The organism is Corynebacterium sp. ACRQP, from assembly GCF_022345915.1.
GTDB lineage: Bacteria > Actinomycetota > Actinomycetes > Mycobacteriales > Mycobacteriaceae > Corynebacterium > Corynebacterium lehmanniae.
In genome coordinates, this window is the sequence record NZ_JAKRMZ010000016.1 from 1 (window position 1) to 55,229 (window position 55,229).

General features: G+C 66.7%; 58 protein-coding genes (1 of these 58 running past the window's edge). 42 read left to right on the plus strand and 16 right to left on the minus strand.

Annotated features, from left to right (window positions below; translation table 11 throughout):
* The 5 genes from MHY23_RS07405 to rpsI all read left to right on the plus strand — a co-directional run.
* Positions 1–667, plus strand: a 667-nt coding sequence (locus MHY23_RS07405; protein WP_239307025.1) for a type VII secretion-associated protein, incomplete at its 5' end; no start/stop codon positions are given.
* A 103-nt stretch (positions 668–770) separates the two neighbouring features.
* Positions 771–1,082, plus strand: a complete 312-nt coding sequence (locus MHY23_RS07410) for a WXG100 family type VII secretion target (protein WP_181889836.1) — start codon at positions 771–773, stop codon at positions 1,080–1,082.
* 10 nt (positions 1,083–1,092) lie between these two features.
* The gene (locus tag MHY23_RS07415) at positions 1,093–1,377 is read left to right on the plus strand and encodes a WXG100 family type VII secretion target (protein WP_239307026.1); all 285 of its coding nucleotides are present in this window, start codon (positions 1,093–1,095) and stop codon (positions 1,375–1,377) included.
* Between the two features lie 295 nt (positions 1,378–1,672).
* Entirely contained in the window at positions 1,673–2,116 is a 444-nt protein-coding gene (gene rplM, locus MHY23_RS07420) for a 50S ribosomal protein L13 (RefSeq protein WP_034997310.1), read from the plus strand.
* Positions 2,116–2,664, plus strand: coding sequence for a 30S ribosomal protein S9 (gene rpsI / locus MHY23_RS07425; RefSeq protein WP_239307027.1), 549 nt, complete (start codon positions 2,116–2,118; stop codon positions 2,662–2,664). The genes rplM and rpsI overlap by 1 nt, the downstream gene beginning before the upstream one ends.
* A gap of 100 nt (positions 2,665–2,764) precedes the next feature.
* Here the strand turns inward: rpsI and MHY23_RS07430 are convergent, their stop codons facing one another.
* A complete protein-coding gene (locus tag MHY23_RS07430) occupies positions 2,765–3,844 on the minus strand; it encodes an HNH endonuclease signature motif containing protein (RefSeq protein ID WP_239307028.1) in 1,080 nt (359 codons plus the stop codon).
* Between the two features lie 154 nt (positions 3,845–3,998).
* Here MHY23_RS07430 and glmM point away from each other — a divergent pair, with 154 nt between their 5' ends.
* The 4 genes from glmM to MHY23_RS07450 all read left to right on the plus strand — a co-directional run bounded on the left by glmM (position 3,999) and on the right by MHY23_RS07450 (position 7,158).
* Positions 3,999–5,342 carry a phosphoglucosamine mutase gene (glmM, locus tag MHY23_RS07435; protein WP_239307029.1) on the plus strand — a complete coding sequence of 448 codons (1,344 nt, stop codon included), beginning with the start codon at positions 3,999–4,001 and terminating at the stop codon, positions 5,340–5,342.
* Between the two features lie 108 nt (positions 5,343–5,450).
* Complete coding sequence (locus tag MHY23_RS07440; RefSeq protein WP_239307030.1) at positions 5,451–5,777, plus strand: hypothetical protein; 327 nt, start codon at positions 5,451–5,453, stop codon at positions 5,775–5,777.
* Positions 5,774–6,886, plus strand: a complete 1,113-nt coding sequence (locus tag MHY23_RS07445) for a hypothetical protein (protein WP_239307031.1) — start codon at positions 5,774–5,776, stop codon at positions 6,884–6,886. Before MHY23_RS07440 ends, MHY23_RS07445 begins: the two co-directional genes overlap by 4 nt.
* A 2-nt stretch (positions 6,887–6,888) precedes the next feature.
* Positions 6,889–7,158: a hypothetical protein gene (locus tag MHY23_RS07450; protein WP_239307032.1), complete on the plus strand. Its 270-nt coding sequence runs from the start codon at positions 6,889–6,891 to the stop codon at positions 7,156–7,158.
* 18 nt (positions 7,159–7,176) lie between these two features.
* On the opposite strand, the gene MHY23_RS07455 is transcribed toward MHY23_RS07450, so the two are convergent.
* Positions 7,177–8,031 (minus strand): dienelactone hydrolase family protein, encoded by an 855-nt coding sequence (locus MHY23_RS07455; RefSeq protein ID WP_239307033.1) that lies wholly within the window; start codon positions 8,029–8,031, stop codon positions 7,177–7,179.
* A 69-nt stretch (positions 8,032–8,100) separates the two neighbouring features.
* Between MHY23_RS07455 and MHY23_RS07460 the strand changes: the two genes are divergently transcribed.
* The 10 genes from MHY23_RS07460 (at position 8,101) to groL (ending at position 15,554) form a co-directional block, all read left to right on the plus strand.
* Complete coding sequence (locus tag MHY23_RS07460; protein WP_239307034.1) at positions 8,101–8,751, plus strand: GAP family protein; 651 nt, start codon at positions 8,101–8,103, stop codon at positions 8,749–8,751.
* A 7-nt stretch (positions 8,752–8,758) separates the two neighbouring features.
* Positions 8,759–9,826, plus strand: a complete 1,068-nt coding sequence (gene alr, locus MHY23_RS07465; protein ID WP_239307035.1) for an alanine racemase — start codon at positions 8,759–8,761, stop codon at positions 9,824–9,826.
* Positions 9,827–10,294: a tRNA (adenosine(37)-N6)-threonylcarbamoyltransferase complex ATPase subunit type 1 TsaE gene (gene tsaE, locus MHY23_RS07470; RefSeq protein WP_239307036.1), complete on the plus strand. Its 468-nt coding sequence runs from the start codon at positions 9,827–9,829 to the stop codon at positions 10,292–10,294.
* A gap of 10 nt (positions 10,295–10,304) precedes the next feature.
* On the plus strand, positions 10,305–10,808 hold the full coding sequence (locus tag MHY23_RS07475) for a hypothetical protein (protein WP_239307037.1): 504 nt from the start codon (positions 10,305–10,307) through the stop codon (positions 10,806–10,808).
* On the plus strand, positions 10,808–11,440 hold the full coding sequence (gene tsaB / locus MHY23_RS07480; protein ID WP_239307038.1) for a tRNA (adenosine(37)-N6)-threonylcarbamoyltransferase complex dimerization subunit type 1 TsaB: 633 nt from the start codon (positions 10,808–10,810) through the stop codon (positions 11,438–11,440). Before MHY23_RS07475 ends, tsaB begins: the two co-directional genes overlap by 1 nt.
* On the plus strand, positions 11,437–11,913 hold the full coding sequence (gene rimI / locus MHY23_RS07485; protein ID WP_239307039.1) for a ribosomal protein S18-alanine N-acetyltransferase: 477 nt from the start codon (positions 11,437–11,439) through the stop codon (positions 11,911–11,913). Before tsaB ends, rimI begins: the two co-directional genes overlap by 4 nt.
* Entirely contained in the window at positions 11,910–12,959 is a 1,050-nt protein-coding gene (gene tsaD, locus MHY23_RS07490) for a tRNA (adenosine(37)-N6)-threonylcarbamoyltransferase complex transferase subunit TsaD (protein ID WP_239307040.1), read from the plus strand. Before rimI ends, tsaD begins: the two co-directional genes overlap by 4 nt.
* A 65-nt stretch (positions 12,960–13,024) precedes the next feature.
* Positions 13,025–13,486, plus strand: a complete 462-nt coding sequence (locus MHY23_RS07495; protein WP_239307041.1) for a hypothetical protein — start codon at positions 13,025–13,027, stop codon at positions 13,484–13,486.
* Between the two features lie 155 nt (positions 13,487–13,641).
* A complete protein-coding gene (groES, locus tag MHY23_RS07500; protein ID WP_181191491.1) occupies positions 13,642–13,941 on the plus strand; it encodes a co-chaperone GroES in 300 nt (99 codons plus the stop codon).
* A 5-nt stretch (positions 13,942–13,946) separates the two neighbouring features.
* Positions 13,947–15,554: a chaperonin GroEL gene (gene groL, locus MHY23_RS07505; protein WP_239307042.1), complete on the plus strand. Its 1,608-nt coding sequence runs from the start codon at positions 13,947–13,949 to the stop codon at positions 15,552–15,554.
* Between the two features lie 70 nt (positions 15,555–15,624).
* Here groL and MHY23_RS07510 read toward each other — a convergent pair whose 3' ends face one another.
* A complete protein-coding gene (locus MHY23_RS07510) occupies positions 15,625–15,936 on the minus strand; it encodes a WhiB family transcriptional regulator (RefSeq protein WP_070473359.1) in 312 nt (103 codons plus the stop codon).
* A gap of 276 nt (positions 15,937–16,212) precedes the next feature.
* Between MHY23_RS07510 and MHY23_RS07515 the strand changes: the two genes are divergently transcribed.
* Together MHY23_RS07515 and MHY23_RS07520 are read left to right on the plus strand one after the other, a co-directional pair.
* A complete protein-coding gene (locus MHY23_RS07515) occupies positions 16,213–16,788 on the plus strand; it encodes a sigma-70 family RNA polymerase sigma factor (protein WP_239307043.1) in 576 nt (191 codons plus the stop codon).
* Complete coding sequence (locus MHY23_RS07520; RefSeq protein ID WP_239307044.1) at positions 16,785–17,735, plus strand: hypothetical protein; 951 nt, start codon at positions 16,785–16,787, stop codon at positions 17,733–17,735. The genes MHY23_RS07515 and MHY23_RS07520 overlap by 4 nt, the downstream gene beginning before the upstream one ends.
* Here the strand turns inward: MHY23_RS07520 and MHY23_RS07525 are convergent.
* The gene (locus tag MHY23_RS07525; protein WP_181890050.1) at positions 17,732–18,088 is read right to left on the minus strand and encodes a DUF5319 domain-containing protein; all 357 of its coding nucleotides are present in this window, start codon (positions 18,086–18,088) and stop codon (positions 17,732–17,734) included. The genes MHY23_RS07520 and MHY23_RS07525 overlap by 4 nt on opposite strands.
* 150 nt (positions 18,089–18,238) lie before the next feature.
* Here MHY23_RS07525 and guaB point away from each other — a divergent pair, with 150 nt between their 5' ends.
* The 4 genes from guaB to guaA all read left to right on the plus strand — a co-directional run bounded on the left by guaB (position 18,239) and on the right by guaA (position 23,970).
* Complete coding sequence (gene guaB / locus MHY23_RS07530; RefSeq protein WP_181889853.1) at positions 18,239–19,762, plus strand: IMP dehydrogenase; 1,524 nt, start codon at positions 18,239–18,241, stop codon at positions 19,760–19,762.
* Positions 19,763–19,771: 9 nt separating this feature from the next.
* Complete coding sequence (locus tag MHY23_RS07535; RefSeq protein ID WP_239307045.1) at positions 19,772–20,926, plus strand: GuaB3 family IMP dehydrogenase-related protein; 1,155 nt, start codon at positions 19,772–19,774, stop codon at positions 20,924–20,926.
* 21 nt (positions 20,927–20,947) lie between these two features.
* Entirely contained in the window at positions 20,948–22,240 is a 1,293-nt protein-coding gene (locus MHY23_RS07540; protein ID WP_239307046.1) for a PAS domain-containing protein, read from the plus strand.
* A gap of 122 nt (positions 22,241–22,362) precedes the next feature.
* The gene (guaA, locus tag MHY23_RS07545) at positions 22,363–23,970 is read left to right on the plus strand and encodes a glutamine-hydrolyzing GMP synthase (RefSeq protein WP_239307078.1); all 1,608 of its coding nucleotides are present in this window, start codon (positions 22,363–22,365) and stop codon (positions 23,968–23,970) included.
* A gap of 9 nt (positions 23,971–23,979) precedes the next feature.
* Here guaA and MHY23_RS07550 read toward each other — a convergent pair whose 3' ends face one another.
* A complete protein-coding gene (locus MHY23_RS07550) occupies positions 23,980–25,032 on the minus strand; it encodes a PspC domain-containing protein (protein WP_239307047.1) in 1,053 nt (350 codons plus the stop codon).
* 112 nt (positions 25,033–25,144) lie between these two features.
* Between MHY23_RS07550 and MHY23_RS07555 the strand changes: the two genes are divergently transcribed.
* Together MHY23_RS07555 and MHY23_RS07560 are read left to right on the plus strand one after the other, a co-directional pair.
* A complete protein-coding gene (locus MHY23_RS07555; RefSeq protein WP_239307048.1) occupies positions 25,145–26,272 on the plus strand; it encodes an ATP-binding protein in 1,128 nt (375 codons plus the stop codon).
* Positions 26,269–26,892, plus strand: coding sequence for a response regulator transcription factor (locus MHY23_RS07560; RefSeq protein ID WP_239307049.1), 624 nt, complete (start codon positions 26,269–26,271; stop codon positions 26,890–26,892). Before MHY23_RS07555 ends, MHY23_RS07560 begins: the two co-directional genes overlap by 4 nt.
* On the opposite strand, the gene MHY23_RS07565 is transcribed toward MHY23_RS07560, so the two are convergent.
* A complete protein-coding gene (locus MHY23_RS07565) occupies positions 26,889–28,760 on the minus strand; it encodes an FAD/NAD(P)-binding protein (RefSeq protein WP_239307050.1) in 1,872 nt (623 codons plus the stop codon). The genes MHY23_RS07560 and MHY23_RS07565 overlap by 4 nt on opposite strands.
* Positions 28,761–28,886: 126 nt before the next feature.
* On the opposite strand from MHY23_RS07565, the gene MHY23_RS07570 reads away from it, so the two are divergent.
* Genes MHY23_RS07570 through MHY23_RS07590 form a run of 5 tightly spaced genes read left to right on the plus strand, consistent with a single transcriptional unit; the run spans position 28,887 to position 35,206 of the window.
* Positions 28,887–30,518 (plus strand): TIGR04028 family ABC transporter substrate-binding protein, encoded by a 1,632-nt coding sequence (locus tag MHY23_RS07570; protein ID WP_239307051.1) that lies wholly within the window; start codon positions 28,887–28,889, stop codon positions 30,516–30,518.
* A complete protein-coding gene (locus MHY23_RS07575) occupies positions 30,519–31,538 on the plus strand; it encodes an ABC transporter permease (RefSeq protein WP_239307052.1) in 1,020 nt (339 codons plus the stop codon).
* Complete coding sequence (locus MHY23_RS07580) at positions 31,535–32,410, plus strand: ABC transporter permease (RefSeq protein ID WP_239307053.1); 876 nt, start codon at positions 31,535–31,537, stop codon at positions 32,408–32,410. Before MHY23_RS07575 ends, MHY23_RS07580 begins: the two co-directional genes overlap by 4 nt.
* The gene (locus MHY23_RS07585; protein WP_239307054.1) at positions 32,407–34,011 is read left to right on the plus strand and encodes an ABC transporter ATP-binding protein; all 1,605 of its coding nucleotides are present in this window, start codon (positions 32,407–32,409) and stop codon (positions 34,009–34,011) included. The genes MHY23_RS07580 and MHY23_RS07585 overlap by 4 nt, the downstream gene beginning before the upstream one ends.
* Complete coding sequence (locus tag MHY23_RS07590; protein WP_239307055.1) at positions 34,004–35,206, plus strand: alkylhydroperoxidase domain protein; 1,203 nt, start codon at positions 34,004–34,006, stop codon at positions 35,204–35,206. The genes MHY23_RS07585 and MHY23_RS07590 overlap by 8 nt, the downstream gene beginning before the upstream one ends.
* 13 nt (positions 35,207–35,219) lie before the next feature.
* On the opposite strand, the gene MHY23_RS07595 is transcribed toward MHY23_RS07590, so the two are convergent.
* Entirely contained in the window at positions 35,220–35,672 is a 453-nt protein-coding gene (locus MHY23_RS07595) for a PspC domain-containing protein (protein WP_181889866.1), read from the minus strand.
* A 324-nt stretch (positions 35,673–35,996) separates the two neighbouring features.
* Between MHY23_RS07595 and MHY23_RS07600 the strand changes: the two genes are divergently transcribed.
* Positions 35,997–37,388: an RNA-binding domain-containing protein gene (locus tag MHY23_RS07600; protein ID WP_239307056.1), complete on the plus strand. Its 1,392-nt coding sequence runs from the start codon at positions 35,997–35,999 to the stop codon at positions 37,386–37,388.
* A 102-nt stretch (positions 37,389–37,490) separates the two neighbouring features.
* Here MHY23_RS07600 and MHY23_RS07605 read toward each other — a convergent pair whose 3' ends face one another.
* The gene (locus MHY23_RS07605) at positions 37,491–37,907 is read right to left on the minus strand and encodes a hypothetical protein (RefSeq protein WP_239307057.1); all 417 of its coding nucleotides are present in this window, start codon (positions 37,905–37,907) and stop codon (positions 37,491–37,493) included.
* A gap of 176 nt (positions 37,908–38,083) precedes the next feature.
* On the opposite strand from MHY23_RS07605, the gene MHY23_RS07610 reads away from it, so the two are divergent.
* Together MHY23_RS07610 and MHY23_RS07615 are read left to right on the plus strand one after the other, a co-directional pair.
* Positions 38,084–38,773, plus strand: coding sequence for a hypothetical protein (locus tag MHY23_RS07610; protein WP_239307058.1), 690 nt, complete (start codon positions 38,084–38,086; stop codon positions 38,771–38,773).
* Positions 38,770–40,323, plus strand: a complete 1,554-nt coding sequence (locus MHY23_RS07615; protein WP_239307059.1) for a DNA polymerase Y family protein — start codon at positions 38,770–38,772, stop codon at positions 40,321–40,323. Before MHY23_RS07610 ends, MHY23_RS07615 begins: the two co-directional genes overlap by 4 nt.
* Here MHY23_RS07615 and MHY23_RS07620 read toward each other — a convergent pair whose 3' ends face one another.
* Positions 40,324–40,911, minus strand: coding sequence for a hypothetical protein (locus tag MHY23_RS07620; protein WP_202032267.1), 588 nt, complete (start codon positions 40,909–40,911; stop codon positions 40,324–40,326).
* A 141-nt stretch (positions 40,912–41,052) separates the two neighbouring features.
* On the opposite strand from MHY23_RS07620, the gene MHY23_RS07625 reads away from it, so the two are divergent.
* Positions 41,053–41,931, plus strand: coding sequence for a sucrase ferredoxin (locus tag MHY23_RS07625; RefSeq protein WP_239307060.1), 879 nt, complete (start codon positions 41,053–41,055; stop codon positions 41,929–41,931).
* Positions 41,932–42,017: 86 nt separating this feature from the next.
* On the opposite strand, the gene MHY23_RS07630 is transcribed toward MHY23_RS07625, so the two are convergent.
* The 6 genes from MHY23_RS07630 to MHY23_RS07655 form a co-directional block, all read right to left on the minus strand.
* Positions 42,018–42,905, minus strand: coding sequence for an HAD hydrolase family protein (locus MHY23_RS07630; protein WP_239307061.1), 888 nt, complete (start codon positions 42,903–42,905; stop codon positions 42,018–42,020).
* Positions 42,906–42,916: 11 nt separating this feature from the next.
* Entirely contained in the window at positions 42,917–43,618 is a 702-nt protein-coding gene (locus MHY23_RS07635) for a methionine ABC transporter permease (RefSeq protein WP_239307062.1), read from the minus strand.
* Entirely contained in the window at positions 43,615–44,643 is a 1,029-nt protein-coding gene (locus MHY23_RS07640) for a methionine ABC transporter ATP-binding protein (protein ID WP_239307063.1), read from the minus strand. Before MHY23_RS07640 ends, MHY23_RS07635 begins: the two co-directional genes overlap by 4 nt.
* Positions 44,644–45,534: a MetQ/NlpA family ABC transporter substrate-binding protein gene (locus MHY23_RS07645; RefSeq protein ID WP_239307064.1), complete on the minus strand. Its 891-nt coding sequence runs from the start codon at positions 45,532–45,534 to the stop codon at positions 44,644–44,646.
* Between the two features lie 40 nt (positions 45,535–45,574).
* Positions 45,575–46,468 (minus strand): MetQ/NlpA family ABC transporter substrate-binding protein, encoded by an 894-nt coding sequence (locus MHY23_RS07650; RefSeq protein ID WP_239307065.1) that lies wholly within the window; start codon positions 46,466–46,468, stop codon positions 45,575–45,577.
* Between the two features lie 94 nt (positions 46,469–46,562).
* Complete coding sequence (locus MHY23_RS07655) at positions 46,563–47,543, minus strand: YafY family protein (protein WP_239307066.1); 981 nt, start codon at positions 47,541–47,543, stop codon at positions 46,563–46,565.
* A gap of 72 nt (positions 47,544–47,615) precedes the next feature.
* Between MHY23_RS07655 and MHY23_RS07660 the strand changes: the two genes are divergently transcribed.
* The 5 genes from MHY23_RS07660 (at position 47,616) to MHY23_RS07680 (ending at position 54,463) form a co-directional block, all read left to right on the plus strand.
* Positions 47,616–48,173, plus strand: a complete 558-nt coding sequence (locus tag MHY23_RS07660) for a DinB family protein (protein WP_239307067.1) — start codon at positions 47,616–47,618, stop codon at positions 48,171–48,173.
* Positions 48,174–48,206: 33 nt separating this feature from the next.
* On the plus strand, positions 48,207–51,395 hold the full coding sequence (locus MHY23_RS07665; RefSeq protein ID WP_239307068.1) for an error-prone DNA polymerase: 3,189 nt from the start codon (positions 48,207–48,209) through the stop codon (positions 51,393–51,395).
* 28 nt (positions 51,396–51,423) lie between these two features.
* Complete coding sequence (locus tag MHY23_RS07670; protein WP_181889877.1) at positions 51,424–52,125, plus strand: hypothetical protein; 702 nt, start codon at positions 51,424–51,426, stop codon at positions 52,123–52,125.
* 461 nt (positions 52,126–52,586) lie between these two features.
* Positions 52,587–53,081 (plus strand): PH domain-containing protein, encoded by a 495-nt coding sequence (locus MHY23_RS07675; protein WP_239307069.1) that lies wholly within the window; start codon positions 52,587–52,589, stop codon positions 53,079–53,081.
* Positions 53,078–54,463 carry a PH domain-containing protein gene (locus tag MHY23_RS07680; RefSeq protein WP_239307070.1) on the plus strand — a complete coding sequence of 462 codons (1,386 nt, stop codon included), beginning with the start codon at positions 53,078–53,080 and terminating at the stop codon, positions 54,461–54,463. Before MHY23_RS07675 ends, MHY23_RS07680 begins: the two co-directional genes overlap by 4 nt.
* On the opposite strand, the gene MHY23_RS07685 is transcribed toward MHY23_RS07680, so the two are convergent.
* Positions 54,410–54,883, minus strand: coding sequence for a tRNA (cytidine(34)-2'-O)-methyltransferase (locus tag MHY23_RS07685; RefSeq protein ID WP_239307079.1), 474 nt, complete (start codon positions 54,881–54,883; stop codon positions 54,410–54,412). The genes MHY23_RS07680 and MHY23_RS07685 overlap by 54 nt on opposite strands.
* A gap of 15 nt (positions 54,884–54,898) precedes the next feature.
* Here MHY23_RS07685 and MHY23_RS07690 point away from each other — a divergent pair, with 15 nt between their 5' ends.
* Positions 54,899–55,229, plus strand: partial view of a bifunctional methylenetetrahydrofolate dehydrogenase/methenyltetrahydrofolate cyclohydrolase gene (locus tag MHY23_RS07690; protein ID WP_239307071.1) — the start only. It continues 542 nt past the right edge of the window; only the first 331 of its 873 coding nucleotides appear in the window; its start codon is at positions 54,899–54,901; its stop codon lies off the right edge, out of view.

Here is a 55,229-nt window from a genome sequence, read left to right on the forward strand (position 1 = left end):
GCCCCCGCCCGACGACGCGCCCGAAGCCTTCCACCGGCCACCGCCGCCCGAGCAGGAGCCGCGCTCCGGCACGTGGATCATCGCCGGCGTCGTCGCCGCGGTCGCGCTCGCCTGCGCCGCCGTGATCTGGGGTTTAACCAGCGGGGGAGCGCAGTCGCAGGCTCCTGCGCAGGAGGAAACGGAGCAGTCACAACCACCGTCACCGCCGCAGGCTGCGCAGTCTCCGTCTCCTGTGCAGGAGGAGGAACGGGCGGAGCAGACGTCGATAAGCATTGAGCGCGAGGGCCTCACCGTCCAACTTCCCGCAGGCTTCACCCTCGAAGCCGACGACGGCATGTGGCGCGCCACGGGCGACGACCCCAACTTCCGCCTGCAGATGGCCGTCGAGCACCTCTACCAGTTGCCCGCGCGCACCATGGCCGAACAACTGCTCGCCGACATTGAGGCCGACCCGGAAGTCGAACTCGTCGACACCGACGGTATCGCCGTGACCTACCTCGAGCGCGCCGGCGACGGCTCGCAATCACTGTGGAAGACCTGGCCCAACGGGACGGTGCAGCTGTTCGTGGGCTGCCACACACGCGCCGAACCCACCGTCGTGCAACGCGCCACCTGCCGCATGGCCATGGAAACCGCTGAATATAAGGGGGCTGACGTGGGGCCATAAAAAAGTTTTGCGACCGATGGAACCGAAAGGGCCAAACGTCAGTCAGATATACGGACAGCACAGACGTTGTCCGTCCCAACACACAACGAGGGGGAAAGAAACCATGGAGCAGTTCGCAACCGAAGCCGAGGTCATGCGCGCCGCTGCAGACCGCACCGACGACACCAACGCCGACGTCAACCGCGAAATCGACCGCGTCCAGCAAGTCGCCGAAGCCACCCGCGGCTACTGGGTGGGCAACGCACAGCGCAGCTTCGACGACCTGATGATCAGGTACGACGACGCCCAAAGGCGATTGTCTGAAGCTCTGAGCGCGATCGCCGTGAACATCCGCGACAACGCCAAGAACTACGAAACCACCGACGCCACCAACACCGACAGCCTCCGCCAGATCGCCGGCGGACTCGCACTGTAAAGGGGAAACCATGCAGATCAAGTACGACTTCGCGCAGATCGCCGGCGCCGCAGAGGACATGCGCGCCTCCGCCTCCCGCATCAACGGGGACCTGGCCGAACTCAAGCAGATGCTCCAGCCCATGGCCCAGACCTGGGAAGGCACCGCAGCCGCGGCCTACCAGGCACACCAGGCCAAGTGGGACCAGGCGGCAGAGGATCTCAACCAGATCCTCAACCAGATCGCCAACACCGTTGAAGACGGCAACACCACCATGCTCGCCGTCAACAACGCAGCCGCAAACAGCTGGGGCTAAACAACAAGACTTGCGTCGCGGGCCGTGACGGGGCCGTTTTCATCGGGGGACGGGCTCGGCTTCGGACCGGCCCGCGGCGCAACCACACGGGGGATACGGGGGACGTGCCGCCGCAGGTGATGGGGGAATCACCTGCGGCGGCGCTTTTTGTTTTCGGGGGCGCGTGCCGTAGGGTGTTATCCCTGTGTGTCCCGCCGGATGCGCTTTTCGGGTCTCCACCGGCCGCCGTAAAGCACAAAGGGGCAGACGAAGTTTTTGGCCGGCAGCCATCTAGACAGACTTTAAGGAGTCATGCATGTCTACTTACCACCCGAAGAGCGGTGACATCACCCGTAAGTGGTACGTCATCGACGCAACCGACGTGGTGCTGGGCAAGCTTGCTTCCACCGTCGCAGACATCCTGCGCGGTAAGCACAAGCCGCAGTACGCACCGAACGTCGACACCGGCGACCACGTCATCGTGATCAACGCCGACAAGATCCACATCTCCTCCAACAAGCGCGAGCGCGAGATGCGTTACCGCCACTCCGGCTACCCGGGTGGTCTGAAGTCCATGACCCTGGGCCGCGCGCTGGACGAGCGTCCGGATCGCGTGATCGAGGAAGCTGTCAAGGGCATGATGCCGCACAACAAGCTTTCCCGTCAGTCCATCAAGAAGCTGCACGTCTTCGTCGGTGCCGAGCACCCGTACGCTGGCCAGCAGCCGGAAACCTACGAGTTTAAGCAGGTGGCACAGTAATGACCGAGCCGAACAACTTCGAAAACACCGCCGCTGAGGACCTGGGCACCGACGTCGACGCCGCAACCGCCGCGACCGAGGAGTTCAACTACACTATCGGCGACGCCATCGCCCCCGAGGCTGAGGTAACCGAGGAGACCGTCGAGGTCGCTCCGCTGCACGAGGGTCCGATCCAGACCGTTGGCCGCCGTAAGCGCGCCATCGCCCGCGTGACCGTCGTCGAGGGCGAGGGCAAGATCACCGTCAACGGCCGCGAGTTCGAGGACTACTTCCCGAACAAGCTGCACCAGCAGGACATCCTCACCCCGCTGACCCTGCTCGAGCGCGAGGGCCAGTTCGACATCAAGGCCAACATCTCCGGTGGCGGCCCGACCGGCCAGTCCGGTGCTCTGCGTCTGGCTATCGCCCGTGCGCTGAACATCTACAACCCGGCTGAGCGCCCGACCCTGAAGAAGGCCGGCCTGCTCACCCGTGACGCCCGTGCCGTGGAGCGCAAGAAGGCAGGTCTGCACAAGGCCCGTCGCGCACCGCAGTACTCCAAGCGTTAATCGCTTTTCGCGCGCGCCGAATCGCCGTCGTCCTTGTTGGGCGGCGGCGTTTCGCGTTGTTAGGGCAGGGTTTGTCGCGCAGGGGTGGGTGCTGCGGGTGTCAGGGTCCTGTGCTTCGTGGTCCGAAGAGTTGGTCGAGTGCTCCGCGGTCGGTGTTTTTCAGGTGGTACCCGCGTGGTGAGATCCACCATGGTGCGCCTCGGATCATGGTGATGTGGCCCCGGCTCTTGCGCCAGGGGTCGTCGTCGTTGACCCGGTTGTGGTAGCGGCACAGCGGCACGAGGTTGTTCATGTTGGTGTAGCCGCCGTGTTTCCACGCATTCACGTGGTGGATCTCGGAGCCCAACGCCCCGTGCCTGCAGCCTGGGAAGGCGCACACGGGTGAGACCATGCAGGCGAGGTCGCGTTGTTTCTGGTTGGCGAAGCGCTCGGTGTCGTAGAGGTTCACCGCGCCTTCCTCCGGGTGGAAGGCGGCAACCTCCAAGGTGTCGCCGAATTCTTGCTGCATGTACTCCGCCCCGGTCATGGTGGTGCCGTCAGTCAAGGTGAGGATGACGTCGTCGCCCTCACCCGCCATGATGCGTGCGTGTTCGGTGATCGGCACCAGCACGATCGGGCGTGGTGCCGCGGCGATGACCCCGCCGGTTTTGCCTTCGACGATGCGCCAGAACGCTTCCTCCATCTGGGGTGCGGCCGGCTGTGTGGCGTCGATGCCTTGGCGCAGGCGGTGCTCGAGGTCTGCGGCTTTGCGGTCGGTGGTGTCGATGGTGATGCGCGCCCGCCCGTTTCTCGGTGCGGAGAACGCGACCTGCTTCTTCGTCGGAGCATTGTCCTCGCGGGGCACGAGTTCGCGTGCGGCGCGTTCGATCGCGCGGTACCCGCCGGTGACATCCAGCAAGGCGAGGCGCAGCCGCCACCGCTCGCCGGTGTCTTTCACGCCCCCGACGCGGCGTTCGATCAGTGCGAGCTCGTCCAGGGAGAACCCGCGGGCCTTCTGTACTGCCAAGGCCTGCTTGCGGGTGAATTTTGTGGGCCCGTAGTACACCTTCTGCATTGCGTCCCACGCGCGTGCCCGATCCGGCGCCATGCCGGCACCCAACGCAACAGGCAGGTCGAAGTGCCGCAGCGTCTCCACGGATGCTGCGGCCATCGCCTGAATGAATGCGTCGAACGGGTTCATGCCACGAACACTAAAACAATCGCAACCCCGCCCCGCCCGGCCCTGTGGAATTTGTGTCATCACCCCTGTGGATAACTACCAAACCCGCAGGTAAAATCGCGCGAAAGTTGGGGTGGCGGAGCGATCGTCGATAGGCAAGTGCATAATTGTGCGCATGACTCGATTGTTCGGAACTGACGGTGTCCGCGGCCTGGCTAACGAGGCCCTCACCGCATCGCTTGCCCTCAAGCTCGGCGCCGCGGCCGCGACCGTGCTGACCAAGGACCGCGGCTCTGAGAAGCGCCGCCCGATCGCGCTGATCGGCCGGGACCCGCGCGTCTCCGGCGAGATGCTGGCTGCCGCGATGGCGGCCGGTATGGCGTCGAAAGGCGTGGACGTGCTGCGCGTCGGCGTCATCCCCACCCCGGGCTTGGCGTTTCTCACCGACGACTACGGCGCCGACATCGGTGTGATGATCTCCGCGTCCCACAACCCGATGCCGGATAACGGCATCAAGTTCTTCGCCGCCGGCGGCAAGAAGCTGCCGGACAACATTGAGGACGAGATCGAGCGCGCCATGGCCGTGCTGGAGGAAACGGGCCCGACCGGCACCGCCATCGGGCGCGTGATCGAGGAGGCGCCGGACGCGCAGGAGCGCTACCTCGCCCACCTCAAGGAGGCCGTCACCGAGCCGCTGAGCGGCATCAAGGTCGTGGTGGACTGCGCCAACGGCGCCGCCTCCGAGGTCGCCCCGAAGGCCTATGCCGCCGCCGGCGCCGAGGTCACCGCCATCCACAACACGCCGAACGCCTACAACATCAACGACGGCTCCGGCTCCACCCACATGGACCAGATCCAGGCGGCCGTGGTCGAACACGGTGCGGACCTGGGCCTGGCGCACGACGGCGACGCCGATCGCTGCCTGGCCGTGGACGCGCAGGGCAACGTCGTCGACGGCGATCAAATCATGGCGATCCTCGCCACCGGCATGAAGGAATCCAACAGCCTCAAGGACAACACGCTGGTCGCCACGGTGATGAGCAACCTGGGCCTGAAGCTGGCCATGCAGCGCGAGGGCATCGAGGTGCGCGAGACGAAGGTGGGCGACCGCTACGTGCTCGAGGAGCTCGGACGCGGCGATTTCTCGCTGGGCGGCGAGCAGTCCGGCCACATCGTGGTCCCGGCGCATGCCACGACTGGTGACGGCGTCCTGTCCGGCCTCATGCTCATGCAGCGCATGGCGGAGACCGGCAAGACGCTCGCCGAGCTGGCGGAGGTGATGACGGTACTGCCGCAGACGCTGATCAACGTGCCGGTGTCCAACAAGGCGCTGATCTTGGAGGACCAGTCCGTCAAGGATGCCATCGCTGAAGCGGAGGCTGAGCTGGGCGAAGCCGGCCGCGTGCTGCTGCGCCCGTCGGGCACCGAGGAGCTGTTCCGCGTCATGGTCGAGGCCGCTGAGGAGGAGCAGGCGCGCAAGGTTGCCGGTCGCCTCGCGGCGGTCGTTGCCGCGGTGTAGGTTTATCCGCGGTAAAAGTTTTTTGCCCCGGCAGGGAACCGCCGGGGCGTTGGGGGAGTCTAACTAAAGGTAAGACAGTTCAACTGCGAGCCTTTCGGGGGTGGGCATATGACACATGTTGGGGCGCTCGACATCGATATCGATGCGGTGCGCACGAAGTACACAGAGGCTATCGACGCGTACCGCGACGCCGCGCACGAGCTCGACGCCGGGCGGCCGGCGGTTGCCGCGTCGTCGTTCGGCGCGGGGTTCGCGCGGGAGGGACAGCGCATCGTGGATGCGCTGGATGCGTTGCATTCCACGTCGCAACGTTTCCTTGCGGCGCGCGGGGAGAATTGGGGGCAGGTGCTTTCGCTTAGCGACGCCACCGTCGCCGCCGACCAGCTCTCTTCCGAGTATTTGGCATCGATCGCGGGCGGGGTGGATAACGCATGATGGCGGCGGTGAAAGACGACGTCCAGTCGCTGGTGCGCGCGGTCGATGTCGCGCCGGAGGTGGGGCCGGCGCAGCGCGCCGCGGTCCACGGCTTGGCCGGCGAATTGTTGGAGCAGGTCGCGCAGACCGACGGGCTCGACTTGAGCGCGTTTCTCGCCGCGGGCCTGAAGTTGTCCGCGGGCGGGCAGCGGCCGGACACGCCGGCGCGGACGTGCTCGTGCGACGAGAGTGCCTGGTTCGACGAGGTGGGCATCCGCGAGCGCGAGCGTTGCGACGAAGCACGCGAAACCGAGCATTTCGACCGCGCGAAAGCCGCAGGCGAGTCGATCGGGCAGTGCGGGGAGGCGATCAAGACGATCGTGGACACCGCGGAATCGGCGGTGCGCGCCCTGCTGGAGCCGGCGCGGCGCATGCTGGACATCGTGCTGAACTGCGGGATTGTGCAGCTGATCCAGCCGGCGGTGGAGATGGTCATCGAGGCGCTGCGCAGCGCGCGCGAGACCGCCAGCGACCGCAACGGCGTGATCAAGGAGTGCCTGGGGGAGGTTGCCACGCGCGTCGACACCGCGGCCGTCGAGCAGCCGGCCCCGCCGGTGCAATTCGGGGAGAAGGAGCATACGCCTTGCGACGTCACGACGCGCCCCGCCGCCGCCACCAGCGCTTCCGACGTATCTGCCGATTCAGGCGCCCGCTTGGGGCTGGATCTGAAGTTGGATCTGACGTTGGACGCGAAACTGGAGGCGACGCTCGGCATCGAGGAGACGGCGCTGGAGGACTGCCCGACGGAGCCTGCGGCTCAACCCGAGTGCGAACCGGAACCGGAACCAGAACCAGAACCGGAGTGCGAACCGGAACCCGAGCCGGAGCCGGAATGTGAACCGGAACCGGAGCCGCCGCCACCGCCGCCTCCCGCACCGGCACCCGCGGATGACGGGGTGATCGCCCCGCCGCCGGAGCTGTCGCAGGTGGAGGAGCCGGCGCCGCCGCCGAAGAAGCTGGAGAATCTGGAAACGCAGCCGGCGCAGGCGGGAAATGCAGGCGGCAATGACACCGAAGCCGGTGGGGTGGAAGCTGATCCGTGGGCAATGAAGAAGGCAGGGGAGTGGTAGCGATGGATTTCGAACTTTTTGTGGCGCAGTACCAAAAGCGCACCGCGAAGCGCATGGCGGATTTTGAGGCATTGATGAAGGAAACGCAGCAGAAGATGGAGATGACCGCCAAGCATCACGCGCGGGCCCGGGAGACGATGCCGCGGCAGCCGGTGACGGTGCCGCGGGGGGATTACAGCATGCCGCGGCCCCGTCGTAACGCTTCGCAAAAGCAGCAGATCCAGGCGGTGCTGCGCGCGATAGGCCCGAACGGCGAAAACCCCGTCGTGTAAGCACGACGGGGAAGGGGGTTAGAACAGGGAGAAGCTGGCGTTGTCGCGCGCCAGGCCGGCGGCCTTGGACAGCTTCTCGCCGGTCAGGGACTCCACGCCGGAGCCTTCTGCGTCCGGTTCGGAGTAGGAGCCGTAGGCCTTGTCCTCGTCGAGCTGGTGCAGCAGGTAGCCCACGAGCAGGCCGCGGACGGTTTCCTGCAGGCCGCGATCGGACTTGCCCACACCGAGGATGCGCTTGACCATGTTGTCCTCGGAGAAGGACTGCTGGTCGCCCTTCTTCGGCGCGCGGTAGACCACTTCGCCGGCCCAGTTGTAGGCCAGCTTGGCGGGGTTGCCTGGGTCGAACAGCGAGTCGCCGTCTTCGCCGGGGCCGACGACCATGCCGGGGACGAACAGGTTGCGCGCCGCCTCGACTGCGGACGGCGCCACGTTTGCCGGGTACACCGCCGCCACGGCCTTCGCCTTCGGGTTGTCCACCGCGGCGAGCACGGCCGCGCCGCCGCCCATGCCGTGGCCGACGATGCCGAGCTTGCCGGGCGAGATGGAGATGTTGCCGTTGCCCAGGCGCACGCCGCCGAGGATCTGCATGGCGGTCTCCAGGTCGGCGGCGAGGCCGACGTGGTCGGGCTTGAAGCCGGTTTCGGTGTCCGGCGCGGCCACGGCGATGCCCCAGCTGGCCAGGTGGCGCAGGGTGTCCTCGTAGGCGGCGACATCCTTGAGCCAGTCGTGGCCGAACGCCACGCCGGGCAGGTTCTTGCCTTCGGCGGGGGTGTAGACCTTGCCGGGCAGGCCGGTGTAGCCCAGGTCGCCTTCCAGGACGCGGTGCGGGCCGCGCTTGGACAGGTCGGAGAGTTTCTTCAGCTTCGCAGACACGCGGGCAATCCTACTGCATACCTGTCTCCGCTAGGGTAAGTCCGACAAACCCCACAGACAGGAGGTCGGATGCTCGGTGCGTTGCAGCTGGCGTTCATTGATTCGGTGAATCTGCTCCTCATCGGCGTCATCGTCGCGGTCGGCATTGCTGCACGGAGCAACTACGCCAAGACCACCGCGCTGCTGATCGCGGGCGATTGGTGCGGCGTGGCTGGCTTGGCGCTGATCATGCTGGTGATTTTCGACGGCCTGGGCCCAGTGGTGCAGCGCTTCGTCGAAGGCCCGGTGTTCGGCATTTTGCTCATCGCCACCGGCGTCCTCACCGCCGTCCTCGCGGTGCGCGGCGGCGACAACCAGGCGCTGGTGCAAAAGATCATGCGCCCGCTGCACACCCCCGGCCCGGCCACCGTGGGAACCGGCGTGGTGCTCGGCCTGATCCAGTCGGCGACCTCGTTACCGTTTTACGGCGGGCTGGCACTGCTGTCGGCCGCCGGCGTCGACGCGCAGGTGCGCTACGCCGCGATCCCGCTGTACGCCACGGTGGCGCTGTCGCTGCCCACGTTGGCGGCCTTGGCCGTCGGCTGGGTGCGCGCGAAGCCGGACAGCGCCGCCGCGCGCGGCTTCGACTGGGCGCGCGCCCACCCCGACCAGGTCACGGCGGCGGCGACGTGGTCGGTGGCGGTGCTGCTCATCGTTTTGGGCGTGACCCACGTGGTGTAATAGGCCCGTGCTGACAACAACGATCGATCTGGACGCTATCGCGCACAACACCCGCCGCCTGCGCGAGCAAACGACCGCGGAGCTGATGTGCGTGGTCAAGGCGGACGCCTACAACCACGGCGTTAAGCGCTGCGTGCCGGTGATGGAGGCGAACGGCGCGGACGCGTTCGGCGTGGCCACGTTCGCGGAGGCGCGCCGGGTGCGCGAGCTGACCACTAAGCCGGTGCTGGCGTGGCTGTGGGATCCGCATGAGGAGCTCCCGGATGGCGTCGATGTCGCGGCCCCGTCGATGACGCATTTGCATTCGCTTATCGACGCACCAACGGCGCCCACCGTCTACCTCAAAGTGGACACGGGCATGCACCGCTCCGGCATCGACGAGGTCCGCTGGCAGGAGGCCTTCGAGGTCGCCCTGGACGCGCAGCGCGAAGGCAAGCTCGAGGTGGCGGGGCTGATGACGCACTTCAGCTGCGCCGACGACCCGTCCGACCCGTACACGGACCAGCAAGCGGCCGGGTTTCGCCGCGCGATCGCCCAGGCCCGCCAGGTGGGCCTTGAGGTGCCGCGCAACCACGCGGCGAACTCGCCGGCGACGTGGACCCGCCCGGACCTGCACTTCGACATGGTCCGGCCGGGTTTGAGCCTGTACGGCCTGGAGCCGGTCGACGGCCTCGACCACGGACTGAAACCGGCGATGACCTGGTCGGCGCCGGTGGTGACGGTGAAGCCGATGCGCGCCGGCGAGGCCACCAGCTACGCCCGGACCTGGGAAGCGCCGGCGGACGGGTTCACGGCCGTGATCCCCGCGGGCTACGCGGACGGGGTGCAGCGCTCCTGGCAAGGCGCCGTGGAGGTCGACATCGCGGGCCGGAGCTACCAGCAGGTGGGCCGGGTGTCCATGGACCAGATTGTGGTCTGGCTCGGCGACAACGACGCAGGTGTCGCCGCGGGCGACGAGGCCGTCATCTTCGGCGACGCCACCGCGCTAGCCAAGCGCGCCGGCACCATCAACTACGAGGTGGTCTGCGCCCCGCGCGGTCGCACCACCCGCCGCTACATCGGGGAGGGCAAGTAAATGAAGTCCACGTTTCCGGCGCAGGGCGAGCGGCTGTGCGACGATGCCCAAGATACGCAAACGCTCGGCGAAGAGCTGGGGCAGACGCTCGAGGCGGGCGACCTCGTGGTGCTCGACGGCCCGCTCGGCGCGGGCAAGACCACCTTCACACAGGGCATCGCGAGGGGCATGGGGGTCAAGGGCCGGGTGACGAGCCCGACGTTCGTGATTGCGCGGGAGCACTCGTCGATAGGCAATGGCCCCTCGCTCGTGCACGTGGACGCTTACCGGCTCGGCGACGACCCGCTGGGCGAGCTCGACGCCCTCGACCTGGACAGCGCCCTCGAAGATGCCGTGGTGGTGGCCGAGTGGGGCGGCGGCCTGGTGGAGCAACTCGCGCAGCGCCACGTGCACGTCACGCTGGATCGGCGCACACACGCCGACACAGAAGCCCGCATTATCTCCTGGCGCGTCGAAGACGGGATGTAGGCTTACACGCATGCTCAACCTCACTAGCCAGTCCCGCCGCTGGATCGTGCTCGCAGCTGTGCTGTGGCTCGTGATTTTGGCGGGGATCATCTTCATCCCGCAGTCCCGTTCCACCGAGGTCGCCCAGGTGACGCCCACGAACTCGCTGACGCGCTCGCTGCAGCAGACCCGCCCGGGCGGCGACGCCGTGTCCGCTCAGCTAGTGGATCCGGCGCGCATCTACGACCCGGAGCGCTACCTCGGCTACACCACGCTGTGCCCGGGCGAGCCGCAGGAGCTGGTGGACGCCAAGCTTGAGGCCTTCGGCATCAGCGCCGACGACCTGGACCTCGGCGGCGACCTCGGCTACGTCCTGCTCATCCCGGGCGGCGAGGGCGAGGCTCCCATGGTGGACCCGGTGGAGCTGAACAAGGTGGACATCTGCACCGTGCCGCAGTCCGAGTCCTTCCCGCTCAACACCGCGATGCCGTTCCACATGAACCAGGGCCGCTGGACCCTCGGGTTGGGCCAGTAATGCTCGTTCTCGCCCTGGACACCGCCACGACTGACCTGGTCGCAGGCATCGTGGACGGGGACCGTGTGCTCGCGGAGACGGCCGTTGCCACCCGCGCGCACAACGAGACGCTCATGCCGGAGATCACCCGGTTGTTGGGGGAGGCGGGCGTCGAGTTCGCGGACCTGGGCGCGGTCGTGGTCGGCTGCGGCCCAGGGCCGTTTACCGGCCTGCGCGTCGGCATGTCCACTGCGTCGGCGCTGGGGCAGGCGCTTGCCATTCCGGTGCACGGGGTGTGCACGCATGACGCGGTCGCCGCGTCGCTTGGCGGTGAGGCGCTGGTGGTCACCGACGCGCGCCGCCGCGAGGTGTACTGGGCGCGCTACTCCGGCGGCAAGCGCGTCGCCGGCCCGGACGTGTGCAAGCCGGCGGACCTGACCTCGCCCGCGGTGGATGTGGTCAGCGTGCCGTCGTCGCTCGCGGAGCTTTTGCCTGTCGACGCCCAAAGGGTGACCTACCAACCCCCAACACCTGCCGGCCTCGTCGCAGTCGCCGACCTGGACGCGCCGCCGGAGCCGCTGGTGCCGCTGTATCTGCGCCGGCCAGATGCGGTGCCGCCGAAGCAGGCACCGAAGTCGCCGGCGCTGCCATGAGCCTGAGTTTCCGCGAGCTGACCGTCGCGGACGCCCCGGCGGCCGCCGCCATCGAGGCGGTGCTCTTCGCCGGCGACAGCCCGTGGTCCGAGGCGGCGTACCGCTCCGAGATCGCCGCGCGCCACACCTTCTACCTGGGCGCCTTCGACGGCGATGAGCTGGTCGGCTTTGCGGGCCTGGCCATGCTCGGGCCGAAGGACGACCCGGAGTTTGAGATCCACACCATCGGCGTCGACCCCTCCCGGCAGGGCGAGGGCCTGGGCCGGGCGCTGATGGACCAGCTCATGCACACCGTGGACCTGCTAGACGGGCCGTGCTTTTTGGAAGTGCGGGTGGACAACACGCCCGCGATCCGGCTGTACGAAAGCTTCGGGTTTTTCACCGCGGGCGTGCGCAAGAACTACTATCAGGCCTCCGGCATGGACGCGTACACCATGACGCGGCCGAAGAAGAGCGAAAGGCGAGACCAGTGATTGTGTTGGGCATCGAGTCCTCGTGCGACGAAACCGGCGTGGGCATTGTCGAGCTGCGCGAAGACGGCACGATGGACATCCTCGCCGACGTGGTCGCCTCCTCGATGGAGCAGCACGCCCGTTTCGGCGGGGTCGTGCCGGAGATCGCCTCGCGCGCGCACCTAGAGGCCATGCCGCAGGTGATGGAGAAGGCGCTGGCGGACGCGGGCATCGACAAGCCCGACGCGGTCGCCGCCACTGTGGGCCCGGGCCTGGCCGGCGCGCTGCTGGTCGGCGCGTCCGCGGCCAAGGCGTACGCGGCGGCGTGGGGCGTGCCGTTTTACGGCGTGAACCACCTAGGCGGGCACGTCGCGGTGGCCAACCTGGACGGCGAGCCGCTGCCGCACGCGGTTGCGCTGCTGGTCTCCGGCGGGCACACGCAGCTGCTCGAGGTCGAGGCTGTGGGCAAGCCGATGAGGGAGCTGGGCACCACGCTCGACGACGCCGCCGGCGAGGCCTACGACAAAGTCGCCCGCCTGCTGGGCTTGGGCTACCCCGGCGGCCCGGTGGTGGACAAGCTCGCCGCCGAAGGCGACCCGGAGGCAGTGAAGTTCCCGCGGGCGCTCTCGCGCGCCGAGGACCTGCGCGGCGAGCACCGCTACAACTTCTCCTTCTCGGGCCTGAAAACCGCGGTGGCCCGCCACGTCGAGGCCGCCGAGCGCGACGGCCGCGTGATCTCGCTGGAGGACGTCTGCGCGTCCTTCCAGGAGGCAGTCTGCGACGTACTCACCGCGAAAGCCGTCATGGCCTGCCAGGACACCGGCGCGAACACGCTGCTGCTCGGCGGCGGCGTGGCCGCGAACCGCAGGCTTCGCGAACTTGCGCAGCAGCGCTGCGACGCGGCCGGTATTGAGCTGCGCGTGCCGCGGTTCAACCTGTGCACGGACAACGGGGTGATGATCGCGGCGTTGGCCGCGCAGCTCATCCACGAAGGCGCTGCGCCGTCTGGGCTGGGCGTGGGCACGGACACGTCGCTGGAGGTCGAGGTCCCGCTCGTGTCGTCGTAAAGCGGAAAGTGCTGGCTGCGGATACGCTTGGGGCCTGCACGTCTTGTTCGACGAAAGGAATACCCGTGTCCGCTGAAACTACCGAGCAGTTCGACCAGGGCCAGGCCGACCGTGAGCGCTTCGGGTTCCTGGTCAACCCGGACCTGACCTACCGCCGCATCGTCTTCGACGAGGACACCGCGCGCGAGACCCTCGGCGGCATCACCGGCGAGGCCGTCGATGTTGCCTTCGACCAGGAAGGCAACCGCTTCCACGCGATCTTCCGCCCGGACGCGGCCCAGCTGGGCCAGGAGCCGAACCCGGTGGCGTCGCTGGCGCGCAACACCGCGGAGACGGACAACCCGGAGTTCCTCACCGACCCCACCCGCGCAATCTCCGGCCCGGTGATTTTCACGGCGCGCGACGGGGAGAGCGTGGACGAGCGCACCATCGGCAAGGTGCTGCAGGCCATCCGCGCGGTGGAGAATTACCGCGCCGACAACGCCGAAGAGTACGAGCTTTGGCGAAACGCGGTGCTCAACACCTAAATCGCGCTAACACACAGCCTGTGGTTGTTGGCTGGCACTCTCGGGGGTAGAGTGCCAAAGCAGGTTGTGTGAAGCACAGTTGTTCACCCGCGACGACGGCTGCGCCTCTTCAGACCTGAACTGTTGAATCATTCACCAATGAAAGGTTGCTGATCATGGCAAACGTCAACATCAAGCCGCTGGAGGACAAGGTCCTCGTCCAGATCGCCGAGGCTGAGACCACCACCGCGTCCGGCCTGGTTATCCCGGATTCCGCCGCGGAGAAGCCGCAGGAAGCCGTCGTCATCGCTGTCGGCCCGGGCCGCCTGGACGACAACGGCAACCGCATCGCCGTGGACGTCAAGGAGGGCGACACCGTCGTCTTCTCCAAGTACGGCGGCACCGAGCTGAAGTACGGCGGCGAGGAGTACCTGCTGCTGTCCGCCCGTGACCTGCTGGCCGTCGTCGAGAAGTAAGCGCCATGGCAAAACTCATCGCATTTGATCAGGAGGCCCGCGAGGGCATCCAGCGCGGCGTGGACACGCTCGCCGACGCGGTGAAGGTCACCCTCGGCCCCCGCGGCCGCAACGTCGTGCTGTCCAAGTCCTGGGGCGGGCCGACCGTCACCAACGACGGCGTGACCATCGCCCGCGACATCGACCTCGAGGACCCGTTTGAAAACCTCGGTGCGCAGCTGGTGAAGTCCGTCGCAGTCAAGACGAACGACATTGCCGGCGACGGCACCACCACCGCAACGCTTCTGGCTCAGGCGCTCGTTGCCGAGGGCCTGCGCAACGTCGCGGCCGGCGCGAACCCGATCGAGCTGAACAAGGGCATCAAGGCCGCCGCAGACAAGGTCGTCGAGGAGCTCAAGGCCCGCGCGACCGACGTGCAGTCCTCCGCCGAGATCGCAAACGTGGCCACCGTGTCCTCGCGCGACCCAGAGGTCGGCGAGATGGTCGCCGGCGCCATGGACAAGGTGGGCAAGGACGGTGTTCTCACCGTCGAGGAGTCCCAGTCCATCGACTCGTACGTGGATCTGACCGAGGGCATCTCCTTTGACAAGGGCTTCCTCTCGCCGTACTTCATGACGGATCCGGACGCCGGCCAGGCCGTGCTGGAAAACGCCCGCGTGCTGCTGGTGCGCGGCAAGATTTCCTCCCTGCCGGACTTCCTGCCGCTCTTGGAGCAGGCCGCCTCCGAGTCTGTGCCGCTGTTCGTGGTGGCAGAGGACATCGAGGGCGAGGCGCTGCAGGCGCTGGTGGTCAACTCCATCCGCAAGATCCTCAAGGTTGTCGCAGTGAAGTCGCCGTACTTCGGCGAGCGCCGCAAGGCGTTTATGGACGACCTCGCGGTGGTCACCGACGCGACTGTGATCGACCCGGAGGTCGGCGTCAACCTCAAGGACGCCACCCTGGAGCACTTGGGTTCCGCCCGCCGCGTGACGGTGACCAAGGACGACACCGTCATCGTCGACGGCGCCGGCACCGCTGAGGCAGTGGAGGACCGCCGCAACCAGATCCGCCGCGAGATCGAGTCCACCGACTCGACCTGGGACAAGGAGAAGGCGGAAGAGCGCCTGGCCAAGCTGTCCGGCGGTGTGGCCGTGCTGCGCGTCGGCGCCGCCACCGAGACCGAGCAGAACGAGCGTAAGCTGCGCGTCGAGGACGCCATCAACGCCGCCCGCGCGGCGGCGGACGAGGGCATCATCGCCGGCGGTGGCTCTGCGCTGGTGCAGATTGCCAAGCAGCTCGAGACCTTCGCCGAGGGCTTCGAGGCCGAGCAGAAGACCGGCGTGCTGGCCGTGGCCCGCGCCCTATCTAAGCCGGCGTTTTGGATCGCCGACAACGCGGGCCTCGACGGCGCCGTTGTGGTGTCCAAGGTCGCCGAGATGCAAAACGGCGAGGGCTTCAACGCCGCCACGCTCGAGTACGGCAACCTCATCGAGCAGGGCATCATCGACCCGGTGAAGGTCACCCACAGCGCGGTGGTCAACGCCGCGTCGGTGGCGCGCATGGTGCTCACCACGGAAGCGTCTGTGGTGACTAAGCCCGCTGAGGAAGACGAGCACGAGGGCCACGCGCACTAGTCGCGCATCAGCCGAAGGTTCGTCGATAAGCAAAAACGCCCCGAAATCGGGGCGTTTTTCGTATTCCGGGCTACTTGGCGGAAGCCGCGGCGACCTTCATGCCGCCGGCGGTGCCGCGCAGGATGGCGGAGCGCTCGGATTCGCTCATGCCGCCCCAGATGCCGTACGGCTCAGCCACACGCAGCGCGTGCTCGCGGCACTGGGAGAGCACCGGGCACTCGAAGCAGATGGCCTTCGCGCGGTTTTCGCGCTGCGTGCGCGCCCGGCCGCGCTCCCCGTCGGGGTGGTAGAAGATTTCGGAGGCCTCCCCCCGGCACTTGCTGTGTAGCTGCCAATCCCAGAAGTCTGCGTTGGGTCCGGGAAGCTGATGCGGCAAAGACATAATCGGGAGTGCTCCTTTGTGGAAGTACCTCAAACGTGTAACCGGCAACGAGTGTGGACTGCTCTGGTTAACGTTTGGTTTCGTCCCGGTTACAGACTGCTGTCGCGCAGTCGAACCGCGCGAAAATACCCCTGTCTTACTGCGTTAACGCACCTGGTTACGGGCAGGTGAATTCCTGGCAAAAGCTCGGTAGCGCAAACAAAATGGCAAGTGCGTCTATTATGTACGGGTTACGCGAGTCCGGAGCAGGCTGACAGATAAAGGGAGGAGATGCGCGTGGCTGCAAGCGATGAAGACGCAGAACTCGCTGGCTTGGTCCCCGCCGCTGCGCAGGGCGACCGGCGGGCGCTGCAGCGCATCATCTCCATCATCCACCCGCGCGTGCTGCGCTACGCCAGGGCGCGCATCGGGGGAGGGCGGATGCCTACCCCCGAAGATGTGGCCCAGGAGATCTGCCTCGCGGTGGCGACGAGCATTGACCGCTACAACGACACCGGGCGGCCGTTCATGGCGTTCGTGTACGGAATCGCGTTTAACAAGGTCGCAGACGCGCACCGTGCGATGGCGCGCGACAAGCTGAGCCCGGTGGAGGAGGTGCCCGACACCGAAATGGCGACAATCACACCGGAGGACGCCGCGATGGTGTCGTCGGGGAGTAACGCTGTGCGGGCTTTGCTCGATTCATTAAACGAGAAGGCCCGCGACATCGTAATTCTGCGAGTGTTTGTGGGTCTGTCCGCGGAGGAGACGGCTGAAGTCATGGGCAGCACACCGGGTGCAGTGCGTGTTGCCCAGCACCGTGCGCTGTCCAAACTGCGGAAGCAACTGGACGGAGGGCAAGCGGAGTTATGACACGGCAGGACGATCACTTTGATGAGCTCGCGCACAGCGACGCGTTCATTGAGGCGCTCATGCTTGGCGACGATCCTTCGGCAGGCAACGACCCCCTCGCCGCCGCCCTGCTGGAGCTGAAGGGCGATGTCGACCGGCCGATGCCGCCGGCGCCACAGCTGTACGTGGAGGATTCCCAGTCCGCTGGCAACGTCGCCTCGCTGGACGAGAAGCGCGCCGAGAAGGCGAAGCGCCGCGTCAGCCCGTGGCTGTCCGGCTTGATCGGCGCCGCCGCGGCGACCGTGGTGTGCGTCGGCACCGGCGCCGCCCTGTTCGAGGACGGCGTGCAAGGGGAAGACACCACGATGGTGGAGCTGGCCACCACCCTCGACGAGCTTGAGGTGGCCAACGAAAGCGGCGATGCCGCTGCCGCCCGCGACCTGCTGGAGCAGGCGCGCGGCCTGGTGGCCACGATGAAGGAGCGCGAGCGGCGCGCGGCCAAGGGCGGCGCGGCCGCGACGGTGACAGAGACGGTCACGGAGGCGACCACGGTGCCGGCGGAGGACACCTCCACCGAGCAGCCGACTCCGGAGCAGGCCCCGGCTGTCCCGGCGCCGCCGGCGCAGCAGCAGCCGCCGCAGTCCTCGCAGGATCCGGCGCAGCGCGGGCCGGGTGCAGGCAATGGCTCAGGCTCCGGTGCGGGCGCCCGCCAGCCCTCGCAGTCCACCCAGCCGACGCCGTCGAGCACGCAGCCGAGCGCGACTTCCGGCATCACGGCGCCGACGCAGGGCACGACCGGTGGGTCCTTGGCGGAGGGCACCGCCTCGGAACAGGAGCACCCGTCGCTGCGGGTCAACGACCCGGCGACGATGGTGAATCCGCCCGCTGAGTTCGGCGCGGGCAACAGTGTCTCCGGCGGCGCAGAGGGCGGCCCGATCGTCCACCCGCCGGTGGGCAGCAGCTCCTAGCGCCCCTCTAAGCCGTCCAGGTAGCCCATGGCGTAATCCCAGGGCACGTAGGCCTCGATGTTGGGGTTCGCGCTCGGCTCATGCACCGGGGGCAGCTGGTTGTTCAGCGAGGCGATCATGTTTTGCTCCATGATCTCCCAGTCGTAGTAGTGGACTTGGTCGCAGTCCTCGCAGAGGAACGACACCCCGAGGATTCCGCGGGGTTTCAGCATGCGCTTCGCGTCGCGCACATGCGAGAGATCCTGGATGACTGCGACGCGTTCGGCGGGCGACAGCGGCTCGGCGTGCTCTTCGTCCTCGATGAAGGATGCCGGGTCGTTGGGGTCGTCCGCGAACGGGTCCAGTGGCATCATGTCGTCGTAGTTCACCCGTCTAACCCTATACGGTGTGGCAAACCGGCTCGATCCCCCGCTCGCAGGAGCGCTGAACTGGGTGGCACGGTCGGGGTTTGCGGGGCGTTATATCATGGCGAAAAACATCTGCGCGGGAGAGGAGACTAAGCGATGGCTAATGAGCGTGTGTGGACTGGTGGGGACGATCCGGACAAGGTGGCGCTTCGCGGCCTGACCTTCGACGATGTGCTGCTGCTGCCGGCGGAGTCCCACATTGTTCCGTCCGAGGTGAGCACCGCCTCCCAGTTCACCAAGAACATCCGGTTGGGCATGCCGATCGCCTCCGCCGCGATGGACACGGTCACCGAGTCCCGCATGGCGATCGCGATGGCGCGCCAGGGCGGCATCGGCGTGATTCACCGCAACTTGAGCGCCCAGGACCAGGCGGAGCACGTCGACATTGTGAAGCGCTCCGAGTCCGGAATGGTGTCCAACCCGGTCACCGCAACCCCGGACATGACGCTTGAGGACGTGGACGCGCTCTGCGCCCGCTTCCGCATCTCCGGCCTGCCGGTGGTTGACGACGGCGGCCGCCTGGTCGGCATCATCACCAACCGCGACATGCGCTTCGAGGCTGACTTCAAGCGCAAGGTCGCCGAGGTCATGACCCCGATGCCGCTCGTGGTCGCACCGGAGGGCGTCGATAAGCAAGAAGCGCTCGCGCTGCTGTCCGCGAACAAGGTGGAGAAGCTGCCGATCGTGGCTGCCGACGGCACCCTGGCCGGCCTGATCACCGTGAAGGACTTTGTGAAAAGCGAGCAGTACCCGAACGCGTCCAAGGACGCGGACGGCCGCCTGCTCGTCGCCGCTGGCGTGGGCACCGGCGAGGACGCCTTCGACCGCGCCGGCCTGCTGGTGGAAGCCGGCGTGGACGCGCTCGTGGTGGACTCCGCGCACGCGCACAACAACCGCGTGCTGGAGATGGTCTCGCGCGTGAAGAAGGAATTCGGCGACCGCGTCGACGTCGTCGGCGGCAACCTGGCCACCCGCAGCGCGGCGAAGGCCATGATCGACGCGGGCGCAGACGCGATCAAGGTGGGCATCGGCCCGGGCTCCATTTGCACCACCCGCGTGGTGGCCGGTGTGGGCGCGCCGCAGATCACCTCGATCCTCGAGGCATCCGTCCCGGCGAAGGCCGCAGGCGTGCCGATCATCGCTGACGGCGGCATGCAGTTCTCCGGCGACGTGGCCAAGGCGCTGGCCGCAGGTGCGTCGACAGTCATGCTCGGCTCCATGCTCGCCGGCACCGCAGAGGCCCCGGGCGAAATCGTGGTCGTGGGCGGCAAGCAGTACAAGCGCTACCGCGGCATGGGCTCCATGGGCGCGATGCAGGGCCGCGGCCTGACCGGCGAGAAGCGCTCCTTCTCCAAGGACCGCTACTTCCAGGCGGACGTGACCAGCGAGGACAAGCTAGTGCCGGAGGGCATTGAGGGCCGCGTGCCGTTCCGCGGCGAGCTGGACTCCATCACCCACCAGATCGTCGGCGGCCTGCGCGCCGCCATGGGCTACACGGGCGCGGCCTCCATTGAGGAGCTGCAGACGAAGCAGTTCGTCCAGATCACCGCCGCCGGCCTGCGCGAGTCTCACCCGCACGACATCACGCAGACCGTCGAGGCGCCGAACTACCGCCAGTAGGGGAGAGACATGCGCGACTACGTGGAAATCGGCCTCGGCCGCGAGGCCCGCAGGGCGTACGACCTGGGCGACCTTTCGATCGTACCGAAGCGCCGCACCCGTTCTTCCAAGGACGTGGACACGAGCTGGCACATCGACGCTTACGCGTTCGACATTCCGCTCGTCTCCCACCCGACCGACGCGTTGGCCAGCCCCGAGTTTGTCATCGAGATGGGCAAGCAGGGTGGCCTCGGCGTGATCGACGCCGAGGGGCTGTGGGGCCGCCACGCCGACTTTGAGGCCGCGGTGAAGAAGGTCGTGGACTCGTGCGAGGACGCCTGGGGCATCGACTCGGAGGAGAAGTACCAGGAGTACCTCGACTCCGGCGAGCGCTCCGTGCGCACGCTGCAGGAACTGCACGCCGCCGAGCTCGACCGCGACCTGCTCACCGAGCGCATCGCCCAGGTGCGCGACTCCGGCGTGACTGTTGCAGTGCGCGTGAGCCCGCAGAACGCGTGCGAGCTCGCGCCGGTGGTCATCGCCGCGGGTGCGGAGATCCTGTTCATCCAGGGGTCCATCGTCTCTGCCGAGCACGTGCAGCAGGGCGGCGAGCCGCTGAACCTGAAGGAGTTCGTCGGCTCGCTCGACGTGCCGGTGATCGCGGGCGGGGTGTTCGACTACTCCACGGCAACCCACCTGATGCGCTCCGGTGTGGCCGGTGTGATTGTGGGCTCGGGCCACGCCGACACGGTGGTCAATGTCCCCATGGCTACGGCGATCGCTGACGTGGCGGCGGCACGCCGCGACTACCTGGACGAGACCGGCGGGCGCTATGTGCACGTGCTGGCGGACACCGCCCTGTGGGAACCTGGTGCCGTCGCCCTTGCTATTGCGTGTGGCGCTGATGCGGTCATGCTCGGCCGCAACTTGGCGCAGGCGTCCGAAGCTGCGGCTGGCGGCGTGTACTGGGAGGCGCAGGCGGCGCACCCGCGATTCCCGCGCGGCGACGTGAGCAAGGACGCCACCGCGGGCAGGGGCGTGCCGTTGGAGACGGTGCTCTTCGGCCCGTCCAGCGACCAGTGGGGCGGCCTGAACATCGTCGGAGGTCTGAAGAGAATCATGGCAAAGTGTGGTTATACTGATGTGAAAGCTTTTCAGAAAGCCGATCTGGCAATCCGTAGTTGAGAAATTGGATGAGTACGCCCCATGTCTAGCCGTGTAACCATTCTTCGCGACGCACCAGAGGGTGCCTCCCACGAAGTCGATGTCAACGACATCTTCTTCTCGGTCACCGACGCGAAGGGTGTGATGACCCATGTCAACGACGTGTTCATCAAGTACGCCCAGTACGACGCGGACGAGATGATCGGCAAGCCCCACAACCTCATCCGCAACGATGAGATGCCGGGCGGCGCCTTCAAGCTCATGTGGGACACCATCGAGGACGGTCGCCCCTTCGCCGCGTACGTGCGCAACAGCGCCAAGAGCGGTTCGGCGTACGACGTGCTCGCCACCGTGACCCCGCTGCCCAACGGCGGCTACCTGTCTGTGCGTACCCGTCCGATGACGGAGCGCTTCGAGGCGGCAGGCAAGCTGTACCAGGAGGCGAACCTGGTCGAGCACGAGGCCGAGGCCAATGGTGTGGGCCGCCGCGAGCGCGCCGTCAAGGGCGCGGAGAAGATTGGCGAGCTGCTGCCGGATTACGACGCGTTCATCCGCGCCGCGCTGCCGGCCGAGGTGCAGGCGCTTGAGGACGCCGGATTCACCCTGCCGGAGGGCTCCGGCGACGTCTATGACGCGGCCCGCGCGCTGTACGGCGAGCTGGACCAGTTCATGAACGTCCAGACCGCCATCCAGGACGCCGCCGACGAGCTGCGCAAGGCGTCCGCCACCCTGGTGGAGGAAAACGCCGTCACCAACAACGTGAAGGCGGAGATGGAAAACGTGGTCACCGAGGGTGCTTCGCGCACCCTGCTACTCGCACCGCTGCAGGTGTGGGCGACCATGCGTGGCATCATCGACGAAAACGCCGCCACGCTGGAAGAGGTGGCCGAGGAGCTCTACGCCAAGACCGCGAACGCGCGCATGGCGATCGCCCTGGCCCGTCTGCACACCGCGCAGACCGCGCAGTTCTCCACCGAGGCCGGCGCGGATGAGTCCATGCGTTTGCTTGTGGACGCGCTCGAGGTCGACGTTCGCGAGATGGACGACGCGGTGTTCCTGCACTCGTCCTTCCGTCGCCGCGTGGAGCTGAAGGTCAACTCCATTTCCGAGCTGACCAAGATCCCGCTGGAGATGATCCGCCGCTGGTCCCAGAACACCAACGAGTCCACCATGGGCGCCGAAGTGATGCCGCTGGTGGAGCAGGTCAACAAGGCTATGGAGGCAGCGGATAATTCCATCGCCCAACTGCAGCAGGCTTCCGAGAAGCTCGCGCAGGCGCCGTCCACCGACGAGGTGCGCGCCGCCCTGGAGCGCCTCAGCTCGGCTGTTCAGTAACACTTTTTCGCGCGAGCCGCGCGGGTGGCGCCCTTCCGGCGCCACCCGCGCGGCTTTCCTTTGTCCTCGACCACGCCGGCGCGGGGGCACGCAAGGTCATGCTGGTCATTCTGGGGTTTTCCATGGCGGCGCACAAGCAGTTGGGTCTCGCGCGGGATCGACTACGATCTAGGCCTGTGAATACTCCGCAAGCCCGCCCAGTCCTTGTCCTCGATTTCGGCGCGCAGTACGCGCAGCTGATCGCCCGCCGTGTGCGCGAGGCGAACGTGTTCTCCGAGGTGGTTCCCTCCACCATCACCGCCGCAGAAGTCCGCGAGAAAAACCCGCAGGCCCTGATCCTCTCCGGCGGCCCGTCGTCGGTCTACGAAGAGGGCGCGCCGCAGCTCGACCAAGAGATCTTCGAGCTGGGTCTGCCAATCTTCGGCATCTGCTACGGCTTCCAGATCATGACCCGCGCGCTCGGCGGCGAGGTGGCCAAGACCGGTGCGCGCGAGTACGGCCGCACGCAGATGCGTGTCGACGGCGGCGTGCTCCACGCAGGCCTCGAGCCCGAGCACGCCGTGTGGATGTCCCACGGCGACTCCGTGACGCAGGCACCGGAAGGCTTCGAGGTCACCGCCTCCACTCCGGGCGCGCCCGTGGCCGCGTTCGAGGACACCTCCCGCAAGCTCGCCGGCGTGCAGTACCACCCGGAGGTCATGCACTCCCCGCACGGCCAGGAGGTGCTCACCCGCTTCCTCACCGAGATTGCTGGCCTGGAGCAGAACTGGACCGCCTCCAACATCGCCGAGCAGCTCATCGCGGACGTGCGCGAACAGGTCGGCGAGGGCCGTGCGATCTGCGCCCTGTCCGGCGGCGTGGACTCCGCCGTCGCGGGGGCACTCGTGCAGCGCGCCATCGGCGACCGGCTGACCTGCGTGTTCGTGGACCACGGCCTGCTGCGCCAGGGTGAGCGCGAGCAGGTGGAGACCGACTTCGTGGCCGCCACCGGCGCGAAGCTGGTCACCGTGGACGAGCGCAAGGCGTTTTTGGACAAGCTCGCCGGCGTGACCGAGCCGGAGGCGAAGCGCAAGGCCATCGGCGCGGAGTTCATACGCTCCTTCGAGCGCGCCGTAGCCGGCGTGCTGGAGGGACAGCAGGTGGACTATCTGGTCCAGGGCACACTGTACCCGGACGTGGTGGAGTCCGGCGGCGGCACCGGCACCGCCAACATCAAGAGCCACCACAACGTCGGCGGCCTGCCGGACGATGTGGAGTTCGAGCTCGTCGAGCCGCTGCGCCTGCTGTTCAAGGACGAGGTCCGCGCCGTCGGCCGCGAGCTGGGCCTTCCCGAGGTGATTGTGAACCGCCAGCCGTTCCCGGGCCCGGGCCTGGGCATCCGCATCATCGGCGAGGTCACCGAGGAGCGCCTGGAGACGCTACGCGCCGCCGACGCCATCGCCCGCGAGGAGCTGACCAAGGCCGGTATGGACGATGAGATCTGGCAGTGCCCGGTCGTGCTGCTCGCGGACGTGCGCTCCGTGGGCGTGCAGGGAGACGGCCGCACCTACGGCCACCCGATCGTGCTGCGCCCGGTCGCCTCCGAGGACGCGATGACCGCGGACTGGGTGCGCATCCCGTACGAGACCCTGGAGGTCATCTCCACCCGCATCACCAACGAGGTCGCCGACATCAACCGCGTGGTGCTGGACGTGACCTCCAAGCCGCCGGCCACCATCGAGTGGGAGTAAGTCCCGGACTCACTCCTCGTAGTACGCGGACACGGACCCGATACGCTCTGTCACGTTGATCGTGAGTAGCGCGCTGTCCTTGTCCGCGTTTTGCGTTTCTTCGGGGCAGGCGGTCTCGCCGATGGTGACTTGACAGTTCACGTCGACGGGGACGTTGTTGGGCAGGATCACGTCCACCTTGCCGATGGTGTTGCTGACTTCGACGGTTTTCGGCTCGCGCAGCGGCTCGAGCTCGGAGAGGTCAAGGTAGGTCTCGCCGACGAAGCCGTTGACGCCCGGTTGGTCTGGCAGGGTGTCGACGTCGTACACGGTGATGTGCGCGCTGCCGAAGCGCCCGTAGTCGCCGTCGCGAACGTCGCTGTAAAACGCAAGCGCCACGAGAGAGGCCGCTGAGAGACCCAAGGCGACCGGGATCCAGAACCAGTTGCGTTTTTTGGACTGCTGCGGCGCCGGTTCGCTCGGCTCCGGCAGGTGCCACAGCTCCGGCGCCGCGCCGAGCGGGTCCCAGGCGGGCGGGCGCTGGCCGGGGTGTTCGTGTCCTTCGGGCACCGTCAGGTGAGAGGTGTCCACAGCGGGGCGGTTGCTTGTCCGTGCCTCCTCCGGCTCGCCCACCAGCAACCCAGCCGGCGGCTCGGGCTGGCGCTGGTGCAGGAAGTACCAGCCGGCGGCGAAGAGGATGAACGTGACCAGCACCGCCCGCAGATCGCCTGCGACGGAAATGGACGGTAAAAACAGGAACAGCCCGAGCAGCAGCCACCAGCCGGTGTCGCGATCCTTCATCTCCGCTGCGGTCAGCTGCTCTTTCGGAGTGATGATCGCGGCCCACGGGCTGCGGGTCAGCCCGAAGCGGGGCATGTTGATCCAGCACAGCAGGTAGAGGAAGATGCCGCCGCCGAACGCGAGCGAGAGCGCGACGAAAACTACGCGGACAAACGTGGGGTCGATGTGGAAGCGGGCGCCGATGCCTTCGCAGACGCCGCCGATGACGGCCTTGCCGCCCTGGTTCTCCGGGATGCGGGGCGGGCGGGTCTCCCACATCTGCGTGAGTGTGTTGTTCTCCATGGCTCTATCCTCCCGCGGGAGCGCGGGCCGCGGTATCGGGAACGACCCTGATTTTTCGTTTCAGGGTTTTCCCCGATGTGCCCGAAGGCGTGCCCGTGCAACGATGGGGGTTATGTCTGCGTTGTATCCCCGGCTGACCCGGAACAGCTCCCGCCGCGTTGTGGCCGGCGTGGCCTCCGGTGTGGCCGACCACCTGGGGGTGGAGGACAAATGGGTGCGCCTGTTCTTCGTCGCGGCCAGCTTCGCGGGCGGGTTCGGCGCGCTGCTCTACGCCGGTTTGTGGATGTTTACGCCGCTGGACGACTGTGGGGCGCAGCGCCAGCGCCCGGGGACGATGGATCTCGCGCTGGTGGTGCTCGGGTTCGCAGGGGCGCTTATTGCGCTGCAGCTGTCCTCGGGCGCGGGCGCCACGGTGGTGTTCGTGCTCGGCGTGCTCATCGTCGGCGCGGTGATTGCGCTGCAGGCCTACGACCGCGGTACGGGGTCGTGGGGCAACATCGCCGCGCTGACCTTGGGTGCGCTGCTGGTCATGGCCGGGGTGCTGGCAGTGGCGTTTGTGGGCGAAAGCGCCGGGGTTGGCGGCGTGGTGGTCTCTGTGCTGGTCACGGTCGTGGGCGTGGCGGTGCTGGTTGTGCCGCTGATAGCCAAGCTGGCCAATTCGCTCGTCGCGGAGCGGGAGGCGAAGGCGGTGGCGGACCAGCGCGCGGAGATTGCCTCGCGGCTGCACGATTCGGTGCTGCAGACCCTCGCGCTGATTCAGAAGCAGGCAGGCGATGCGGATGAGGTCGCCCGCCTCGCGCGCGCCCAGGAGCGCGAGCTGCGGGCCTGGCTTTTCGACGACACCGTGCCCAACCACACCACCACCTTTGCCGCCCTGCAGAAAGCGGCCGGCGAGGTGGAGGACGCCTTCCGCGTGGTCATCCAACCGGTCACGGTGGGCGAGGATGTCGCCTTCGACGAGCGCACCGAAGCGGTCGTGCTGGCCGCGAGGGAGGCAATGGTCAACGCCGCCAAGCACGCCGGTGTGGACACCATCGACGTTTACGCGGAGCATCTCGCGGGCAGGCTCGAGGTGTTTGTGCGCGACCGCGGTTCCGGCTTCGACCCGGACGCCGTCCCGGCCGATCGGCACGGTTTGCGCGACTCCATCGTGGGCCGCGTTCGGCGGGTTGGGGGAGAGGTGCACGTGGTGTCGTCGATAGGCAATGGCTCAGAGGTAGAGATAGCGTTAGAGCTATGACGAGCGTGTTCTTGGTGGACGATCACTCCGTGTTCCGTGCCGGGGTCAAGGCTGAGCTGGCGGACGCGGTTGACATCGTTGGTGAGGCCGGCACGGTCGCTGAGGCGGTGCGTGGGATCGAGCGCACGCGCCCGGACGTGGTGCTTTTAGACGTGCACATGCCCGACGGCGGCGGACTGGCCGTGCTCAAGCGAGCGCCGGGCCCGGCGTACCTGGCGCTGAGTGTTTCCGATGCCGCCGAGGACGTCATCGCCTTGATCCGTGCTGGCGCGCGTGGGTACGTAACCAAGAACATCGCAGGCGCCGAGCTTGCTGAGGCGATCGAGCGGGTGCGCGACGGGGACGCGTATTTCTCGCCGCGGCTGGCCGGGTTCGTGCTCGACGCCTTCGCCTCGGGGCCGGTGGTGGAAGAGGACGACCCGGCGGTGGATTCGCTGACCCGCCGTGAACTCGAGGTGCTGCGGCTGCTCGCGCGCGGCTACACGTACAAGGAGATCGCCGAGCGGTTGTTCATCTCTGTGAAGACGGTGGAGACGCACGCGTCGAACATTTTGCGCAAGACGCAGACCTCCAACCGCCACCAGCTCACCAGGTGGGCGGTGGCGCGGGACTTAGGCTAGAGCACGCCCGCCTGGGTGAGCAGCGAACGTGCCGTCTTGTCGGTCTCCTGCAGCATCAGCGGGTCGGTGCCGGGCATGGGGGAGATGGTGGTGTCCGCCCACTGCTTGCCGGTGGGGATGCCCACGATGTGCAGGCGCGGATCCAGCTCGCCGTCGGGGTGGACGGTGCGGCGGGTGCCATCGTCGGTCTCCGGGGAGGCGGTTTCCACACCACCCGGTGCGAACGGGCGCACGCGGCTGGCCTCGCGCAGCGACGCGGTGAGCGCATCGGGGGAGGTGCGGATGTCGGGGCCGGGCAGGAAGGCGTCGGCAAGCGCGGCGGCGCGCACCGTGCGACCGTGGCTAACCGCTGCGTACTCGCCGTCGGCGACCTCCACCACGGGGGTGGGGCCTAAGAAGGTGACCAGGCCGGCGTCGAAAAGCGCGAGCAGCTCGCGGGTGCGGAACAGCGGCGGGCCGGAGCCGACCATCTGGCCGAACGCCATGTACTGTGACAGTGCCGCCTCGCGCGGGCCGCGGCCGTTCTGGGTGGCGATCGCGCTGGGCTTGCGGCCCGCGGAGATCGCCCACAGGCCGGCCTTAAGCGGGGAGTCCCAGGCGGACACGGCCTCGGCGATGTCCACCTCCATGCCCTCGGCGACGCGGCGGTTCAGCTCCTCCAGGTCAAGCTCCTCGGTTCCGGCGAGCGGGTCCACCCACGCGGCCATGTCGAACGGTGCGGTGCTCATCCCGTCGAGCGCTTCGGTCAGCGCATTCGCGACCGGCAGGATGTTGTCCGGGGAAGCGACAGCGGAAAGGTCGGCGGCGTCGATGGCCGCCAAGATCTCCTCGAGCGGCACGCTGAGCGCTTCTGGACGCACACGGGCAAGCACGCGGTAGTACTCGGCGTAGGCGTCGCGGGCCAGCGCCGGCCACAGCTCGCGGCCGAAGGACACCGGCGCCTCGGAGGCGTCGATGGCGGCGCGCAGGCGCGACAGGTCGGCCTTCGGCGGCAGGGAGTGGTACTCGGATTTGGGCAGGTAGGGGTAGCCGCGCCCGGAGGTGACCACGAAGTGCGGCTCCTTGCCGGTGGCCTCGTAGCGCAGGCCGGAGCGGGCTGCAGGATCCTCGACGAAGCGGCCGCCCCGGTTGATGGTGGCCAGCGCCATGAGATCGAAAAAGCCCATTCCCATGCCGCGCACCACAACGCGCTCTCCGGCCGGAAGCAGCGAAACGTCCTGCTCCACCGGGTTGCCCGGCGGGATGTAGGTCAGGCCCGAGTCGGCGAACTCCTGCTGCGCGGGCGTGGGGGCGGGCAGCACCCAGCCGGAGGCGATGACGGTGGCGTCGGCGTGGACGACCGTGCCGTCGGCAAGCGTGATGGCGTCATGGGCGCCCTCGGCCGCAAGCGACACCGCGCGGGAGTGGTGCTCGACCACCTCGACCGTGTCCGGCAGCTGCGCGAGCGCGACCTTCCAGGTCCAGCGCAGGTACTCGCCGTACAGCGCGCGCGAGGGGTTGGATTCCGGGCGGGTGGCGCGCAGCTCCTCGTTGTAGTGGTCGGGGAGGGAGGTACCGGAGGCGTCGATAAGCGGGTGGCTTTTCTCGCCGCGAAGTGCCTGGATCCACTCGTACATGGTGGGGCCTTCGAGCACGGGGGCGGAGATGGTCGCGCCGGGTTCGGTGAACAGGGTGACCGCGCCGGCGAGGGTGTTCATGCACAGCGTGCGGGTTTGGTCGGTTTCCCAGATGCGGCCGGCGCCGAGTTGGGCGTCGTCGATGATGTGCAGGGTGAGCGTCTCGCTGCGGTCGCCCAGGTAGGCGGCGATGCGTTCGGTGATGGAGATGCCGCGGGGTCCTGCTCCGACGATTGCGATGGATGCTGCCACGGTGAAAAACCTCCACGATTTCTGTGAACTATTGATCGTATGTAGACTGCCTAGTCTATTGCTGAAGAACCAGATTGTCTAACGGTGGTAATGTGCACTGCGCAACCGAAGAAAGAGGGCGATAACGTGCCTAAAACAAAGGTAGCCGCGACGCTTGCGCTCGGCGCGGCAGCCAGCCTGCTCGCCGGATGCGCGGCGGCGGCAGGCGGCGATGACGGTGACGTGCTCACCTACCTGGAGTCCAACTGGTTTAACAGCCTGTACCCGCCGGCCGCCGGGTTCTACCCCAACGGCGGCGTGGTCAATCAGTTGACGGACCGGCTGCTCTACCAGGACCCGGAGACGCTGGAGCTTGAGCCCTGGATTGCCACGGACCTGCCGGAGATCAACGAAGATGCCACGGTGTTCACCTTCGACATCCGCACGGATGTGACCTACTCCGACGGCACGCCCATGACCGCGCAGAACATCGTGGACAACTTCGACCTGTTCGGCCTGGGCGACAAGGACCGGCTCCTCAACGTCTCGGAGCAAATCTCCAACTACGAGCGCGGCGAGGTCGTCGACGAGGACACAGTGCGCTTTTACTTCTCCGCGCCCTCGCCCGGCTTCGCGCAGGCGACGTCCACCTACAACGCGGGGCTGTTGGCCGATTCCTCGCTCAAGCTGCGCAACGAGGACTTCGGCCCCGGCAACGCGGAAAACGTCATCGGCTCCGGCCCGTTCGTGGTGGACAGCGAGACCCTGGGCACCGACCTGGTGCTCAAAGCCCGCGAGGACTACGACTGGGCGCCGCCGTCGCTTGAGCACCAGGGGCGCGCGCGTATCGACGGCATCCACTACACCCTGGCCGCGGAAGAGGCCATGCGCTCCGGCGCGCTGCTGTCCGGCCAGGCCGACGTCGCGCGCACGGTCTCCCCGCCGGTGGAGCGCCACCTGAAGGACCAGGGCGTGCAGGTGGTCGCCGCCACCGCCAACGGCATGAACAACCAGCTGGCGCTGCGTTTCAACCACCCGCTTTTGCAGGACATCCGCGTGCGCCAGGCGATCATCCACGGGGTCAACCGCGAGGAGATCATCCGCATCCTGCTGTCGGATTCCTACCCGCTGGCCACCTCGTCCATGACGTCGAAGGCCCTGGGCTATGCGGAGCAGCCGGACGCGTACACCTTTGACCCGGATCAATCGCGCAAGCTTCTCGACGATGCCGGCTGGACCCCCGGACCGGACGGCATCCGCGAAAAGGACGGACAACGCTTGAGCTTGTGGGTCAACCACGCCCTGCCGCAGCCGCGCTCGAAGGAGATCGTCACCATGATCCAGTCCGACCTGCGCGAGCTGGGCATCGAACTCAACATGGTCGCCGGCGACCGCGCAACGCAAAACGCGGCGCAAAAGGACATCAACCGCGTCCAGCTCATGCACACCATGGTGGGCCGCGCTGACTACGACGTGATCGAGTCCTTCCTTTCCGTGGACCGCCGCGATTCGCTTCTGAACAACGCCGGCGACGGCGAACCCATCGACACCGAGCTGCAGGCACTTCTGGACAAGGTGGTCTCCACCCCGGACGACGCCGGCCGCGCCGCCGCCTCCAAGGCGGTGCAGGACCACCTGACCGAAAACGCGTACACCCTGCCGCTGTTTGAGGAGCCGCAGGTGTACGCGGTTGCCCCGCACGTGAAGGGCTTTGACACCGAGGCGGTGGCGCGCCCGAGCTTCTACTCGGTGTACTTCGACCGCGAGGAGGACAAGTAGATGGGCAAGTACGTTCTCAAGCGCATCGGCCAGGCGCTCATCGTGCTCCTTTTGGCCTACACCCTGGCGTTTTTCCTGCTGTCCGCGCTGCCTTCCGACGGCGTGGCCGCCCGCTACGCGGACCCGGCCCTGGGCCTGTCCCAGGCGGAAATCGAGCAGATCCGCGAGCAGATGGGCGTGGACAAGCCGCTGATCCAGCAGTACTTCGCCACCCTGGGCGGGCTGTTCACCGGCGATCTGGGCTACTCGGTGGCATCCGGCACGCCCGTGTTCGACTTGATCACGGACGCCGCGCCGCACACGTTCGCGCTCGCCGCGACGTCCGTGGGCTTAGCCATCGTGGTGGCGCTGGCCACCGCGTGCGTGGCCGCCCTGCCCGGCGCAGGCGCGCTGCGCAGCGCCGTGCGCGCCCTGCCGTCGTTCATGGTCTCGCTGCCGGGCTTCTGGATCGCCATTTTGCTGCTGCAGTTCTTCTCCTTCCGCCTGGGCTGGGTCAACGTGGTTGACCCGACCCCGCTGGAGGGGCTGATCCTGCCCACGCTCACCCTCGCCGTACCCATGGCCGCGCCGCTGATGCAGGTGCTGATCCGTTCCATCGACGAGGTCCGCGCCCAGCCGTTCGTGCAGGTCGTGCGCGCCCGCGGCGCGAGCGAGGCCCGCATCTTCTGGCGCGACGTGCTGCGCAACTCGCTTCTGCCTGCGATCACCATGGCCGGCCTGCTGTTCGGCGAGCTGGTCGGCGGCGCCGTGGTCACCGAGACCGTCTTCGGCCGCGCCGGGCTGGGCTCGCTGACCGTCAATGCCGTGTCCAGCCGCGACATGCCTGTGCTGCTGGGCGTGGTGCTCATCGCGGCCACCGCGTACGTGGTGATCAACCTGATTGTGGACCTGCTCTACCCGGTGCTGGACGTGCGCCTGCGCGACCAGGCCGCGGCGCAGACCGCGACCACCCCGGCGGCCCGTGATGAGCAGACCGCCGCACACACCTCGGCTACGACCGCAAAGGAGGCCGTCCGATGAGCACGACCAACCTGGTGCACAACCAGCGTGCGCCGCAGAAGGACCACCGGCCGCGCAAGGCCCGCAAGCACCGCCGCTGGAGCTCCCCGGCGACCATCCTGTCGCTGATCGTGCTGGCCATCGCCGCGCTGTGGGCGATCGTGCCGGGCATCTTCGCGCCGCACGACCCGTACAACGGCGTCGACGTGGCACTGCTCGCCCCTAACGGCGAGTACATCTTCGGCACCGACGCGGTGGGCCGCGACCTGTTCTCGCGCGTGGTTTACGGCGCGCGCCAGTCGCTGCTGGGTGCGGTGATCGCCGTGGCCGTCGGCCTGGTGCTGGGCACCCTGATCGGCCTGATCGCCGGTACGCAGCGCGGCTGGGTGGACACGGTGCTGATGCGCCTGGTGGATGTGCTGCTGGCCATCCCCGGCATCCTGCTGTCGCTGTCCATCATCATCGTCACCGGCTTCGGCTCCCTGCAGGCTGCGTTCGCCGTCGGCATGACGTCGGTGGCCACGTTCGCGCGCCTGGCGCGCTCGCAGGTGATCCAGATTGCGGGCGCGGACTTCATCGAGGCCGCCTACGGCTCCGGCGCCACCCAGGCCCAGGTGCTATTCCGCCACGTGCTGCCGAACTCGCTGACCCCGGTGTTGGCGCTGGCCGCGCTGCAGTTCGGCACCGCCATCTTGCAGCTGTCCATCCTGGGCTTCCTCGGCTACGGCGCGCCGCCGCCGACCCCGGAGTGGGGCCTGCTCATCGCGGAAGGCCGCGACTTCATGGCAACCGCTTGGTGGCTGATCCTGCTGCCCGGCCTGGCCATCGTGGCCACCGTGATGTCTGCCAACCACCTGTCCCAGGTGATCCAACAGGAAGGTGATGCGAAGTGACCACGCCTCTGCTTGATGTCAGCGGCCTGACCGTCGCGTACGGCGACGCGGACCCGGTGGTGCGCGACATCTCGTTTTCCGTCGAGGCCGGGAACATGACCGCCATCGTGGGCGAGTCCGGCTCCGGCAAAACCACCTCCGCGATGGCGGCGCTGGACCTGCTGGGACCTTCCGGCAACGTGCTCTCCGGCAGCATCCGTTTCAAGGGCGAGGAGCTGTCTGGCCTGTCCAACGCCGAGTGGCGGAAGTTACGCGGCACGAGGATCGGGTTGGTGCCGCAGGACCCGAACAACTCGCTCAACCCGTTGAAGACCATCGGCGCCTCGGTGGAGGACGGGTTGGCAATTCATGGGGTCGGTGATGGGGCGGAGCGCCGTCGTAAAGCAATTGCCCTGCTGGAACGCGTGGGCATCGACGACCCGGAGCGCCGCTACAACCAGTACCCGCACGAGCTGTCCGGCGGCATGAAGCAGCGCGTGCTCATCGCGGCCGCCGTGGCGCTCGAGCCCGAGGTGCTGATTGCGGACGAGCCGACGTCCGCGCTCGACGTGACGGTGCAGAAGACCATCCTGGACCTGTTGGATGAAATGCGCGCTGAGCTGGGCCTTGGCATCATCTTCATCACCCACGACCTCGCCGTCGCGGGCGACCGGGCGGACGACGTGGTGATCATGGAGCGCGGCCGCGTGGTCGAGCACGGACCGGTGAGCCAGGTGCTGACTAGCCCGCAGCAGGACTACTCGAAGCGCCTGCTGGCCAACGTGCCTTCGCTTGCGGTCGCAGATGCCTATCGACGTCCTCCGGTCACCCCCGACACCCTCCTTTCCGTCAGCGGGCTGACCAAGCGCTACGGGGATTTCACGGCGGTCGAGGACGTTTCCTTCGACGTGGCGCGCGGCTCCACCCACGCCCTGGTCGGCGGCTCCGGCTCCGGCAAGACCACCACCGGGCGCGCGATTTCCATGTTCAACCAGCCCACCGCGGGAAGCATCACCCTAGACGGCACGGAGCTGACGGGGCTCACACCAAAGCAACAGCGAGCCCTTCGCAGCCGGGTACAGATGGTGTACCAGAACCCGTACTCCTCGCTGGACCCGAAGATGCGCGTCGGCGAGATCGTCGCCGAGACGCTGCGCAACCTCGCCGGTGCCTCGAAGCGTGAGGCGCTCACACGCGCCGACGAGTTCTTGGCGCGCGTGGCGCTGGACCCGGCGAAGTTCGCCTCCCGCACCCCGGCGCAACTGTCCGGCGGGCAGCGCCAGCGCGTGGCCATCGCCCGTGCGCTCATCGTGGAGCCGGAGCTGGTGGTGCTTGACGAGGCGGTCTCCGCGCTCGACGTGACCGTGCAGGCCCAGATCCTCGAGCTTTTGGAGGACCTGCAGCGCGAGCTCGGCCTGACCTACGTGTTCATTTCCCACGACCTGGCGGTGGTGCGCCAGATTTCGGATACCGTGAGCGTGTTCAGCCGCGGCCGCCAGGTGGAATACGGGGCGACCAACGACGTGTTTGCACACCCGAAGCACGATGTCACCCGCGAGCTCATCAACGCCATTCCCGGCACCGTGTTCCGCGCCCGACAGTTAGGAGAGTTTGTTGTCTAACCGCACCGACATTATTGACGCCCTCGCCGAGACCCAGGCCCAGCTCGCCGAGCTGCGCCGCCGCCGTCCCGAGGCCGTGGACAACGCACAGCGCAGCTTCGAGGCGCTGTTCGAGCCGACCGACGACGCGCTGATTCAGGCGCTGCCGGTTGCCACCCGCTACGCCGTCGCCGCGTTCATCGCCGGTGTTTCCGGCGCGAAGCGTGCCGGGGCGTTCTACACCGACCTGCTTGCGGACGAGGACGAGTCGCTCGTCGCCGTGGTCGATGATGCCGTGCGCGAAGGTGTGTCCGCCGGCCCCTACGTCGGCGGCGACTTCGTGACCTTCGGCGAGGGGGCTTTGGCCGCCGCGTTCGACTTCGCCCACCTGCTCACCTTCCACCCCAAGGACGCATCCCCCGCGGCGATCGGGCACCTGCAGGAGGCGGGCTACAACGAAAACGCGATTGTCTCGCTCGGCCAGCTCATCGCCTTTGTGGCGTTCCAGCTGCGTGTCGTGCACGGCGTGCGTGTGCTGGCGGGGGCCGGCGAGGTGCCGGAGGGCGTCGATAGGCGAGCAGGCTCTGAGGACCCCGGTTGGGCGCCCGCGGAGGCCACCCTGCAGCCCGAGGTGGTCGCGCCTGAGAAGTTTGTCGCGCACCCGCTGGGCTGGAAGCCGTGGGTGGCGCCGCTGGAAAAGGCTGAACTGACCGACGCGCACGTCGACGCGCTGATCAAGCCCGAGCGCGCCGACATGGAGTACTTCCGTCTGCTCGCGCGCGACCCGCAGGCGCTCAAGGCCCGCACGCTGACGGACCTGGACATCTTCTACAACACCGAAGGCGGGCTGGGCCGCGCCGAGCGCGAACTCGCCGCCACCGTGGCCTCGCGCCTCAACGGCTGCGAGTACTGCGCCTCGGTGCACCAGGGCCGTTCCAAGGAGGAAGGCGGCGACGCGGAGGCCATTGACACGCTTCTCGACGAAGGCGTCACCGCCGACCTCTCATCCGATCTGTGGAATGCCATCCGCGACGCCGCAGTGGCGCTGACCCGCACCCCCTACGAGTTCGGCGTGCCACACGTGGACGCGCTGCGGGCCGCTGGCCTGGACGATCTGGCGGTGCTGGACGTGGTGAACTCGTCCGCGTTCTTCAACTGGGCGAACCGGCTCATGCTCACGCTCGGCGAGCCGGACGTGCCGAAGCGCTACCGCTAGCTGGTTTTGCTGGCTAGCGCCAGACCAGGTCGTTGTTGCTGTTGGGGCCTGCCGGCGGTTCCGGCTGGCGCGCGTAGGTGAAGAACCAGACGAAGAAGAACGCGGCGAAGCTGATCAGGGTGCCGCGCAGGTCTCCCGCTTCACCGGCCGCGGGCAGGAACACAATCAGGCCGATAAGTAGCCACCACCCGGGCTTGCGTTCCTCGATCTCGTGTGGGGTGAGCTCGCTTTTCGGCGTGATGATCGCCTTGGCCGGGGTGATGTTCATGCCCACGCGCGGCATGAACATCCAGCACAGCAGGTAGGCGAAGATGCCGCCGCCGAAGACCAGGCTGAGGATGACAAACGCGATGCGCACGGCCACCGGGTCGACCTTGTAGCGCTCGCCGATGCCGACGCAGACACCGGCGATGACGGCGCGTCCGCCCTCGTCCTTCGGGATGCGGTGCGGGCGCGTGTCCCACATGTGTTGAAGCGAGTTTGAAGATCCTTGAGCCATGTGCGCCATTATCCGTATCTCCGCCGGACTTCGCAGCCGGGGTTTTGGTGCGGCGGGGCTGGGGCGGGGCTGTCTTGCTGTGGCGATTGCGCCGTGCCACCCACAGACCCCCAGTGACAGACCCCGAGTATGCGCCGATTTCGGCTTTAATAGGGCTTTGCTACTAGGGGTCTGTGCGAAGGTGCTCCTGCGGAGCTCGAAAGCTACTAGAAAGCTACTCGAAAGGGAATGTTTCTAGGTTGAGCTGCGAAAACTCGTCTACTAGAAAGCCTTTCGAGTAGAATTCCTCGCGTGAACCCCGAAAGAAACTATCGAGATGATCCGAGCCTCCTCCTGCGTCTGCCGGAAGATCAATGGTTCGAGCGAAAGTCTTTCCGTATCAAGCCGAAAGATCTCGCCAAAACCATCGTCGGCATGGCTAATGCGGAGGGCGGCATTATTGCTGTCGGAATTACTGACCGGGAGTTCGATGGGGTGCCGACGCCTAAACAGGACAATGATTTGAGACAAACATCGCTCGACCACACGGATCCAACCGTGCGTGTTCGGATCGAGCCGTTTGATGTCGGCGACGGTGCGCAGGTTTACCTGTTTCATGTGGACCCGAGTGAGCGTGTGCATTATTTGCGGTCGGGGGACTGTTTCCTGCGTGTCGGCGACGAATCTCGGTTGCTGAATGCAGACGGCATTCTCGAACTGCGTTACACCAAGGGCGAGCAGCAGTTCGATGCGACGGTACCGCCCCGTGTCGATATGGGTGATATCGATATGAAGGCAGTTGGTGAATATGCCAACGCTATTGGTTCCTCATCCGCTGAAGACGCTCTCAGGGCAAGAAATCTCATCGACCGCGAAGGCAGGCCCCGTACAGCAGCACTCTTACTTTTTGGTAAAGACCCGCAAGAGTTCTTTCCTAATGCGCATGTCCGAGTTCTTCGGTTCGGTGAGGATGAACGGCTCGCGGGCCACCAGCAGCAGCTTTTGGCCGATGAACGGTTCGGGGGCCCGTTGCCGCAGCAAATTCGGGCAGCTCAGCAGGTGATTGAGGGAATGCTGCCTCAAGTTCGGAGACTGGGGGCTTCGGGTTTGTTCGAGGATGAAAACCTTATCCCGCACGACGTTTGGCTTGAGGGGTTGGTGAATGCTGTCATTCACCGGTCGTACAGCATGGCTGGCGACCATGTGCGGTTTGAGATCTATCCATCTCGCATCGAAGTTTCGAGTCCGGGACGCTTTCCCGGGTTGGTGGACCCCACACGGCCCGAATCTATTGCCCGTTTTGCACGCAATCCCCTCATTGCTCGCGTGACGGCGGAGCTTCGGATTGGCCAAGAACTCGGCGAGGGTATTCGCCGTATGTTCGCTGGCATGCGGCGAGTGGGTTTTGCGGACCCGATTTACCAGCAGACGAGCGGAAGTGTTCTGCTTACGTTGAAGGCGGTTCAGCGGCTTGATCCGAAGACCGCGGACTCCCTCCCGCCCCACGCTGGTAGCGTCCTGGCAGTCATGCAAGCGAAAGGCAGGCCAATGTCTACGGGGGAGGTTGCGGATGCTTTGGGTATTTCAAACCCCCCTGTCCGCCGCGCGTTGAAAGCGTTGCGGGAAGAGGGGCTTATTCAATGGCGCGGTAAAGGTCCGCGGGACCCTCGGGCAGTGTGGCTGCTGGAGGGGCCGTTGCGGTAGCTCGAAAGCTACTAGAAAGCTACTCGAAAGGGAATGTTTCTAGGTTGAGCTGCGAAAACTCGTCTACTAGAAAGTCTTTCGAGTAGATTCTTTCGAGTAGTTCTATGCGTACGCGAGGCGCCGCGACCCGTCCACATGCGGGTACAGCACCCACGCCGCCGCGGCCGCCAGCACGCCCGCAACCCACGCGCCCACCGCGGGCCAACCGGCCAGCGGCGCGAGCATGAGCAGCAGCCACCACAGCATCAGGGGGAGCACCATGCCTATCGACGGCACCCTGGCCACGTTCTTCTCCTCCGCGAACGCGCGGAGCTGTTTGCGGTAGGGGTGCAGCAGCGTGACGGCGACGGCGGCAACGACGCACAGGATCGCCACGACCGCTTTGATTTTCAGCGGCGCCTGTGAGGCCATCACACCGATGGATCCGCCCACGCCGAGCGACCCCAGCGCCCGCACGACGGTCGGGGTGGGGATCGGCGTGACGCGGTTGCGGACCTCTGCTGCGCTGATCGGGATCATGCTGGGCAGCTTAACCGGTCAGCTTCGTGGCGCGACTATGTGCTTGCGCGGGACAATATATACGCAAATATGTTCGACCAGGGGCGTTGCCTGTGTCGGCCCCGGGGTGCATACTGTCTGGCGTGAGTGGAACACCTATTCGAGCTGCGTCGGCAGCGGCGGCAAACCTGGCGGTTGTGGATGAACCGCCAGCTCAGCAGTCGCGCGCCGACCAGATCGCCGAGTTGCGCGCCCGCATGGCCGCTATCGGCGGGGAGGTTCCGCAGCAGGTCGTCGAGGACGCGGAGACCCTCGCGGTGGCGGGCGGGCTTTCGCTCGTGCTGCCGAACGGGGGCCTGCCGCGCCGGGCGGTCACGCACGTCAGCGACACCCCGGCGCTGATCGTGGAGCTGATCAGCCAGGTGGCCCAGGCCGGCGGGCGCGCAGGTGTGGTGGGCTGGCCGGAACTGTCCTACGCCGGCATCGGTACAGGCGACGACGCAGACGCGATGGAGCGTGTGGTGGCGGTGCCGGACGCGGGCCTCGACGACTTGAGCGTCGCGGGCGTGCTCGCCGAGGGGCTCGACCTGGTGGTGCTGCGCACCCGCAGCCCGTTCCAGCTCACCCCGGTGCGCGCACGCCCCCTGCTCGCCCGGATCCGCAAAGGCCAGGCCGCGCTGGTGTGCGTGAACGTGGAGGTGCCCTCGCCGGCGCTGACCGTCACGGGCCAGCTCGCGCAGTTCCACGGCATCGGCAGGGGTACAGGCCGCATCACCGGCATCGACTTCGACGTCCGCGCGCAGGCCAAGGGCTACCGTCCGGCGAGTGCGCGGGTGACGCTGGGCACCGGAGGCGTCGAGAAGCGAAGGCTCCGGGCCGTCACATGAGGGCCGCGGCGCTGTGGTTCCCGGACTGGCCGGTGCAGGCCGCGCGGCTGGAATCGGGCGATGAGCTGGCAGAACCGATCGCGATCGCAGCGCAGCACCGGATAAAGGTGTGCTCGCACGCCGCGCGCCAGGTGGGCATCCGCCGCGGGATGCGGGTGCGCAACGCGCAGGCGGTCGCGCCCGAGCTGACGGTGATAGAGGACAACCCGGACCGCGACGGGCGCATGTTCGCCTCGCTGGCCGCCAGCTTCGACGAGGTCGCCGCCAGTGTGGAGGTCTTACGCCCCGGGCTCGTGGTGGTGGATGTGGACGCCGCGGGCCGCTTCCACGGGGCCGAGGACAAAGCGCTCGAGATGCTTATCGACGCTGCCTCGCGCCGCGGCATCGACACCCAGGCAGGCGCCGCCGACGAGATCGCCACCGCGCTCATCGCCGCGCGCGCCTCCCAAGTGGTCCCGCCGGGTGGCTCGGCCGAATTCCTGGCCGCGCAGCCGCTGGGCGTGCTGGTGGCGGAAGAGTCGCTCGCCGCGGACATGGACACCGTCAAAGCGCTCGGCCAGCTGGGCATTTCCACCCTCGGGGAGCTGGCGAAACTGCCGCCGAACGCGGTGACCACCCGCTTCGGTACCAAAGGCATGCGCATCCACCGCATCGCCTCTGCCGCGCCGGACCGCCGCGTCGCCCCGGAGCTGCCGGTGGAGGACCTCGCCGTGGCGATCACGCCCGAGGACCCGATCGAGCGCGTGGACGCCGCCGCGTTCGCCGCCCGCGCCCTGGCCGCCAGCCTGCACGAACGGCTCAAAGACACCGGCCGCAACTGCCTGCGCCTGAAAGTTGTCGCCGAGCTTCACGACGGCACCCGCCTCGAACGCGTCTGGCGCACCCGCGAACCACTCACCGAAGCCGCCACCGCGGACCGCGTGCGCTGGCAGCTCGACGGCTGGCTGACCAACGGCGGCTCCGGCGCAATCACCAGCCTCATCCTCGAGCCGCTCGAATTCGCCGCGCCGGAACCAGTGGGGGAGCTGTGGTCCGACGGCGCGTCCACCGACACCGCGCGCCGGGTGGTCGAGCGCGTCCAGTCCCAACTCGGCATCGACGCCGTACTCCAACCGCGCCTTGTCGGCGGGCGCGGGGTGGCCGAGCGCGTGGCGATGGTGCCGTTCGGGGAGGAACCGGAGGACGTCGATAGGCAATCGTGGCCCGGGGCGATCCCACAACCCCTGCCCGCGCGCCTCGGCGGCGGCATCGACCACCCGGCCTCGCGCATCATGCTTATCGACGCCTCCGGTGCCCCCGTCATCGTCACCGCCGAAGCGATGCTGAGCAGCGAACCGTACGGGCTGGCCTGGGGCGAGAAGCGCTACCTGGTCACCGGGTGGGCGGGCCCGTGGCCCGTGGACGCGGACTGGTGGACGCAAACCGAGCTGCCCGCAGGCCGCGTCGCGCGCATGCAGGTCGTGGGCCGCGAAGGCGGAGAAGAAGGTGCCGTGACCGGCTGGCTTTTGGTGTGGAGTCGGCGCAGCTGGCGCGTCGAGGCTGTGTATTAGCTACTTCTGGACGATGTCCACAACAACGCGCTTCGGGTTCTCCAGCACCTGCACCGAGTACGGCAGCTCAGAGCGCAGGCCCACCACGATCTGGCTGCGGCCCTCGTACGTGCCGGCGCTGATCACGTCGATGACGTTGCCGGTGTCGCCCGCCATGGTGACCGGGACGTTGTTGTCTTTGCCCAGCTCAAAGGGGTAGACGGTGCCGTCGACGTTGATGTTGAGGAAGAAGTTGCCCGCCACCTGCAGTGGCTGGCCGACCGTCTCCTGCATCGGGGTGGAGGTGTAGTCCACGAACCAGCCCGGGTTGCCGTCGCCCTCCAGGTCCACCACCACGCGGTCGAAGCCCTCGTGCGCGCCGACACGCACGCCGACCACGGCCAGGCGCGACGGCACCGAGGGGCGCTGCGTCTTCGGCGCCGGGTCGGCCGTGCCCAGCGGCTGCGCCTGCGTAGTGGGGGAGGAAATGCTGCCCATCAGGGTATTTCCGGCACCGTCGCTGACGGCCCCGCAGGCGCCGCACGCGGCAGCGACCGCCACGCACGCGCCCGCGAACGCCGCGCGGGAAAGACCGGAAATTTTAAACACCCAGTCACCGTAGCCAGCGGACAGGTGAGATCAAAAAGGAAAAGAGCGAAATCGCAAAAGGTTATACAACCGTTATAACTTGGTGTGGTGTCTAAGAGGTGGTCTCGGAGGCAATTTTGCTCTCTTGGCTATGGTGGTGACATGCAACAACTGCCCTGCTCTGACGTAGAGGTTGAACCGCTGCCCGGGACCGCCAAGCCCGGCTCGGTGTACGTGCTTTTCGAGTGGCCGGAAGCCTGGCCCCGCGACGTCATGGGCGACGCCGCCCTCGGCGAGGAACTCACCGCCAAGCTCGCCCCGAAGTTGGAGGCGCACGACGCGACGCTGCTGCTCATCCGCCACCCAACGCGCGAGGGGCGCAACATCAGCGACCACCACCTCTACCTCGTCTTCGCCGACGAGGCCGTCACCGAGGTCAAGCACGTCGACAGCCCTGACGAGCTGCTGGAGCTGGACTTGTCCGGCCCGGGCCGCAACGGCGCGGAGCGCCGCGAGCGCCCGCTGCTGCTCATTTGCACCCACGCCAAGCGCGACCGCTGCTGCGCGGTAAAGGGCCGCCCCATGGTCAACGAGCTGCACGCGCGCCACCCGTTCGGCCCCGGCAACGACGTGGTGTGGGAGACCTCCCACATCAAGGGCCACCGCTTCGCGCCGACAATGCTGCTCATGCCGTGGGCCTACAGCTTCGGCCGCATGAACGTCGAGGCCACCGACGCCATGCTTACCGACGCATCCGAGGGCCTCTACTTCGTCCCCGGCAACCGCGGCCGCGGCACCCTCGGCCCCGTCGAGCAGGTCGCCGAGCTCGCCGTCGCCGCCGAGGTGCCCGGCGCACGCTACGGCCAGTTCGATGTCGCTGCGTCTGATGACGGCTCCGCTCTGGTCACCGACACCGCGTCCGGCCAGGTGTACGAGGTGCAGCTGGAGCAGCGTCCGGTGTCCGGTGTGGTCGACTCGTGCGGGAAGGCGCCGAAGGAGAGTACGGCCTGGGTCGCAGCGTCGGTGACCCTGCGGGGTTAGCTTCCTGCTTCCCGCGCCGCCACAGATCAGGTTTCGGGGGTGTCCTGGGCTGGTGCTGCGGATCGTCTAGCAGCGTCGACACCCTGCTAGACGGTCAGGCCGATACCGACAATGATGTTCAATATCATCTGGGGAAACTTGTCCGCGTTTGTCGGACCGTCTAGCAGTGTTTTCCCGGCTGCTAGACGATCTGTGTGAGGGGCGCTACATGTACTCGCCCAGGACCTCCGCCACGGAGCCGATGACGCGGTCCGTGGCGGTGCGCACCTCGGCAGGGAGTGGTGGAAGGCGTGGGAGACGTCCGCGATGGCGTGCATGGGCAGGTCGTTCCAGGAATCGCCGAATGTGTAGAGCTGGAGGGATTCGCGGGGGAGGCGGAGCTCGTCGAGAAGCTGCAGGATGCCTGAACCCTTAGAGCGCCCCGGGGCCATGAGATCGATGTAATCCTGGTTCTGCGCGACCTCGACCTCGCCGAGCGCGGACGCCCAGTCGACGACCTCCGCGCGCAGGCCCGCGTTACCCGGCACCCAGATGGGCACGACGGCGAAGCGGTGGTCGGGGATGTCCGCGGGGGACATCTGCTGGAAGTGCGCGGTGAAGGTGTGGGTGACGCCGGTGTTGTTGGCGAACACCCCGTCGACGCTGCCCAGGGTGGTGCCGAAAATGGCCAGGCCGTCGCGGGAACCGTATGCGTCAAGAGCTGCCTGCAGCACGGAACCCGCGACCTCGTGGCCGAAGATGAGCTCCCGGTTCTCCCCGTCCGTTGCGGAACCACCGTTGGACAGCACCTGGTAGTCAAAGCGTAATCCGCTGCCGCGCATCCCGTACGCCAGCGCAGTGCGGGAGCGGCCGGTGGCAGAAATGGCAAGATGCCCGGCTCTACGCCAGGCATCTATCGCGGCGATGTCCTCCTCGCGGAAACCGTGGGGAGGGTGGTGGAGAGTGCCATCGAAGTCGAACGCCGCTACCTTCATGGCACCCAAACTTACCGGCGCATGACCTTCTTGGACAGCCAGTTGCCAAGGAACTGCGCCAGCTGCACGATGACCACGATGACCAGCACCGCAGCCCAGGTGACCTGGGGCTCGAACGCGCGGTAGCCGTACACGATGGCGAAGTCGCCCACGCCGCCGCCGCCGATGTAGCCGGCCATGGCGGACATGTCGATCACCGCGATGAAGATGAAGGTGTAGCCCAAAATCAGCGGGCCGAGCGCCTCCGGCAGGATCACCGATGTGATGATCTTCCACGGGCTCGCACCCATGGACCGGGCGGCCTCGATCACGCCGGGGTCAATGGCCACCAGGTTCTGCTCCACAATGCGGGCGACGGTGAACGTGGCGGAAAAACACATCACGAACGTCGCCGCGGCGCGGCCGATGGTGGTGCCCACCACCTGCAAGGTCAGCGGGTAGAGCATCGCGATCATGATGATGAACGGGATGGGGCGGAAGAAGTTCACCGCCACGTTGATGATGGTGTAGACCACCTTGTTCTGCAGGATGCCGCCCGGGCGGGTGGTGTACAGAAACAGGCCCAGAAGCAGGCCGAAGAAACCGCCGACGACCATGGTGATGGCCACCATCCACAGGGTGTCGCCGATGGCTTCGACGAAGGTGGGGCCGAGGGTGTCCCAGTTCGGCTCGGCGAGGATGTACTCGGTTGCGCCAGTGCTCAACGGGTTCATCGGGTGATCTCCTCAATCTCGGTGCTTTGCTGCAGGGTGGCCAGAAACTCGTTGATGGCGGCGTCGTCGCCGTTGAGGCGCACGGTCATCTTGCCGAAGGAACGCTCCTGCAAGGTGGTGATGCCGGCGTGCACCGGCTCCACCGACACGCCGCGCTCGCGGGCGGCTTCCGCCGCGCCGAAGAACCCGGAGTCCTCCGTCAGGTCCACGGTGAACAGGCGGCCCGGCTTGGCCAGCAGCTCGCGCGCCTCCACCTCGTCGGGGCGGTTGCGCAGGCTGGTGGCGGCGAAACGCTGGGCCACAGATGTCTGCGGGTTGGCGAACACGTCGTAGACGCTGCCGTACTCCACCACCCGGCCGTCCTCCATGACGGCGACCTTGTCGGCGATGGCGCGGATGACGTCCATCTCGTGGGTGATCACCACGATGGTGATGCCGAGTTCCTCGTTGACGCGGCGCAGCACGCCTAGGACCTCGTGAGTGGTTTCGGGGTCGAGGGCAGACGTGGCTTCGTCGGCAAGCAAAAGCGACGGGTTGGTCGCCAGTGCTCGGGCGATGCCGACGCGCTGCTTCTGGCCGCCGGAGAGCTGCTCCGGGTAGTTCTCGCCGCGCTCGGACAGGCCGACGAAGTCGAGTAGCTCGGCGACGCGGCGCTTGCGTTCCTTTTTGTCCACACCGGCCAGCTTCAGCGGGTACTCGATGTTGCCGGCGGCGGTGCGGGAGGAAAAGAGGTTGAACTGCTGGAAGATCATGCCGACGTTGCGGCGGATCTCGCGCAGTTTGCGTTCGGACATGCCGACGACGTCGGTGCCGTCGAGAAGCAATTGCCCCGAGGTGGGCATGTCCAGGCCGTTGATGAGGCGGACAAGCGTGGACTTGCCGGCACCCGAATAGCCGATCACGCCGAGGATTTCGCCCGGCTCGACGGTCAGGGTGACGTCGTCGACGGCTTTGACCTCGCGGTCTTTGGTTTTGAAGACCTTGGATACGTTCCGGAACTCAATCCGGGTGCCAGTTTTTGCCATCTACTTGTACTCCTCCACAAGGCGGTCGAGGATCTCGTTGAGGTCCTCCTTGGAACGCTGGACCTGCACGGCGGTGCCGTTGGAGTCCTCGTTGAGCGCCGCGGTGACTTCTTCGGACTGCCAGACGTCCACGATCTTTTCGTAGGTCTCGTTGTCCAGGTCGTCGCCGGAGACGGTGAAGACGTTGATGTACGGCTCCGCCAGCTCCGAGTTCGGGTCGTCCGCGGCCACGGAGGAGGCCGGGTCGATGCCGGCGCGCTGCAGCCAGTTGTTGTTGATGACCGCCGGGCGGCCCTCGTTGTAGGCGTTCGGCGTCTGGGAAGCGTCCACGGCGACAACCTTGACCTTGGAGGCGTCCTTGTCGATGTCGGCCGGGGTCGGCGTCAGCTTCGGCGCGCCGTCGCGCAGGGTGACCAGGCCAGCCTGGACCAGCACGTTGATCGCGCGGCCCTGGTTGGACGGGTCGTTCGGGATGGCGATCTCAGCGTCCTCGATGCCGTCGAGGGAGTCGTGGTCCTTCCAGTACAGGCCCAGGACATTGATCTCGCCGGAGCCGATGATGCGCAGGTCCTTGCCGGAGGTGGCGTTGTACTGGGCCTGGTAGTTGATGGTCTGGAACTTCGAGATCTCAATCTGGCCCTCGGTCTGCGCCGGGTTGACCTGCGGGTACTCGGTGAACCGGACGATGTCCAGGTCGATGCCTGCCTTCTGCGCCTCGTCGGCGAAGACACTCCAGGCCTTCAGGTCGGCGTCGGTGGTGCCGATCTTCACGGTGACCTTGTCGCCGTCGCCATTGCTTGTCGACGACTCCGTCTCCGACGAGCAGGCCACCAGCCCGGTGGCCGCGATGAGCGATGCCGCCGCAGCGGCGATAACGCGCTTGGTACGCATGACGCGTGCTCCTTTTGCTTAGTTGGGGGTGTGTGGAGACTTACTTGTTCTGGAGGCGGTCCAGAATCTCGTTGAGCTCAGCCTGCTCGCGGTAGACCGGCACGGAGGTGCCCTTGGAGTCCTTCGCCGCAGCCTCGGCGACCTCCGGGGTCTGCCACAGCTCGACCAGCTTGTTCAGGGTCTCGTCATCGATGTCGTCGGCCTGGGCGGCGAAGACGTTGATGTACGGCTCAGCCTCCTTGGACTCCGGGTCGTCCTGGAAGACGGCCAGGCCCGGCTCGATGCCGGCGCGGTCCAGCCAGGTGTTGTTGATGATGGCCGGCTTGCCCTCGTTGTAGGCGGACGGGGTCTGGGACGCGTCCACCGGGGTGACGGTGACCTTGGAGGCGTCCTTGTCGATGTCGGCCGGGGTCGGGGCGAGCTCGTCCGCAACGCTGTCGCGCAGGGTGAGCAGGCCCGCCTGGACCAACACGTTGATGGCGCGGCCCTGGTTGGACGGGTCGTTCGGGATGGCCACGGACTCGCCGTCGATGCCGTCGATGGAGTCGTGGTCCTTCCAGAACAGCGCCAGCGGCACGATCTCGGTGGAGCCGACGACGCGCAGGTCGTTGTTGGAGGCCCTGTTGTACTCGGCGAGGTACTTGATGTGCTGGAACTTGTTCACGTCCAGCTCGCCCTGCGCGAGCGCCTCGTTGACCGGGGAGTAGTCGGAGAAGGAGACGATGTCCAGGGTGATGCCGTTGTCCTTGGCCAGGTCCTTGAACACGCGCCACGCTTCCTGGTCGGCCTCGGTGGTGCCGATCTTGACGGTGACGTTGTCGCCGTCCTTGGCGGCGGTGTCAGCGGTGTCGTCGGACTCGTTGGAGCAGGCGACCAAGCCCGTGGTGGCGAGGGCAGCCGCGGCAACGGTTGCGAGGGTGCGCTTGATACGCATTGGGGTCTCCTTGGGTAGGGAATCTATGACGGGTCAGAATCTAGCACCCTATGTACCGCTTAGTCTATTTTTTAGAACGAAGCAGTTTGCGCTTCTATGCCTGGGCCAATAAAAGCGCAGCTTGTCCGATGTTGTGCAACGCCGTTCGAAGGTGGTCTGACTCTGCGCTCGCATCCAACTTCATCCTGCAGTCCAGGTCGCGGCATACCCAAAGAAGGTGCCATGCAAGATCGTCCCAATTTGGTGCGCCGGTGAGGAAAGTGCATCCATTTTTGGTTACCTCTAGGTCGGTGCGATAGGGAGGGGGGATCCGTTCGGCCACCAGCTCGGGTGAGCTTTCCAGCTCCACACGGATGACGCAGGGATAGCGTTTTGTGATATCGCTGCTGAAGTCCGGGGGTGGTGGAACCTTCGGGGTGAAACCCCAGCATGTTGTTTGTGCGTTGCTTATTCGGTCGAGGCGAAAAGTGCGCCAGTCGTCTCTGCTTTTGTCAAATGCTTGGAGATACCAGAGCTCGCCTTGGGTCATGAGCCGGGCTGGTTCAACTTCCCTCGTGGATGATGTGCCGTTGGGCTTGCTGTAGGTGAAACGTACGAGCGTGTGGTCCTGCTGTGAAGTGGCGAGTTGGGTGAGTAGTTGTAGTTCGACGGTCGGGCGCTCATAGGGGAGCGCTGTTGTCGCGTTATCAACCGCTGATGCTAGGGCTCGCAGGTGGGGCGGCAAGATGTGATCAATCTTGGCCAAGGCGCGAAGCGCAGCTGCTCCAGCGTTGTCGGTGCCGTTCAGGGCCGTCATGCGCAGACTCGCGACGAGCGCGACGGCCTCGGTGTCGTCGAGGAGTAGGGGTGGTAAATGGCGACCAGTGCCCAATTGATAGCCGCCCTCGATCCCGCTGCTGGAATTGACCGGGTAGTCCATATCGCGCAACCGCGCGATATCGCGTCGCACTGTGCGCTCTGTGACGCCGAGCTCAGCGGCGAGGGCGCTTGCTTGCCACGTGGTTCGCGCTTGCAATAGTCCCAAAAGCTGGAGCACGCGCTGCGTCGTATTTGCCATGCGGTCATTCTTCTCCATGCTGCGGACAAAAGCTGTCCTCAACGGGGCTTAAGGTTCCGGTTGGAAGGTGATCGACAGGAAGGAATACCGATGTATTTTCCGCGCAAAGACAATGAGTTAGACACGCTTTGTAACTATCTTGACGTGCAGTTAGATGCGCTGCGGGCTAGCGCGTTTGGGCTTGACGACGATGCTGCGAGGCGCACTCCACTCCGCAGTGCGCTGAGCATTAGCGGACTGCTCAAACACGCCACGTTTGTCATGGTGGGGTCGCTTTCCGGTGCCGGTGTTGCCGGGTATGAATACTCACAGGCCGACTTTGCAGCCAGCTTTACGCCGACTGCCGAAGAGACGCTGGACCGCATCTTGGAACGCTTCGATTGCGTGCGAGCTGACTATATGGAGATGTGTCGCGGTGGTGACCTTGAGGCGGAACTGCCGGTGGGGCCGTTCCCGTGGTACGGCATGGATGAGCCGCAGGTAGCTAAGTTGCGCTACATCTACGTGCATGCGGTGGAGGAGTTCGCCCGCCATGCCGGGCATGCGGACATCATTCGGGAGCAGATTGACGGTGCGCAGGCTGCAGAGTTGCTTGCGGCGATCGAGGGGTGGGAACCGAACGAATACATCACCCCTTGGAGTGAGTAGCACACAGTTTCGAGCAGTGGTAGCGTCCCCTCCATGAGGTTCAACGGGGGAGCGCCGCTGTCGTGGTCGCGGCTCGAACGCATCCTCTCCGGCCGCCCCGGCCCGGAGCCGGTGCCGGTCGGCCACACCGGCACGCCCGCAGGCGGCGCGTACGGCAAGGCGGAGTCGACGTCTCCATCGCGCGAGCGATGCCTATCGACGACACCGTTCGCCGAGCTGCACACCGTCAGCTCGTATAGCTTCCTCGGCGGGGCGAGCGAACCGGAGGACTTGGTGGCCCGGGCCGTTGAGCTGGGGCTGAGCGCGGTGGGGCTGCTGGACCGGGACGGGTTCTACGGCGCGGTGAAGTTCGCGGAGGCGGCCGCCGCGGCCGGGCTGGACACCGTCTTCGGGGCTGAGCTGACGTTGGGCGACACCGTCCTGCCCGTGATCGCCCGCGGGCCGGAGGGCTACAAGCGCCTCTCCCACCTGATGGCGGACGCGCACATGGCCACCCGCGAGAAAGACAAGGTGGCCTACCCGCCGCTGGAGCTCATCGGCGACCAGCTGGGCAGCACCTGCGTCGTGCTTGCCGGCTGGCGGTGGGCGGAGGAAATCGACCACCTGGTCGACGTCTTCGGCGCGGACAATGTGGTGCTGGAGTACGAGGTGTCCATGACGCCCGAGGACGCGGACCGGCACGCAGCACTAGACCGGGCGCGAAACGCGCACGCGGAAAAACACGCAGCGCAGCTCCCTGCCATCGTCACTGCGGCACCGGCCGCGGCCACGCGCGACCAGGCCCGGCTGGCCCAGGCGAAGCGGGCGCTGGCCAGGCGCGAGTCGCTGGCCCAGGCGCACGGGGACTTGCACCCGATGGGGGCGAATTGGCTGCGCTCCGGCGACCAGCTCCAACGCATGTATCCGGGGTGCGAGGACAAGCTTGCCTACAGCGTCGAGCTGGCCAAACGCTGCGCTTTCACCCTTGACCTGGTCGCGCCGGAGCTGCCGCGCTATCCCACGCCGGACGGCCGCAGCGAGATGGAGCATCTGCGGGGACTCACGCTGGCGAGTGCGCAGTTTCGCTATGCGGCGAGGGGGCCGGAGGTGCGTCGAAAAGCAATGGCCCAAATCCGCTACGAGCTGGAGGTGATTGAGGAGCTGAATTTTCCCGGCTACTTCCTCATCGTGTACAACCTGGTGGATTTCTGCGCGAGGCAGAACATCATGTGCCAGGGGCGCGGGAGTGCGGCGAACTCGGCGGTGTGCTTCGCGCTGGGGATCACCAACGTGGAGCCGATCGAGGCGGGGCTGCTGTTCGAGCGGTTCCTCTCGCCGGACCGCGACGGCCCGCCCGACATCGACTTGGACATCGAGTCGGGCCGGCGCGAGGAGGTGATCCAGTACGTCTACGACACCTACGGGCGCGACAACGCGGCGCAGGTGGCCAACGTAATCACATACCGGACTAAGGGCGCGGTGCGCGACGCCGCTCGTGCTTTGGGGTTCGCGCAGGGCGCGGCTGATAGTTGGGCGAAGGGGATGGCGGAGGTGCCGGAGGGCGTCGAGAAGCTTGCGGCGCAATTCAAAGGGCAGCCGCGCCACCTGGGCATTCACTCCGGCGGTATGGTGATTTGCGACCGCCCGATTGCGGACGTGGTGCCCGTGGAGTGGGCGCGGATGGAAAACCGCTCGGTGGTGCAGTGGGACAAGGACGACTGTGCGTCTGCCGGCCTGGTCAAGTTCGACCTGCTCGGCCTGGGCATGCTGGAGGCGCTGCACCACATGGTGGATCTGGTGGAGGAAACCACGGGCCGCACGGTGCACTTGTGGGAGCTTCCGCTTGACGACGCCCACGTGTACGACATGCTCTGCCGCGCCGATTCCGTCGGCGTGTTCCAGGTGGAATCGCGCGCGCAGATGGGCACCCTGCCCCGGCTGAAGCCGCGCCGGTTTTTCGACCTGGTGGTGGAGGTGGCGCTGATCCGCCCGGGCCCGATCCAGGGCGGGTCGGTGCACCCGTATCTGCGGCGGCGCGACGGGCTGGAGCCGGTGGAGTACGACCACCCGGTGCTCGAGCGCGCCCTGGGCAAGACGCTGGGCATCCCGCTGTTCCAGGAGCAGCTCATGCAGATCTGCGTGGATGCGGCAGGCTTTTCCGGCCGCGAGGCGGATGCGCTGCGGCGGGCCATGGGGTCGAAGCGTTCACCGGCTCGCATGGCGGCGTTGAAGTCGCGGTTTTTCGAGGGGTGCTGGCGCACCAACGAGATTGGCTCGGAGGTCGCCGAGCGGCTGTGGCAGAAGATCGTGGCCTTCGCCGCCTACGGGTTCCCGGAGTCGCACTCGCAGTCGTTCGCCTCGCTGGTGTACTTCTCCGCTTGGTTTAAGCGCCACTACCCGGCGGAGTTCTGCGTGGGGCTTTTGCGCGCGCAGCCGATGGGGTTCTACTCCCCGCAGTCTTTGATCCAGGACGCGCGCCGCCACGGGGTGGAGGTGCTGCCGGTGTGCGTGAACAACTCCGGGTGCGAGGCGCTGTGCGTGGACTCCTCGACGATCCGGGTGGGGTTGAACCTGGTGCGGGGCCTGGGTGCGGATGCGGCATTGCGGATTGAACAGGCCGCGCCTTTCGACGGGATCGCGGACCTGGCGCGCCGGGCCGACCTGTCCGTGGAGCACGTCGAGGCGCTGGCTCGGGCGGGGGCGCTGGACTGCTTCGGGGGCACGCGCAGGCAGGCGCTGTGGCAGGCGGGCGTGGCCGCCACGGAGCGCGAGGGCATGCTGCCCGGGTTGTCCTCGGTGGTGGCGCCGTCGCTGCCGGGCATGAACCCGTTTGAGCTGATGGCCGCCGACGTTGCGGCCACCGGTGTCACGCCGGGGGTCATGCCGGTGGAGATGGTGCGCACAGCGCTGTCCGCGCAGGGCGTGGTGCCGGCCTCGGAGCTTCTGCACGGCGTGGAAGACGGCACCCGCGTTCGCGTGGCCGGCGTGATCACGCACCGTCAGCACCCAGCCACCGCAGGCGGGGTGACCTTCTTGGGAATGGAGGACGAGACCGGGCTGATCAACGTGGTCATCTCCGTCGGGCTGTGGAACAAACAGCGGGTGTTAGCGCGCACCGCCAAGGCGCTGGTCGTGCGCGGGATCGTGCAAAACGCCTCCGGGGCGGTATCCGTGGTGGCGGACCGGCTCGAGCCACTGGCGATGGGGGAGCTGCTCTCCCGCGGGTCCCGGGACTTCCGGTGATGGGGTACAAGTGGAGCAGAGGGGGGAAATGAAAATTTCGACCAATCCGGTGACAAAAACCTCGGCGGAGATCATTCTGGGCTCGCTACCTGAAGCGAGACGACAAAGGTACATGGATCTCGCCGGGCAAAAAGGGCCTTTGGTTGCTGCTCAGATTTATCTCTGGAACTCCTATGTTGCTGCAGCGATTCTCCGAACCACAGGGTTTGCAGAGGTGCAGCTGAGAACAGTCATCGACGAAAGTTTTGCGGAGTGGAATATCCAACACGGCGGAACTCGGGAGTGGATTACCGACCCAGTTGATTTGCTCGCGACAGTGGTGGCACAGCCGAAAAGGCCGCTGAGGTCATTCGCCGATTTGAAAACTGCTGGGCCGAACCCTACCCATAATGATTATGTGGCTGGATTAAGTTTTGGATCGTGGACCCAGCTGTTGCCGACGTCCCATTACCAAAACGACAGAAATCCTCGGCACGTGCTGTGGGTCGAAGCGATCCGCCCACGGTTAACTCACGCGGATGAGACGAACTTTTCTTCTCGAGCAAATAGTTTGCGGACCATCCGAAACCGAGCTTCGCATCACAGGCCGATTATTTCGGAGGAGAATGCAGTGAGACAGGCGCACCAAGACAGCGTTGAACTCTGCAAAATGATTAATCCGAAACTTGGTGAGTGGCTTCGGCGTGAACGCTGGATTTTAGAAGCGCTCAACCAGTCACCACTGAAATGAGGACAGCCCCCACAACTGAGGTGGGGGCCGTTGCCTATTCGCCGGAAAACCCGGCTCCGTGGAAGAAATCGTACAGTGCGAAACAGGAGGTCGCAACTGTTTGGCACGCGAGGCGGCCCGATGCTCTAGCGTGTCGTCGTTGCCGTAAAACTGCGCTGGGCGGATACCGAACAGTGCGTCGACGGCACCGAAGCAGCAGGAGAACTTGTCGTAGTCCACACGGGTCGCGCGTTTTCTGGTGATGGGTGTGTGACCGGGTGGCTGTGCCGGGTGTTGGCTGTGGATGCTTACCCCAGGATGCTTACTTCTAAACGCTTACTTCTCGAGAGAGCCAGGGCGATGCCAGCCGCCGTACTCGATGGGTAAGCATCCTGGAGTAAGCATCTACGCCGAGTAAGCATCCTGGGGTAAGCATCTACGCCGGAACAGCCCAACCATCCCGGGCTGGTAGCGTGAGCGCCATGTCAGACGCACCGCTGCAGCCTTTGCCCACCTCGGTGGAGACGATGCACAAGGTCTCCCCGAAGCTGATGTGGCCGAAGCTGGTCAGCAACGCCATCTGGATGTTCTTCGTCTGCGGCGGGCTCTACCTCTGTTACCGCGAGTGGGGCTGGGGTTTTCTCATCCCGCTGGGCCTGTTCGGCGTCTTTTTCATCTGGCGGTTCTTCCTCATCCCGTTCCAGGTGCGCAACATGGGCTGGCTGGAAACCGACAATGAGCTGGTGTTGAGCAAGGGCAAGATGTTCCACACCATCACGGTGATCCCGTACGGGCGCATCCAGTTCGTGGATGTGGAGTCCGGCCCGATCTCCCGCTCCCTCGGCCTGAAGGAGCTGAAGGTGCACACGGCGTCGAGCTCGTCGGATTCGGATCTTCCGGGCCTGCTCGCGGAGGACGCCGACGCGTTGCGGGACCGCCTGGCCGTCAAAGCCCGCGAGCGGATGAGCGGCCTGTGAGCACTGAGCACACCACGCCCGGCATGGAGGGCTACCGCCGCATCCACCGCCTCACCCCGCTGCTTCGCGTGTGGGCGTTCGTGCTGGCCCTGGCCACGATCGCGCTGTTCAACTTCACCATGCCTATCTATCACTGGGCGCAGCGCGAAAACGTCGGCGCGCGCGAGATCGCGTGGGCGGCGGCGGGTGCCGTCGCCGCACTCGCGGTGATTTTCGCGGTCTCCCAAATCTGGTGGCGCCGCAGCGGCTTCAAAATCGGCGAGGAGGAGGTAGAGGTGCGCCGCGGCGTGCTGACCAACCAGGTCCGCGCCGCGCGCTTCGACCGCATTCAGGCCGTCGACGTCATCGAATCCTTCGCGCCGCGCATCTTCGGCCTCGCGTCGGTGCGCATCGAGGCCGCCGGCAACGCGCAATCCGCCATCGACATCACCTACCTGCCGCGCGATGAAGCGGAGGAGGTGCGCGCGCAACTGCTGCGCCGCATCGGGGGACCGCAGAAGCAATTGCCTATCGACGCCTCCGGCCCGAACCTCGTCCCCCCAATCCCGATCCGCAGGTCGCTTATCGGCACCGCGTTCCAGATGTCCACGCTGTTCACCATTGCGTGGGCGTTCGTGCCGATCTGGACGGACCTGACCGCCGCGGCGATCATCCCGGTGCTGGTGGGGTTCCTGCCACGGATCTGGCGCACCATCGACCAGTCCTGGCGGTTCACCTGCACCAAGGAGGGGGAGATGTTCCACCTCACGTACGGGTTGGCCAACCGCCGTCGTCAAGCGGTGCCACGCTCGCGCATCCACGCGGTGCAGCTGCGCCAGCCGATGTTCTGGCGGCTGTTCGGCTGGTGGACCGTCTCCGTTGTGGTGGCGGGCTACGGCTCGGAGCGCAACAAGCAGACCGGCACCTCGAAGCTTCTGCCGGTGGGCACGTGGGAGCAGGCAAAGGCGATGGTGGACGCCATCGGGCCGATGACTGGCAGCGACCTGACGGACCTCGCCGGCGCCGACTACCGCTCGCCGCGCAGCGCCCGGTGGGTCTCGCCGATCGATTGGAAGCGCCAGACCGTCACCATCCGCGACGGCGCAGTCGCCGCGACGGCCGGCCGGCTGGGACGCTGGTACCAGATGGTGGAAACCCCCCACATCCAGGAACTGGCGTTCGAGCAGGGCCCGCTGCAGCGCGTCCTCGGCCTGGCCAACGTGGACCTGGACATGGTGCCCGGCCCGTTCAGTGTCTCCCTGCGCGATGTGGGGGAGGCGCAGGCGCGTGAAATCGTCGATAAGCTGCGGGCCCGCAAGCTCCCGCCGATGCAGGTCACGGACCCCTTGTCAGATGCCGCCGACGAACCCGAGCTGGCGCCACGCCTCGTAGACGGCGACTGACGCGGAGTTGGTCAGGTTCATGCTGCGCCGCGCCGGCAGCATCGGAATGCGCACCTCGCGCGTGATCCGCGGGTGGGCGAGGTGCTCAACGGGAATGCCGTTGGCCTCGTTGCCGAACAGCAGCGCGTCGCCGTCCTGATACGACACCTCGTGGTAGCGGTGCTCGGTGTGCGCGGTGAACGCGAAGATGCGCGAATCGGGGATGGTATCGAAGCAGGCGTCGATGTCCGGGTGGATGATCACGTCCGCCAGGTCGTGGTAGTCCAGGCCGGCGCGTTTGAGGTGCTTATCGTCGAAGTTGAAGCCGAGCGGCTCGACGAAGTGCAGCTGCGCCCCGGTGTTGGCGGCGAGGCGGATGGCGGCGCCGGCGTTGCCGCCGATGGCCGGGTTGTCGTAGATCAGGTGGAGCACGCCTGACAGTCTAGGATTGGGGCCGTGACTGCGATCAAACTGGACGGAAAACTCTACCGCGAGGAGATTTTCGCGGATTTGAAGGAGCGCGTGGCTCGTCTCAAGGCTGAGCACGGCGTCACCCCGGGCCTGGCCACGGTGCTGGTGGGGGAGGACCCGGCGAGCCAGAACTATGTGGGCATGAAGCACAAGGACTGCGAGGAGCTGGGGATCGCGTCCATCATGAAGGAGCTGCCGGGCGATAGCACTCAGGAGGAGCTCGAGGCGCTTATCGACGAGCTGAACCACGACCCGGCCGTCACCGGCTACATCGTCCAGCTGCCGCTGCCGAAGCACCTGGACGAAAACCGCATCC

What these genes read in the sequence shown, in the direction of transcription:
- MHY23_RS07410 (WP_181889836.1), top strand. Translation starts at nt 771, where the DNA reads ATGGAGCAGTTCGCAACCGAAGCCGAGGTCATGCGCGCCGCTGCAGAC.
- MHY23_RS07415 (WP_239307026.1), top strand. Translation starts at nt 1,093, where the DNA reads ATGCAGATCAAGTACGACTTCGCGCAGATCGCCGGCGCCGCAGAGGAC.
- rplM (WP_034997310.1), top strand. Translation starts at nt 1,673, where the DNA reads ATGTCTACTTACCACCCGAAGAGCGGTGACATCACCCGTAAGTGGTAC.
- rpsI (WP_239307027.1), top strand. Translation starts at nt 2,116, where the DNA reads ATGACCGAGCCGAACAACTTCGAAAACACCGCCGCTGAGGACCTGGGC.
- MHY23_RS07430 (WP_239307028.1), bottom strand. Translation starts at nt 3,844, where the DNA reads ATGAACCCGTTCGACGCATTCATTCAGGCGATGGCCGCAGCATCCGTG.
- glmM (WP_239307029.1), top strand. Translation starts at nt 3,999, where the DNA reads ATGACTCGATTGTTCGGAACTGACGGTGTCCGCGGCCTGGCTAACGAG.
- MHY23_RS07440 (WP_239307030.1), top strand. Translation starts at nt 5,451, where the DNA reads ATGACACATGTTGGGGCGCTCGACATCGATATCGATGCGGTGCGCACG.
- MHY23_RS07445 (WP_239307031.1), top strand. Translation starts at nt 5,774, where the DNA reads ATGATGGCGGCGGTGAAAGACGACGTCCAGTCGCTGGTGCGCGCGGTC.
- MHY23_RS07450 (WP_239307032.1), top strand. Translation starts at nt 6,889, where the DNA reads ATGGATTTCGAACTTTTTGTGGCGCAGTACCAAAAGCGCACCGCGAAG.
- MHY23_RS07460 (WP_239307034.1), top strand. Translation starts at nt 8,101, where the DNA reads ATGCTCGGTGCGTTGCAGCTGGCGTTCATTGATTCGGTGAATCTGCTC.
- tsaE (WP_239307036.1), top strand. Translation starts at nt 9,827, where the DNA reads ATGAAGTCCACGTTTCCGGCGCAGGGCGAGCGGCTGTGCGACGATGCC.
- MHY23_RS07475 (WP_239307037.1), top strand. Translation starts at nt 10,305, where the DNA reads ATGCTCAACCTCACTAGCCAGTCCCGCCGCTGGATCGTGCTCGCAGCT.
- tsaB (WP_239307038.1), top strand. Translation starts at nt 10,808, where the DNA reads ATGCTCGTTCTCGCCCTGGACACCGCCACGACTGACCTGGTCGCAGGC.
- rimI (WP_239307039.1), top strand. Translation starts at nt 11,437, where the DNA reads ATGAGCCTGAGTTTCCGCGAGCTGACCGTCGCGGACGCCCCGGCGGCC.
- groES (WP_181191491.1), top strand. Translation starts at nt 13,642, where the DNA reads ATGGCAAACGTCAACATCAAGCCGCTGGAGGACAAGGTCCTCGTCCAG.
- groL (WP_239307042.1), top strand. Translation starts at nt 13,947, where the DNA reads ATGGCAAAACTCATCGCATTTGATCAGGAGGCCCGCGAGGGCATCCAG.
- MHY23_RS07510 (WP_070473359.1), bottom strand. Translation starts at nt 15,936, where the DNA reads ATGTCTTTGCCGCATCAGCTTCCCGGACCCAACGCAGACTTCTGGGAT.
- MHY23_RS07520 (WP_239307044.1), top strand. Translation starts at nt 16,785, where the DNA reads ATGACACGGCAGGACGATCACTTTGATGAGCTCGCGCACAGCGACGCG.
- MHY23_RS07525 (WP_181890050.1), bottom strand. Translation starts at nt 18,088, where the DNA reads ATGATGCCACTGGACCCGTTCGCGGACGACCCCAACGACCCGGCATCC.
- guaB (WP_181889853.1), top strand. Translation starts at nt 18,239, where the DNA reads ATGGCTAATGAGCGTGTGTGGACTGGTGGGGACGATCCGGACAAGGTG.
- MHY23_RS07535 (WP_239307045.1), top strand. Translation starts at nt 19,772, where the DNA reads ATGCGCGACTACGTGGAAATCGGCCTCGGCCGCGAGGCCCGCAGGGCG.
- MHY23_RS07540 (WP_239307046.1), top strand. Translation starts at nt 20,948, where the DNA reads ATGTCTAGCCGTGTAACCATTCTTCGCGACGCACCAGAGGGTGCCTCC.
- guaA (WP_239307078.1), top strand. Translation starts at nt 22,363, where the DNA reads ATGGCGGCGCACAAGCAGTTGGGTCTCGCGCGGGATCGACTACGATCT.
- MHY23_RS07550 (WP_239307047.1), bottom strand. Translation starts at nt 25,032, where the DNA reads ATGGAGAACAACACACTCACGCAGATGTGGGAGACCCGCCCGCCCCGC.
- MHY23_RS07555 (WP_239307048.1), top strand. Translation starts at nt 25,145, where the DNA reads ATGTCTGCGTTGTATCCCCGGCTGACCCGGAACAGCTCCCGCCGCGTT.
- MHY23_RS07560 (WP_239307049.1), top strand. Translation starts at nt 26,269, where the DNA reads ATGACGAGCGTGTTCTTGGTGGACGATCACTCCGTGTTCCGTGCCGGG.
- MHY23_RS07575 (WP_239307052.1), top strand. Translation starts at nt 30,519, where the DNA reads ATGGGCAAGTACGTTCTCAAGCGCATCGGCCAGGCGCTCATCGTGCTC.
- MHY23_RS07580 (WP_239307053.1), top strand. Translation starts at nt 31,535, where the DNA reads ATGAGCACGACCAACCTGGTGCACAACCAGCGTGCGCCGCAGAAGGAC.
- MHY23_RS07595 (WP_181889866.1), bottom strand. Translation starts at nt 35,672, where the DNA reads ATGTGGGACACGCGCCCGCACCGCATCCCGAAGGACGAGGGCGGACGC.
- MHY23_RS07605 (WP_239307057.1), bottom strand. Translation starts at nt 37,907, where the DNA reads ATGATCCCGATCAGCGCAGCAGAGGTCCGCAACCGCGTCACGCCGATC.
- MHY23_RS07615 (WP_239307059.1), top strand. Translation starts at nt 38,770, where the DNA reads ATGAGGGCCGCGGCGCTGTGGTTCCCGGACTGGCCGGTGCAGGCCGCG.
- MHY23_RS07625 (WP_239307060.1), top strand. Translation starts at nt 41,053, where the DNA reads ATGCAACAACTGCCCTGCTCTGACGTAGAGGTTGAACCGCTGCCCGGG.
- MHY23_RS07630 (WP_239307061.1), bottom strand. Translation starts at nt 42,905, where the DNA reads ATGAAGGTAGCGGCGTTCGACTTCGATGGCACTCTCCACCACCCTCCC.
- MHY23_RS07635 (WP_239307062.1), bottom strand. Translation starts at nt 43,618, where the DNA reads ATGAACCCGTTGAGCACTGGCGCAACCGAGTACATCCTCGCCGAGCCG.
- MHY23_RS07640 (WP_239307063.1), bottom strand. Translation starts at nt 44,643, where the DNA reads ATGGCAAAAACTGGCACCCGGATTGAGTTCCGGAACGTATCCAAGGTC.
- MHY23_RS07645 (WP_239307064.1), bottom strand. Translation starts at nt 45,534, where the DNA reads ATGCGTACCAAGCGCGTTATCGCCGCTGCGGCGGCATCGCTCATCGCG.
- MHY23_RS07650 (WP_239307065.1), bottom strand. Translation starts at nt 46,468, where the DNA reads ATGCGTATCAAGCGCACCCTCGCAACCGTTGCCGCGGCTGCCCTCGCC.
- MHY23_RS07655 (WP_239307066.1), bottom strand. Translation starts at nt 47,543, where the DNA reads ATGGAGAAGAATGACCGCATGGCAAATACGACGCAGCGCGTGCTCCAG.
- MHY23_RS07660 (WP_239307067.1), top strand. Translation starts at nt 47,616, where the DNA reads ATGTATTTTCCGCGCAAAGACAATGAGTTAGACACGCTTTGTAACTAT.
- MHY23_RS07665 (WP_239307068.1), top strand. Translation starts at nt 48,207, where the DNA reads ATGAGGTTCAACGGGGGAGCGCCGCTGTCGTGGTCGCGGCTCGAACGC.
- MHY23_RS07670 (WP_181889877.1), top strand. Translation starts at nt 51,424, where the DNA reads ATGAAAATTTCGACCAATCCGGTGACAAAAACCTCGGCGGAGATCATT.
- MHY23_RS07675 (WP_239307069.1), top strand. Translation starts at nt 52,587, where the DNA reads ATGTCAGACGCACCGCTGCAGCCTTTGCCCACCTCGGTGGAGACGATG.